Origin of the sequence: Gracilibacillus sp. YIM 98692 (assembly GCF_010993965.1) — a bacterium.
Classification (GTDB): Bacteria; Bacillota; Bacilli; order Bacillales; family Amphibacillaceae; genus Gracilibacillus.
In genome coordinates, this window is the sequence record NZ_WIXM01000010.1 from 57672 (window position 1) to 115342 (window position 57671).

A 57671-nucleotide genomic window follows, 5' to 3' on the forward strand; every position below is an offset into this window, starting at 1 on the left:
GCTTCCCCGTTGTCGATGGGATTATTAAGCTCACGCGAAGTCGCTAGCTGGCACCCGGCTGATGAAGAAATGAAGCAGGTGTGTAAAGAGGCAGCAGAATTCTGTGAAGAAAATGGTCAAGATCTAGCAAAATTAGCTATTCAATATTCTGTACAAAATGAGTTCATTCCAACTACTTTAGTTAGTACCGCAAGTGTCAATAACATAACGAAAAATATTAAATGGGCAGAAGAACCAATAGATGAGGATATTCTAGAAGCTGTGCTTGATATTCTTAAACCTATTCATAATAAAACTTGGTCGAGTGGAAATTCAGAGTGGAAATAGAGTAAATCTTAGGAGATTCTATCATTCTATTGGAGGTATTTCATTGAAATTACAATATAAGAAACCAGCGGTAAAGTGGACGGAAGCATTACCAATGGGAAATAGTAAGCTCGGTGCGATGGTTTTTGGAGGAGTGGCTGAGGAACACCTCCAGTTAAATGAGGAAACATTGTGGTCCGGGTATCCAAGAGATTGGAATAATCCAGAAGCAAAGCATTATCTTTCTGAAATACGTCATCAAGTAAATGAAGAGAATTTTGAAGAGGCGGACCATATAGCCAAGAAAATGATGGGACCATATACACAATCTTACTTACCATTAGGTGACCTATATTTTCATTTTGAACATGGTGAAATTGCTAATGATTATAGGAGAAGTCTAGACTTAACCGAAGGAATTAGCTATATCGAGTACAAAATCGGTGAAGCAAGATTTTCTAGAGAGATGTTTATTTCCTATCCGGATCAAATTGCCGTCATTCATATGAAAACAAGTCATCCAGGCTTATTAAATGTACATGCCCATTTAAAAAGTCAACTAAGATATCGTACAGATTTAGAAGAAAATAAAATCGTTATGTTCGGTCAAGCTCCAGAACACGTAGACCCTAATTACTACAAAACAGAGAATCCAATCATATATGGAAACGATGATCAAGCAAAAGCAATGACCTTTGAAGGAAGGCTCGGAATCGAGCATGAGTCTGGTTCGTTCACGATCAATCACGATGGTATTCATTTAAAGGGTGCAACAAGTGCAACATTTTTCTTCTCTGCTGCTACAAGTTTTAATGAAGATAATCTTTCAGAGAAAAAAGATCCATCACAGAAAACGAAAAGCTATCTAAAGAATGCGATGGAGTATTCTTATGAAGAATTAAGACAGAGGCATATCAACGATTATCGCAGCTTATTTGATCGGGTTGAGTTAAAAATAGGTGAAGAAAAAGCGCCAAAGGATATGTCAACAGATCAACGTATTCTAGAATATGGTGCAGAAGATCCTGGTTTAGTAGAGCTGTTGTTTCAATATGGAAGATACTTAATGATTACTAGCTCACGCCCAGGATCTCAACCAGCTAATTTGCAAGGGATATGGAATCAGACGACACGCCCCCCATGGAGTAGTAATTATACATTAAACATAAATGCTGAGATGAATTATTGGCCAGCAGAGACAACGAATTTATCAGAGTGTCATGAGCCACTTTTAAGTTTTATAGCAAGGCTGTCCGAAAATGGCAAATTAACCGCAACAGAATATTATGGAGCTAATGGTTGGGTAGCGCACCATAATACAGATATATGGTGTCAGACTGCACCTGCAGGAGATTATGGACATGGAGATCCTGTTTGGACGCAATGGCCAATGGGAGGGGCTTGGCTTGCTCAGCATTTATGGGAGCATTTCGCATTTAATAAAGATGAGGATTTTTTACGGAAAAAGGCTTATCCAATTATGAAAGGTGCAGCGCTATTTTGTCTTGATTGGTTAGTGAAAGACGAGGATGACTATTTAAGCACTAATCCTTCTACTTCTCCTGAACATAAATTTATTCATAATGGTACTAAAGCTGCTGTTAGTAAGTCTTCTACAATGGATATGGCTATTATCTGGGATTTGTTTACCAACTGTATGGAAGCGGCAGAAGTTTTGCAGATAGACAAAGCTTTTCGTGATCAGCTAACAGAAGTAAAAAGCCTATTGTATCCTATGAAAATAGGAAAGCACGGCCAATTACAAGAATGGTATCAGGATTTTGAAGATGAGGATCCATATCACCGTCATGTATCTCATCTATTCGGCGTTTATCCTGGAAGACAACTAACAGCTTCCGATACACCTGAATTTTTCAAAGCAGCCATCAAGTCATTAGAACGTCGGGGAAATGGCGGCACAGGATGGAGTTTAGGATGGAAAGTTGGGTTATGGGCACGATTTGGAGATGGTAATCAAGCCCTTAAATTGATTGAAAATTTACTGCAATTAGTGGATGAAGAAAATCAGGAAAATTACCATAAAGGGGGCGTATATGCTAATTTATTTGATGCACATCCTCCTTTTCAAATCGATGGAAATTTTGGTGTTACTGCAGGAATTGCTGAAATGTTATTGCAATCGCATGAAGGTGTTTTGAATTTCCTCCCATCATTGCCAGATACATGGCCAGATGGAAAAGTTACAGGTTTAAGAGCTCGAGGTCATTTTGAAGTGAACATGGAATGGCACGATGGAACATTATCGAACATAAAATTGATATCGCTTTCAGGTAAGGAATGTATAATTCATGATGAGTTCGTTGTCAAAGAAAAAGAAAGTTCAAAACCTCTAAGTCTAGAAAAAGTGGGAGAAGGAAGGTATAAGTTCCAAACGAAGAAAGGGGCAGCATATTTATTGTCTCCTCTATAATTAAAAGGAACAGATTCTAATAAAAAATGGAATGTGAAAGGAGAAAGAAGATGGTTAATCCAAATAATATGCAGGAATACCTAAATGAAATTGACGCAGTTATTAAAAAGGGGCCTTTTGAGGACAGTTGGGAGTCTCTGTCTCAATTTAAACTTCCTGATTGGTATCGTAATGCAAAGTTTGGGATATTTATTCACTGGGGAGTCTACTCTGTTCCTGCATTTGGGAGTGAGTGGTATTCAAGAAATATGTATGTTCAAGGATCAAAAGAATACGAACATCATTTAAAGACGTATGGTGAGCATAAAGAGTTCGGCTATAAAGATTTTATCCCACTATTTAAAGCAGAGAAGTTTGATGCAGATGAATGGGCAGAACTATTTGAAGAGGCTGGTGCACGTTACGTGATGCCTGTAGCAGAGCATCATGACGGTTTTCAAATGTATAAAAGTGATATATCTAAATATAACGCCTATGATATGGGACCAAAACGAGATATTTTAGGAGAACTTGGAGAATCTCTGCATAAGAGGAATATTCCATTATGTGCCTCATCCCATCGTATTGAACATTGGTTCTTTATGGGGCATGGGAAGGAATTTGACAGTGATATTAAAGAACCTCTGGAACGTGGAGATTTTTATTGGGCAGCTATGCCAGAACCTGATCATCAGGATTTGTATAGTCCATCGCCTTCTAAAGAATTTCTTGAAGATTGGTTGGTAAGGACGTGTGAAATTGTTGATCGATATCGTCCAAGGATTGTTTATTTTGATTGGTGGATTCAGCATCATTCTGTCAAACCATATTTAAAGAAGTTTGCTGCCTATTACTACAATCGAGCAGTGGAATGGGATATAGAAGTTGCGATTAATTATAAACATGATGCATTCATGTTTGGCAGTGCTGTAGTAGATATTGAAAGAGGACAATTTGCAGAACAGAAGCCTTATTTCTGGCAAACGGATACATCTGTTGCTAAAAATTCATGGTGCTATACGGAAAATAATGATTATAAAAAGGCCAATGAAATGATATGTGATCTAGTAGACATTGTGAGTAAAAATGGTACTTTAATGCTAAATGTTGGACCGAAAGCAGATGGGACTATCCCCGAAGAGGACAGACACATTTTATTAGAGATTGGAGAATGGTTAAAATTAAATGGTGAAGCGATTTATGGAAGTAAAGTATGGCGCAAATTTGGAGAGGGTCCAACTAATATAGAAGAAGGACAGTTCACTGATAGTAAATCCAAGCAATTCACGCCAGAGGATATCCGTTTCACTGTAAATGGTTCCTGTTTATATGCGACCGTTTTAGAATTCCCGCATGATGGGAGAGTGAAAATAAAATCTCTTGCTGAACAAGACGCTTCTAAACTGCCTCATTTTCATGGAATCATTAACGATATATCGATTTTAGGATTTCATGAAAAGCCAACCTGGCATAGAACAGAAGAGGCTCTAGAAATTACTGCTGAAAAGGTGAATAGCGATAAACCAGTTGTATTTAAGATATGGATAGATTAAGGACATGCTAACACCATGTTGACTCCTTCAGTGTATGACTTACAGGAAATGATAATATACTGATATTTCATATCATCTAAGCCGAAATTGATCAATTTCGGCTTGAATTGTATGAAAGGTTATTGAAAGGAGTAAGTCTATGAAACAGTCAAAAGCTACAACTGTGTTTAGGCGGTTTTTTATATCTTATATTATTATTTTATTAATTCCAATGTTGTCAGGAATCATTTCCTATCAAGTGTCTTTGCAAACAGCAGAAAAATACTCCATTACGAATAGCAGACAAGTATTGAATCAAAGTAAAGCCATTCTTGAACAGCGCTTAACGGAAATAGATAGATTCGGGAGGCAGCTTTCTTTAAATAAAGATTTAATAACATTGCTTAATAAAAATGTAACAGAAAGAAATAAAATTATTTCTAGCATGAGACGATTTTCAGCAGATATCTCACCATACGCTTCTACTAATGAATTCTTAGAAGACTTTTATATTTATATACAAAATACAGATCTTGTAGTTGTTCCTGGTTCAGTCTATTTCCGGCCTCTTCATTACTATCAGCAGAACCATTATACGGACCTTACATTTTCACAGTGGAAAACGGAGATATTAGAGAGTGATCAACCATATCAAATGATACCTAGTAAACCTTATGTAAAAAAAGAGTCAAACACCAAAGTAATTACGTATGTTAAATCATTATCAATGAGCCATAATGGGGAGAATAACAGTGGTTCTATTGTTGTTCCGATTGAACAAAACAAAATGAATCATTTACTAAATGGTATTTCTAAGCAATTTGGTGGTTGGTCATTTATTACAGATGCCAACCAGAATGTGATCACAGCTCATGGGATTAAAGAAGACAGAATAAATCATATCGTCTCTTCGGTTTCAGAGGAAAATAGTAAAAAATATTTAGATGATGGAACATTGCTCATTTCTTTACATTCTGATAAATATGATTGGGTTTATGTTGCAGGTATTCCAAATGAAACATTAACAAAGCAAGCTCAGCCAATTAAGTATATAACATGGATCGTCACAGGAAGTACTCTAATCATTGGACTTATTATTTGTTTAGTTTTTGCATACAGAAATAGCCGTCCTATAAACCACTTAATAAGAACATTGAAAGATTATTCTGAACTAGAGACAAAAAATGATTATGATTTTCTTCACGGAAATGTTTCTAAGCTTATTGCTGCAAATACCAACCTGCAAACTCAACTTGCTGAACAAAAGCCGTTATTAAAAGATGCCTTTTTAAAACAATTATTATCGGGAGAGTTAACAGAAAGTAACAGTCATTTGTATGGATTTGCCAAACAGGTCAACGTTGATTTAAATGGAAACAATGGTTATGTGAGTGTAGTAAAGATAGAAGGATATGAAGAGATTTCGAGTAGTGAAATTTATGAAGAACTTCATGCTATTCAGCTTGTCATTAAACAAGAATCTAGCAAAATATGTCGTAAGTTTTATTTAACAAATATACACTCGGATAAATTAGTGTACATTTTTATTGACGATCAAGAAAATGGAGCAGCTATGGCAAATAAAATCGAAAAGATGTTTATGTCATTACAAGAGTATTTTCACAAAGAATATCGGATCACTTTAAAAGTAGGGATAGGCCATGAATTTAATGCCTTATCTGATATAAGTCGATCTTATAATGAGGCAAAACAAGCCATTGAATTTGCCACTTTTTCGAATGAAGGATTTGGATTATATTGGTATGATGAGATGATGCAAGTGTCGGCTGTGTTTTATTACCCACTCGAATATGAACTCAGACTTTTAAAAAATCTAAAAGATGGGGAAGCAGAAGAAGCAAAAAAAATAATACGTGAGCTATTTATAGAGAATATCGATAAAAGATGTCTTTCAACAGATATGGTCGATCAATTCATATATGAAGTGAAAGGGACTTTTTTTAAATCATTTGAACAATATTTCGTGCGCAAGGAAAATCTAGCGGAATATATTCGGAAAAAATTGCTAGATATTCAACTAACAAGTGATGTACATCTCACAGAGAAGTTGTTTATGGAAGTCATAGATTATTACTGTAAAGTTATTAGAAATGAAAGACAGCATACGAATCATTATACAGTTAAATCCATTAATAAATTTCTTGAAAATCATTATTCCAATGCGGATTTAAACCTGTATGCAATAGCAGAACATTTTGGCCGTCCAGAAAAGTACATTTCACAAATTTTCAAAGAAGAAACAGGAGAGTATATCACGGAATACCTAGAGAAGATCCGGATTAATAAAGCCATGTATCTATTGGCCAATACTCAGAAAAAAATAGTGGAGATTTCAGAGTTAGTTGGATATAATAGTGCCCATTCTTTTCGGCGGGCGTTTAAAAGAATAAACAACATTACGCCTAATCAGTATAGAAATACGATGAAAAGTGGATAGATGTGTTCGTTAAATGAAACAGATTGTCTGTGAGTATAAGATGTCACTAATATGCGATCTTATGCTCTTTTTGTGTTCATTTGTTCTCATTTGTACGTTGATTTTTTAAGTGTACCTTTTCCGTTTTTTATAAAAATTTCGGAATTGTACGTATTTGTTTCGATTGTCTCTTTGAATAATAAAATAGAGCTGATAATTTTTATGTAAGCGCTTCCTGTATGAGGTGTTTTTAAGATATGAAAAAGGAGGGATTAATCTGAAGTCGGCAACAGGGATCAATCAAACTATTAAAAAAACGAACACGAATAAAAAAGTAACTCAATGGTATTTAGCCAAAAAAAGTTTTAGAAGACATTGGCAGCTGTATTTATTAATAATTCCACCAGTGCTCTATTTTATCATTTTTAAATACATTCCAATGTTCGGGGCTGTGATTGCTTTTAAGGATTATAATGTCGTTCAAGGTATCATGGGCAGTCCATGGGTAGGAATGAAGCATTTTGAGAATTTTTTTAATAATCCAGTAGCATGGGATTTAATTAAAAACACATTGTATTTAAGTTTGTATCAGCTTGCCATAACGTTTCCGCTTCCTATTATATTAGCGCTTGCATTAAATGAAATAAAAGATGGGTTGTTTAAGCGATCTGTACAAATGTTTACTTATGCTCCTTATTTTATTTCAACGGTTGTCATTGTTTCTATGATCATATTAATGCTATCTCCTAGGACGGGAATCATTAACACATTAGTAGAAATGCTAGGTTTTGAATCTATTAATTTTCTTGGTCAGGCAGACATGTTTCGATCTATATTCGTCTGGTCAGATGCTTGGCAGCTTACGGGTTATTCCGCCATCATTTACTTAGCTGCACTTGCAGGTGTGGATAAGCAACAATATGAAGCGGCCAAAATTGATGGTGCTTCTAGAATTCAGCGAATTATAAATGTTGATATTCCTGGAATCATGCCAGCTATCGTTATTATTCTGATTCTAAGTGTCGGAAACTTAATGGCAATCGGGTTTGAAAAAGTGTATCTATTACAAAACCCATTAAACTTAAGTACTTCTGAAATTTTACAAACTTATGTATACAAAATGGGTATCATAAATGCCAATTTCAGTTTCAGTACAGCGGTAGGATTGTTTAATTCGATTATTAATCTTATCTTACTTGTTCTTGTTAATGCCATAGCTCGACGCGTATCAGGAAACGGTTTGTGGTAGAAAGGAGCTTTGTTATGAGGAAAAATAAAACATTAATAAGGGAATCATTTACAGATCGAATTTTTCTTGGGGGAGTATATGCTTATTTATGCATAGTCATGCTTATCGTATTGTATCCACTCATCTATATAGTGAGTGCTTCTCTTAGCAGCCCAGAAGCCGTAACTTCAGGACAGGTATGGCTATGGCCAGTTGATTTTTCCCTTGAAGGCTATATAGAAGTTTTAAGAAATTCAGATGTTATAAGAGGGTTTAGAAATTCTATTCTTTACACCTTTGGTTATACCGTCCTCGCAGTTGTGTTAACTGTTATTTTTGCCTATCCGCTATCAAGAGAATCCTTCTATGGCAGAACATTCTTGATGTTTTTTATACTATTTACAATGCTCTTCTATGGTGGTCTCATACCAGAATATCTTGTCGTTCAAAAGCTAGGAATGTTAGATACTCCATGGGCCATATTAATTCCAAAAGCAATGGCAGTTTGGCAGATTATTATTGCACGTACTTTTTTCCAATCAAGTGTCCCTGAGGAGCTTGTGGAAGCTAGTGAAATGGACGGGTGCAGCAGCTTGAAATTTTTGTGGTATGTTGTGATACCGCTATCAAAACCGATCATTGCTGTTCTTGCTTTGATGTATGCTGTGTTTCAATGGAATAGTTATTTTGATGCGATGATTTTTCTGAAAACGGAGGCGTTATTTCCATTACAGTTAGAGCTAAGAGAATTGTTAATTGTACAAAGTGATTCTGGTGCGAATATGGATATTGCTGAGCAACAAAGACGGAAGCAGTTGGCAAATCTAATGAAATATTCTTTAATCGTTGTATCCAGTTTACCAGTTCTTATCATCTATCCTTTTGCTCAAAAATATTTCGTAAAAGGAATGCTAATTGGATCAGTGAAAGGATAAGCATATCTATTTTATTTTTAAGGAGGTGGTAGAGCAATTGTCGATTAGTTGTTTTATGGAGGTTTAACAGCTTTTTATAAAGAGGGGAGAGGTAGAGATGAAAAGAAAGATTTGGTATCTGCTAATGACAGGACTAATAGGGATTGTTTTATTAAGCGCTTGTACTTCTGATGAGGATGTTTCAGATGAAGAGTCAGATAATGAGTCGGAAGGTAAGACAAAAATTTCTGTATTTATGCCAGAGAGTGAAGACACGGATTTAGAAACAAATTCGTTTACACAGTTTGCTGAAGAAGAATTTGGTATCGATTTTGAGTTTGAAACAACATCGTATGACGCTGCAGCAGCAAATGAAAGACGCCAAATCTCTTTAGCAAGTGGAGACTATCCGGATGCTTATTTTCTTATAGAATGGGTAGATCAGTTTAAAGCAAATGACTTATTGCGTTATGGAAATCAAGGCGTGTTAATCCCCTTAAATGATTTAATAGAAAATCATGCTCCTAACCTTCAATCGGTTTTAGATGAATATGATGAATTTAGAAAAATAGCGACAGCACCAGATGGGAATATATATGGTATTCCCCAGCTAGAAGAGTGTTTCCATTGTACTTGGCCAAATAAAATGTGGATTAATACAAATTGGTTAGAAACCTTGAATTTGGATACGCCTAAAACTCATGAAGAATTTAAAAAGGTTTTAACAGCTTTTAAAGAAGACGATCCAAATGGTAATGGAGAAGCTGATGAAATCCCTTTAAGTGGTTCAGCTGCTTCACCGAGTCATTCAGTTATTCCTTATTTAATGAATGGTTTTGTTTACGATGATGTAGAAACAAAATTATCTGTAAAAGATGGTAAGGTTGATTTTGTCGCTAACACAGACGAATGGAGAGAGGGATTGGAGTATATCCATTCTCTATACAAAGAAGGACTTATTGATCCAGGTTCTTTCACTCAAAATAGAGATGCCTATCAACAATTAGGAAATAACGCAGATGGAATGATTTTAGGATCAGCAACTGCACAACACCCATGGGAATTTGTAGATAACGAAAATCAATATGCTTATGATGTGTTAGCCCCGTTAAAAGGTACTTATCAGCAGTATTCCACTTATAATTATCCAGTTGTACAAGGGGCTACATTTGCTATTACTAATAAAGCAAGCGAAGAAGCGCAAATTAAGGCAATCAAGTTACTAGATTATATGTTTACAGAAGAAGGCTCAACACGGGCGCATTTTGGAGTGGAAGGTGAAGATTGGATTAAGCCTGAAGAAGGTGATGTTGCTATCAATGAGGAAATGGAGCCGAATTTAAAGCAGTTGCACCCAGAAGAGCCGACAAACAATTCTTGGGGGGCAAGTGCGCAGTACTTCCAACCAAGAGAATATCGTGATGGATGGGTTCAAGCAGAAGATATTTACACCGATGATGGTTATGAAAGACGTCTCCAAGAAGCAACTTACCTATATGAAGGGATGGAGCCTGAAGAAATCTTTCCGCACTGGGCAATATGGTACGAAGGGGAAGTACAAGACGAGATTGCTACATTAGAAACCAATATTCTAGATAATGTAGAGCAAAGTGCAGTTCGATTTATCACAGGTGAAATGAGTCTTGAAGAGGATTGGGATGATTATGTAGCGGGTCTTGAGTCATTAGGAGTTGACCGTTATGTTGAAATTAATCAAGAGGCTTATGATAATTACCTAGGAGCAAATTAATCTTTGAATGCCTGTCGCTTCCCGGTTTTATGCCGAAGTGTAAGGTGAAAAATGCGGAAGTCTTACGGAGAAAGAAATCTCTGTAAGGCTTTTTTTTTACACGTTGGGAAATTAAGTATGGTAAATGTATATAAAATGGTAAATTAATGAACTTGAAGTAACTGGAAAAAATAGATAAGTGTCATTTTCTTTGTATTTCTTATTGATTTGGTATTTATTCAGCTGTTAAGTACCAAGTTTATGAGATTTAGTCTTGATTTTGGCACTTATCACCGTTATAAGTGTCATTTTTGATCGTGTGGTTATTCATTTTGGTACTTAATGGTGGTTTAAGTACTATTTTGACAAAGTACTTTTTTATTTTGGTATTTAACCTTATGATAAGTATCATTTTTTTAATAGATATGATGACATTAATGAACAAAGTAAAGGAATATATGTGAAGTGATGAACAGTTATTTTTTCTTAATCATAACAGAAAGTATAAAATTTGTTCGTAATATCCATAAACTGCGTCGTAATTTAACGTCACTTCCGAGCAGGATTTGAGCGAGCAGGCACGGGCAAAGGAGCATATTATATACTGCCAAAATTGGAAGTGGCGCGAAAAAGCTAAATAGTGGCTCGAATCACCTTATTTGTGGCTCAAAACCGGAAGATTGTGGCTCAAAACCGGAAGATTGTGGCTCGAAAAGCAAAAAAAGTGGTGCGAAAACACCAAATTGTGGCGCAAAAGTCTTACCACAGACTCAAGTCGTTGCACACATCCGAGCTCTAACATAAAAAAAGACCAGAAAATGCCTCCAGGCAGTTTCTGGTCTTTACCACTTTTCTTAAGGGATTATTTTACTGAGACTTTCTGCCTGCGTAGCCAGAAAGCCTTGATAAAGATCCATAGGAAAAGTTTTTCTTAAATTAATAGTTTTAATATAAGCGAAACTTGCATATGATCAAACAAATATATTAAATCTATTTCAATAAAGTATAGTCGAATACCAAATATATGAAATTTTACTAGATTTCATTATAGGGAGGCATATCATTTGTGACGCATCGTTTCTCGAAATTTTCCCCCAAAAAAATCTTCAGTGTATTACGACAAGTCAAGATTCCGATTATAGTCAAACTATTTTGTTCATTCTTAATTCTAGTAGTACCTGTATTTCTCTTAACCTTACATATCATTGAGGTAGCAAAAAGTGAAGTGAAATCACAAATAACGAACAGCAAAATAGAGCAAGTCCATTTTTATATGATGTCTCTTGAGGATGAAATCCAACGAATCATGTCTTTACAGAAGCAATATATGAATGATCACGATTTACAAAAGTTAAGCAGTTTAGGCTCCAATCTCTCAGAATATGAACGGACAGAAATCATTAATCGAATCTATCAAAAATTAGATGTGCTTAAAAATTCAAGCGCTTATATAGAAGGGATAGAAGTTAAAATCCCTTCCATTAACCGAAGCATTTCTCCAACCAAATATATAAATGATTATCAAATGGATGATTATTCCATTGGTAACAGTAATGGTGTCATGATTAGAGACGGCGAATTGTTTATTAATATGTCTTATTCTCCATCCATTTACACGCCATTATATATTATCGAGATACAGTTATCTATTGAATACTTACAGCAATCATTAAACCAATTTACTGTGAATGGAGGTGCCATTCTATTCCATCCAGATTTACAAATCAGCACTTCAGAGAATAATCCGATATCAAAAAAACTAGTCCATACCTTTACCGAGAATAAGAGTAGTCCAGAAGAAAAGCTTTCCTTATCATCTATGGAGCTTAACGACAAAAATTATTGGATCATTAACGGTCAATCGACACTCTTGAATGCTTCGTTAGTGGTTTATTTGTTAGAGGATTCCATGGTCGGAACGATGAATGAATATCGTGTCTTTTTTTGGCTGTTATGCGGTACTACCATTTTTATCACCTTATTGTTTTCCTATATTATTTATCTGTTTATTCATAAACCGATTAAGACCCTCGTTCATTCATTCAAAAAAGTGGAAAAAGGAGAATTTGACTTTAAGATCAACAGTATCTTTAATGATGAATTTAACTATATTTATAATGGATTCAATCGTATGACAACAAATTTAAAGCGGCTCATACATGAGACTTACATTCAAAAGCTACACCTATACCAAGCAGAATTAAGGCAATTGCAAGCACAGATCAATCCCCACTTTTTATATAACAGCTTCTTTATTTTACATCGAATGATTAAATACAAACATGAAGAAGCCGCCACTTTTTCTAAGCATTTAGGCCATTACTTTAAGTATATTACGAGAAATGCTAATCAAGAGGTTACGCTTGAAGAGGAATATCAGCATATGATGTCCTATCTTGAAATTCAACAAGTAAGATTCTCGAATCGTTTAGAAGTATCGATTGGACCTTTAGATGAAACATTTAAGCCGATTAAGGTTCCCCGGTTAATCCTGCAGCCCATTGTTGAAAATGCCTTTGAGCACGGGCTGAAGGATAAAGTATCCAATGCCAAGTTGTCTATTTATTGCACAATGCAAATGAATCGGTTCTCCATTTGTATAGAAGATAATGGGGATATAACAGAGGAAAGGGTTAAAGAGTTATCATCTTCTCTTACTTCAGACCAAAGAGAGACGACGGGATTGTTAAATGTACACAGACGCCTTCAAATGAATTTTGGTGATGATAGCGGGATTACGTTTGCACGTGGGCAGTATCATGGATTGAAGGTCATGATTAACATTCCACTGAAAGGAGAGATGGACAATGTTTAACCTGTTAATCCTAGATGATGAGCCAATTATTGCAGATAGCCTCCAGTTTCTATTTGAAAACCATGAAGAATTCCAGCTTGATATTTTTACAGCATATAACGCATATGATGCCATTGATTTAATGAAAAAGACGAGAATAGATATCGTCCTATCAGATATAAGAATGCCTGGTATGGATGGGATGGAATTGCAAAAAGAGATTTACAAAAAGTGGAGAGACTGTAAAATCATCTTTTTAACAGGCTTTAATGATTTTTCGTATATTCAGACGGTTATCCGCAATGGCGGGAGTGTTGATTATATCTTAAAAAATGAGGATGATGAAGAGGTCATTCATGCGGTAAGAAAAGCGATCGATGTCCTAACAGAAGAAAGAAAGCAAAGGGAGATAGCACGAAGTAACCTGGAAAAAGTAAAAGAAGCATTACCGATGATGCAAAAGGAATGTATCTTGAAATTAATACGTGGACAGTCGAAAGCGATAGACCAAGAGAAGATGGCGGAATTAGACATACCCCTCTCACTTAATCAGCCTTTCTTGATGGTATTGGGCCGAATCCACTACCAGGATCACACCCATCACGAGATAGAAGCAGGTTATAAGAAAATGGAGGAATTAGTAAAATGCAATTTGGATAAAGGTTATCGTGTTTTTCATTTCTTGTACAATAAGCGAAAAGGAATGATTTGGCTGATCCAGTCAAGAGAATTAGAGAATTGGTCAAAAACAGCAGCTTTTGCTTGTACTATATTCGAAGATGTACAGCATCACATGAAGCAATTTTATGGAGTATCAGCAGCCTTCTCCATCCGAATGAATCCATGCCATTGGGAAACCATTCGGGAGGGCTTCAGTCGGTTAAACATGTTGTTAGCTAGAACCATTTGCTTCAATCAAGAAGTGATCGTAAAAGACGATTACATGATGGAACGCTCATGTCAATCAAAATCAAGCATGAAAAACCTTAAGCAGTTAGAAAGCTATTTAGAATTAGGAGAAAAGCAAGCATTCCATCAATTATTTTTCCGACATTACGAGGAAGCAAAAAAGGAAGGAAGCCGCAAATTATGTGAGTATTTAACAGCATTAACAAACATGATTCTTCAATACCTTAATAAGCAGGATTTATATGATGTATTACAAATAGAGGCAGATGAAGTGATCGCACATACCCATCCAGTTCATCACACCTATCAAGAAGCATTTAACTATCTAATGGAATTAAGCGATCTTATTTTTGATAAAAAGGTAGAGCAACAAGAGGATCCGAATACTCATGTCATTGTCACTTTACAACAATATATTCATGAACATTTACATGAGGACTTATCGCTTACCAAACTCTCTGAAATCGCCCACCATAGTCCTACTTACTTATCCAAACTTTATAAAAGGAAAACAGGTCAATCTTTGTCTGATTATATTACGGAACAACGGATGACTTTAGGAAAAGAATTATTATTAAATACAAATCATAGAGTTCGTGAAATTGCTGAAAAGGTCGGTTATGAGGCTCCCTATTTTATCCGTTATTTCAAAAAGAAGAATGGTGTGACTCCACAGCAATTTCGTGAAAAAGCCTTCTAGTGCCATGTTAAAAAAGAATAGATTTCTCTGTTTTATCCCTTCCTTTTTAACAAGGCAATAAAAGTTCATAAAAGGCAACAAAATCTTATAGATAAATTCGTTGAAAGATTAGATAATACAATAAAGAAAGCGCTTTCTAATAAAATCAAAAAAACGAGGGGGAATAAGATTGGCTAAAGGGTTGAAATTATTTTGTGTTTTTCTATCTGTCTGTTTAATCATGTTGATCATGGCTTGCTCTGATTCGGATACGACTAGTGAACAGGAGAATCAAGAAGAAGAAGGGGAACAAACGGAAACAGCAAATAATGAAGAGGAGAAAGAACCATTTGGTAAATATGATCCAACGATTGACGTCTCCTTTGTTCGGTCAGTAGATGACACGATGGATTTAGCATTAGTTGATGGTGAAACGATCGAAGACAATGTTTGGTTAGATTACTATAGAGAAGAATTCGGGATTAATGTTACGTATGATTGGATCGCTTCCGGCGGAGACCAATTTGATCAAAAAATGAATGTAACATTAGCTTCTGGCGATATCCCTGATTTTCTTTCTGTCAACGAAACACAATTAAATCAATTAGTTGAATCTGACATGGTGGTGGATGTAACGGACATTTATGAGGATTATGCTGCCCCTTTTACAAAAGAAGTGCTGGAATCAGATGGTACTGGCCCATTTGATGCAGCAACCATTGATGGGAAATTGTGGGGATTACCAAATATGGATTCTTCCATTGATGGCGCGCACTTTATATGGGTTCGTACCGATTGGTTAGAAAAATTAGGACTTCCTGAGCCAAAAACGATGGATGATGTATTAGCTATATCAGAAGCTTTTACGAAGGAAGATCCTGATGGAAATGGAGAAGATGACACGACAGGTTTAGCTGTTACAAAGGATTTATGGGATGGATATGCAGGACTTACAGGCTTTTTCAATGGGTTCCATGCTTACCCGAATATTTGGGTTAAGGATGACTCTGGGAAACTTGTGTATGGCTCGATCCAACCTGAGGTGAAGACGGCATTAAAAGCACTTCAAGATATGTTTAAGGATGGACAAATCGATAAAGAGTTCGGTGTAAAACCTGGTGGAAAAGTAGCGGAGGATCCAGCAGCTGGTAAGAATGGCCTTCATTATGGTCAGCAATGGAATTCACTTTGGCCTTTACAATCCAATCGGGATCAGGATCCGAATGCGCAATGGAAATCCTATCCAATTGTTTCGGTTGATGATCAACCAGCAAGACCACAAATCACGCTAGGTACAGGTTCATGGTGGGTAGTTAGTAAAGATGTAGAGCATCCAGAAGCAATTATGAAAATGTTTAACGGATTTATTGAGAAAAATTGGGGGGAAACAGCTGAATTTGATAAGTATTATATGCCAGATGGAGCAGAAGGAACTTGGAAGCTTTCTCCTCCAACTCCAAGTCCTCCGACGAAAAACTTAGATGCATTCTTGGATATTCGAGAAGCAGTAGAAAATGATACGACTGATCAATTAACAGGTGAAGCCCAAGTCGTGTATGGAAGAGTAAAAGCGCATGAAGAAGGCGATGAAGGATTATGGGGATGGGAGCGTATTTATGGCAAGGAAGGTGTCTTTGGCATCATGAAAGAATACCAAGATCAGGACTTATTTAAGAGAGATGCATTTAATGGTGCCCCAACTCCAACAATGGCGAAGAAAAAATCAACATTAGACGAACTGCAAAATGAGGTATTTACAAAAATTATCTTAGGCTCAGCAGATATTGATGAATTTGATAAGTTTGTGGAGGACTGGAATGCACTTGGCGGTGAACAAATGACAGAAGAAGTAAACGAATGGTATCAAAGTGTAAACGAATAAACAGAGAGCAAGGGGAAAGCGTTTCTGTCTGACTTGCTTTCCTCTTTCTCCATGAAAAAGGAGGGGGAATTTTGAAAGGATCACAAGCGCCTCTATATTTAATGGTGATACCTGGTATTATATTAGTCCTTATATTTTCATATGGGCCAATGTTCGGGATTGTTATTGCATTTCAAAACTTCATACCAGCCAAAGGATTGCTGGGGGATCAGGAATGGATTGGATGGGAGAACTTCTTATATGTATTGGAATTGCCTAATTCATTACGGGTGTTATGGAACACGCTATATATTGCGACATTTAAGATTATATTCAATCTCATTGTACCTATTGTCGTGGCGATTTTAATTAATGAAGTTCGAATGATGGGATTAAAGAGATCGATCCAGACGATTATCTACTTGCCTCACTTTTTATCATGGGTGGTTCTCGGTGGTATTTTAATTGATATTTTGTCTCCCTCTGAAGGGATTATTAACCTTATGTTAGGTTGGATAGGCATTGAGTCCATCTTTTTCTTAGGAGATAACACATGGTTTCCTATTACTCTAGTAGGTTCGGAAGTATGGAAAGAGTTTGGCTTTGGGACGATTGTCTATCTTGCTGCTATTACTGGAATCAATCCAGAATTATATGAAGCAGCGAGAATTGATGGAGCAAGCAGGTTTAGACAGACGATTCATATTACTCTGCCAGGGATGAGGATGGTCATCGTCCTATTAGGGGTATTAAGCTTAGGAAATATTTTGAATGCCGGTTTTGAACAAGTCTTTAACTTATATAGTCCGCAAGTATATGAAAGTGGAGATATTATAGACACGTTTGTTTATCGGATTGGTTTAATGGAGGCGCAATATGGGGTTGCAGCGGCTGTAGGCCTGTTTAAGTCAGTTGTATCTTGTCTATTAGTCTCTATTTCTTATTATCTTGCCTATCGCTTTGCCGATTATCGTATTTTCTAAGGAGGGAGTAGATTGGAATCTAAAGGATATAAATATTTTACATGGTTTAACAATACTTTTTTAATCTTTTTGTCATTGCTGTGTATTTTTCCGCTTATTCATGTATTAGCCCTTTCATTTAGCTCCAGCTCTGCCGCATCAGCTGGTTTAGTAAAGCTATGGCCTGTTGAATTTACATTGAGCTCTTATGAGTATGTAGCGGCAAAAACAGAGTTTTGGAGATCCATGTTTGTTTCGTTCCAACGTATCCTAATAGGAGGATTTATCAATTTTATTTTAACGGTTTTATTAGCGTATCCCCTATCCAGAGAGACAAGAGAATTTAAACCACGTACTTTTATAGCATGGTTTTTGTTTATGACGATGTTATTTCATGGTGGATTGATACCTTGGTATATTGTCATTAAAGAAGCGGGATTACTAGATTCGATATGGGCACTAGTATTACCGAACGCGGTCCCTGTTTTTAATGTGATTTTGTTAATCAATTTTTTAAAACAAATACCAAAAGAATTGGATGAAGCAGCGCGTATGGATGGAGCGGGTCATTGGGCTATTTTATGGAAAATATACGTTCCTTTATCTACACCAGTACTTGCCACAATCACCTTATTTTCACTTGTTATGCATTGGAACAGTTGGTTTGATGGCTTAATTCTGATGAACAGCCCAGAAAATTATCCGCTGCAGAGCTTTTTACAAACTGTGATCATCCAGCAAGACTTAACGATGATTACATCCGGTGATCTGGAAAGTCTATCAGAAATTTCGGATCGTACGTTAAAAGCGGCGCAAATTTTCTTAGGTTGTTTACCAATCATCTTAGTCTACCCTTTCTTACAGCGCTATTTTGTAAAAGGGATTGTGATCGGAAGTGTAAAAGGATAATTTCAATGAAAGGGGAAATAGCATGTGTTCTTTTTATTGGGAAAAGAATGATCTATACTTAGATGAAATAAAAATAGGGTCTATTATCAGCAAACCGGATGCCGATTTTTCCTTTACGGATCATATAGAAAAAATAGATCATGGTATTTTTATATGGAAAAGAAAATTGGTATCGGAACAACAAGATTGGCGTTTGCTGCCTAACCATGAGATGTGCTTTGAAATAGCTGTTCCATCTCATTATCACATGATTCCTGGTGTATCTTATAACGGAAATGATTGGGGAAAAGGACTGGAGCCAAAAGGTTTTGAGCATGAGGGAGAAGCCTGGTCATTTGCTTATCATCGAACAGCGGTGCCAGGTGGAACATGGAGTGTCAATAAATATTGCAGTATTGGGATGTTTGGTCAATATGAAGGAATCGATTTTTCATGTTCGCTGCAACCGAAACAAGATGGAACGACGCATCGGTTAATTTGGCCAGAGCAGGAGCAGCCATTATCCTATGTAAAAAGAGATCGATATGGTAAGCCGTATCAGAACAAATGGCCTGAATCATTAGAAAAAGAGGTGACGCTAACTGCCATCATCGTAGTAGATGCGATCAAAACATCTAAACCAGCTTGGAAGAAAATGCTTCAAACAGCGTGGGAGCTGAATGCTCACTCGACAAAGAGTGAGCTAGATACAGAATCGATCTGGCGTTATGGTGTTGAATATGCAAAGAATAGTCTAAGGGTAGAAGAAGGTGGATTTAAAGGATTTTCGATTGGGCTTAGATGGAATGAACAAGAGAATAAATGGGGACAAGTTAGAAAGTATGAAATCGGTTGGTGTGGCCAAAATGCCTCATTAGCTATATCCATGCTTCATGATTATATGAAAACAAAAAACGAATCATCATTACAGATGGGACTCTCTACCTTAGATTGTTGGGTCGAAAAGGGAACTTTAGACAATGGTTTGATTTATTCTCATTTTGAAGCAGTTCTTGATTCAGATTCATCTGCTATTCAAGATGCTTGTAATCTTGGGACTGCTTCTCAACAATATTTTGAAGCTTATGAACTCTGTAAACAGTTGAATATAGAAAGGTCAGAATATTTAACGTTAGCGTTAGGTATCTGTGACTTTGCCATTAGTCAAATGACTACAGACGGGAAAATTGGCAAGTCGTGGGATCTAGATGGGACTCCGTTTGATCGTGAAGGTACGGTTGGAGCATTTTTACTCCCACCTTTGATTACAGCCTATAAACATACGGAAGAGAAGCATTATCTAGAGATGGCCGAAAAAGGTTATACCTATTATATGGGAGAGTTGAAAGAGAAGGGCTATTCAACAGCGGGGGCCTTAGATACTTACTGTATTGATAAGGAATCCTCCATTCCGTTGTTAGAAACAGGGTTGCTTTTATATGAGGTCACCGCTGATAACAAATATCTTGATTGGGCGGAATATGCTGCATGGTATCTTGCGACATGGCAGTGGCATCATACGGTTTCGTATCCTAAAGAAAGTGTCTTGCATCAACTGAATTATGATACCTTTGGAGGAACTAGTGTATCGACCCAGCACCATCATATCGATCCCTATGGTTTAAAATTTGTGAATGCTTGGATGAAGCTTGGAAAATTAACAGGGGATAAAATGTGGAAAGAACGTGCTAGAGCCGTTTGGAACAATGCTACTATTGGTATCTCAGATGGTAGCTTAGAGATTTTAGGAAAAAAACGACCTGCAGGCAGCCAAGATGAGGCATTTTTCCAAACAAAATGGGGCTTTAGAAATGGCGGTTTTAGTGTTTCCGAATGGCTCGTAGCATGGCCGACGGCTTTTAGATTAGAAGTATTGCGACATGGTTTTAGTGATAAGGAATAAAGACGATACAGGTTAGGTTTCCAAAATAGGGGTAAAAAATTCGGCACCTTTCATAGAGGTGCTTTTATACGTTGTTGGATTACACTGTCATTTCCCGGGAAATGATAGTTTGTTTTGTCGAAGGAATGAGGGAGTATGTAACGAGATGGTCAGGTAATGGAAGAATTAAGGTGTGAAGTTATCAAAGAATATGCATAATTTAACGTCACTTCCGAGCAGGATTTGAGCGAGCAGGTATGGGCAAAGGAGCATATTATATACTGCCAGAATTGGAAGTGACGCGAAAAAGCTAAATAGTGGCTCGAATCACCTGATTTGTGGCGCGAAACCGGAAGATTGTGGCTCGAAAAGTAAAAAAAGTGACGCGAAAACACCAAATTGTGGCGCAAAAAGGTGTGAGGATAGAGCACACGAATATCGAAAAAGTTAATAATGACATGATGTCAACAGCATCTGTGCACGATGACGGCCTAAATGAATAAAGTAAAGGAGAAGAAAGTAAAGAAAAGAAAAATATATTTTATAAGGAGGATACGCTCGCGGGTCATCTATAAGCAAAGAAAATGTCATGTATGTTAGTCAAAATTTATGATAAGTAGACAAACTCTATTTTTATATGTAAAAATACATTTATTATCTGACAAAACTTCAGATAAAGTAGCTATAAAAAATTGAAATTTTACCATAGACTAATGGAAATATAGTTGAAATCTAACGTACTTACATTGGAATGGTAAGCATTCCACTGAATACAGGGGGGGAGTTTTGTAATGGCTTTAATAAGTTGCACTCATTTTAGTTTTGCATTAAAACGTATGGTAGATATTAATGTGATTATTCCTACACCTGAAGGTAATGAACAAATTACAGATAAAAAAACGCGAGATTCCTATAACTATGAACAAGGACTTCCTGTTGTTTATCTTCTGCATGGTGCATATGGAAATTATAGTTCGTGGGTGAGATTTAGTAATATTGAACGTTATGCGAAAAAATACGGTTGTGCTGTTGTGATGGCATCGGCTGATAATAGTTTTTATCAGGATATGCAACATGGAGGTGCCTATTACACATTCTTTTCAAAAGAACTTCCTGCTTTTGTGACTAGCATTTTTCCGATAAGTAAGGAACGGAAAGATACCTATATCGCAGGCCTTTCCATGGGTGGTTACGGCGCCTGGTATTTGGCACTTTCTAATCCTGAAAAATACGCTAAAGCGGCGAGTTTATCAGGAGCATTAGATATTGCCATGCTCTATGATCAAGTAAAAAAAGGGAATATGAAGGGCCCGTTTGAATGGGAAGATATATTTGAAAAACCAGAACATTTAAATGGAAGTAAGGCAGATTTATTTTATTTATACTCCCGTTGTAAAGAATCAAGTGTTATTCCAGAATTATATCAAGCATGTGGAACCGAAGATTTCTTATATTCTATGAATCTATCTGTTCGAGACCGGTTTAAAGAATCTGGGGTGAATGTGGTCTATGAGGAAGGAAAAGGGGATCACAACTGGGACTTCTGGGATTATTATATTCAAAATGCTCTAGAGTGGATGATGAAGTAATTTGGTTTGGGTCTCTGTCACTCTCGCAAAAAAAAGATCAAGACAAAAGCTAGCAGATAACTTTTGTCTTGATTCTTTTTTTCGAGTGGTGTTCGCGCTGTATCAACTTCCACATTCTGTTGAGGCGCTGGTAAGAAACAAAGGGGTCACTATTTCAAGTAAAGGGGCCACTTTTTAGGAGAAATGGGCCATTATTTTTATGGAATGGGCCACTTTTTTGCGAAAACGGGCCACTCTCCAACAGGATGAAGTATTTATGATTGGCGGAATAAAAGGTTAAAGAGATTTGAGTTATTGGATGTTAGGAAAAGTTTGTATTAAATTGTTTACTCTTCTATAACTTTCTTATATATTATAGAAAAGTATAATTATCTCAATTTTCGAAATATTGAGTTTTTCTAATGAAAGTAAGAGGGTGAAAAAATGACAATGGTAAACAATAAAGAGCGAGAATATTGGCTGCATTCGATGTTGAAAATAGCAAATCCGGTCCTTCTTCACTTGAAGGATAGAACATTAAAAAAAGAAATGCCGGTCGAGATGAAGGAAGGAACCAATCGGGAGCAATTTTCCCATCTAGAAGCATTGGCGCGCTTATTAGTAGGCATGGCACCATGGCTTGAACAAGTGTGTGAAAATAATGAGGAAGAAAAGCTCCGAGTAAAATATGCTGAATTAGCAAGAGCGGCAATGGATGCTGGAACAGATCCACAATCACCGGATTACATGAACTTTTCCGATGATTTTCAGCCAATTGTAGATACTGCCTTTTTAGCGCATGCATTGTTAAGAGCACCGAATGAATTATGGGAAAAGCTTGATGCTCGAGTAAAGCAAAATGTGATACTTGCGTTGAAAGCTACAAGAACAAGAAAACCGGTATTTTCAAACTGGCTATTATTTTCAGCAATTATTGAAGCATTTTTATACAAAGCCGGTGAAAAAGATTGGGATCCGATGCGGATAGATTATGCTATGAAGCAATTTGAACAATGGTATTTAGGGGATGGTGTGTACAGCGATGGCCCGGAGTATCACCATGACTACTACAATAGTTTTGTCATACATCCGATGTTAGTAGATTTGATAGAAACAGTTGGCGCTGAGTATAGAGATTGGGAAGCGCTTAAAGAATCCATTATAAAAAGGTCACAACGATATGCGGTGATTCAGGAGCGAACGATTTCACCAGAGGGAACTTTTCCTCCTGTCGGCAGGTCTTTAGCCTATCGCTTTGGTGTATTTCAATCTTTAGCTCAGCATGCACTTCGTGGTGATTTGCCTAGTGAATTAAAGCCTGCACAAGTGAGAAGTGCTTTAACTGCAGTTATGAAGAGAACTTTAGAAGCACCTGGAACTTTTACCGAATCAGGATGGTTAACGATTGGATTTTGCGGACACCAACCAGAGATAGGGGAAGGGTATATTTCTACAGGTAGTGTTTATTTATGTTCAACAGGCTTCCTGCCATTGGGATTACTAGAGTCTGATCCGTTTTGGAGTGAGCCGCCAATGGAATGGACATCAAAACGAGTATGGTCAGGAAAAGAAATACCAATCGACCACGCTTTGTAATGTAAGGAACGGGGGACAGGCACTAAGTTCCCTGTGCCTGTCGATTCCCATATGTGCTGCGGGATTGATCGATGCTGGAGCTTCGTGAAATGATTAAATATAATAGTTAATATTTTTTCCGTAGACTAATACGTTGATATTAAAGGGTTTTGCATAAAAAATACCATCATGAACATAAGATCAATAATGGTAGAATCGGTGCACCTATAAGTTTTGTTTTGCTAGTTTGTCTTATTTTTAAGCGACATAGTCCTTTTATGCTGTTAATCTCATTGATTATTTCATCGACTTTTGCTTTTTTTAGTATAATAGATTAATTCGCCAATCACACTAGTATCTGAGTGACTAAATAACAAACGGGAGAGAAGCACTAAATAAGCACATTAAGCCAAAAAACCCCACCCGTTTATGATTATTACGAGTAGGGTCTTGGAGCATTTGAAACTAATCTAATTTAACACTTTCAGCCATTTCTAATACTTGTTCTTTGGTAAAATATGGTTTTACACCTACGACTTGAATTAATAGTCCATCCTGCTCCCAGTTAATATTAATATAGTCATATCCATCATCAATAGCCCCTTGATAACCTTGAACTTTCAACTCTTCTTCCTCTTCTAACATTAAATCTCCAAAAGTAACTCCTTCTCCCATTGGAGATACAATTAACCCAATCTCACTTCCCTTAACGTTTTGATAGTGTAGGTACAACTCTTCATAAGAATCATCATAGTTATAATCAGTTATAAAGTAACCTTCTGGAATGGAAGTGATTTTAGGAATGTTAAAACTGATATCATGTGGAATGTCTTCGATAAATTCCTCTTGCAATTGATAAGTATCTACTACATTTTCTTCTACATCTGAAGGTACTTCGATAGGCTCCAATTGATTCGCATTAGATATACTTGTTTCTATACGAGCATTAGTAATGTCAGCACCTTCCAATTCTGTAACGATAAGCTCCTCTTTGTGTAAGAAATCCTCTTTATCTACATGAATAATAACTTCAATTTCTTTAACCTCTTCTATATCTGTGGTTTGCATATCCACTGATTGATCTTGAATAGAGCTTGAAGATTCTATAAGATCTTCCATTAACTTATTATACTTATCGCCTTCGCCGGAAAGCGTTAAAATATATTCATCGTCTGTTTCCTCCATCTCAAATTCATCCATAAGTTCTGATAAATTTTCAAAGTAGCTTTCATTCTTTAAATTGAAATTGTCAAATTGTAAATCCATAGCATGGAAATCTAACCATCGACCCAATAAATATGTATAATGTTTATCATCCAAAATGTAGGATTCAACGTCTAAATTCAATCCTGGCATTCCAACCTGAACTGTACCATGTACAGCATCAGGTTCGTGAGTTACATCACCTTCAGCATTAATGGAAATTTCTAGTTCATCAACAGTTGTCATATAATTAGAATTCATTGTATAACTTTCTAATGATTCCATAGCCTCAAGTGATTGCTCCCACACTTCCGATTTATCTAAAGAATCAGAAGAGTTATTCATACTGCATGCTGATAAAATAAACATGAAACTAAAAACTAATAAAAACCTTAATCTCTCCATAAATCTAAATCCTTTCTGTCTATAAAATAACGTTTATATCATAACATAGGAAAGGAGAGGGATGAGATTCCAAATAATAGAAATACATCAGCAGGTTGCTTGTATTTTAACTAAGATAAATAGAGTTTTATGAATCAAAAAAGTGTTCTACAATAAACACCAGTAATATATAAATAATATGGTGACTTGTTTCACTAACTAGAAACTATAATTTTAGTAGGAGATTAAAAAGAGTTTTATATTAAATTCGGAGGAATGACTATGATCAAGCGTATCACCGTTATAGTAATCATTGCTCTTGGGACGGCTTTCTTTTTCATCCATTTCTCGGGTGATGATACGAATGATAAAAAAGCAGACCATCAACCGAAGATTACACCACCGGGTAATGAAAATAAAGAGGTCCCGGAGCTGGGAACATCTTTGGACAACATATTCGAATGGGCAGAACAAGGGAAAATCTTGGACAGCAATATCATCGTTGGTGAAACGACTGCTGATGATGTGCAAGAAGCTTGGGGAGAACCGGGTGAAATCGCTGATACGGATGTTGGCCTTTTTTTGAACTATCCGTCACATGACATCGATGTCGGGATTACAGACGATATGGTGTCCGATGTGCGTTCGGCGCAGAAAACATACACGTCGTTCGATCTGGATACGATTAGATCATATGAAAAGCCGGATGATACACGTTACTATCAAGACGAAGATCATCATCAAATCATTCTTGTCTATGACCTTTCCGACGATTATGTTTTGAAATGGATATTGCCGGAACCTGCCGATAATTCAGATAACCCTGAGGTGGATCATATTTCATTATCAAAGAAAATGAGCGGAGTTGACGGTATGAGCCTTGATGAAAAAATTGGACAAATGATTTTTAGCGGGGTCGATGGTACGGAAATGACCGACGAAACAAAAAGCATCATTAAGAAATATCACGTTGGAGGTATCATTTTATTTGCTAATAACATCGTAAGTAAGACTCAAACCGTTGATTTTTTAAATGATATGAAAGCTGTGAATGCTGACAATCCTTACCCGTTATTGCTGGGAGTCGATGAAGAAGGCAGCAATGTGACACGAATGCCTGATGGGGTGAAAAGCCTGCCGACGAGCGGTTCGCTTGGAAAACTGAACGATCCGGATGTGTCCTTCCATGTCGGTACGATCCTCGCTGAGCAGTTGCAAGCGTTCGGTTTCAATTTGGACTTCGCACCTGTGCTTGACGTAAATAGCAATCCGAATAATCCTGTCATTGGCGACCGTTCGTTTGGTGATAACCCGGATATCGTTACCAAGCTGGGTATCCAGACGATGAAAGGAATCCAGGATAAAGGGATTATTTCGGTCATCAAACATTTTCCTGGGCACGGGGATACGGACAAGGATTCCCATTTAGAACTCCCGAAGGTCGATAAAAGCTACGAGGAGCTGTCCCAATTGGAACTTGTGCCATTCCAAAAAGCCATTTCGGAAAATGCCGATGTCAGCATGATCGCCCATATTCTGCTGCCGCAAATCGACGCAAATTATCCTGCGTCCATGTCGAAAGAAGTAATCACGGGCATATTGCGAGAGGACTATGATTTTGATGGTGTCGTCATTACCGATGACTTAACGATGGACGCGATTACGGATCATTATAGTGTTGCTAATGCAGCAGTCCAGACAGTGAAAGCGGGCGGAGATATATTGCTTGTTGCACATGATCCAGATTTGACTGCCACTGTTTTTGATAAATTGAAAGCGGCAGTTGAAAATGGGGAAATAAGCGAGGACAGGATTGACGAAAGTGTGGAACGCATCACAGATTTGAAAGCAAAATACCAGCTGTCGGATGAAAAGACGCCAGTACCCGAGTTCCAATCGATCAATGAGAAAGTGGAAGCCATTTGGCAGAAGGTGCCCTGATCAATTAGGGGCGGTTTGATGTACGGTGAGAATCACTGTGTATTTTTAGGATTAGTGCTTTTGGGTGGGGTCTAATGGCAGTTTGGGAGGGGGATTAGTGAGAAACTGCGAATAAAAGCGTTCTAAAGGCATTATGGGAAAGGGAAGCCGAGAGAAACTGCGAATAAAAGTGTTCTAATGGCATTATGGGAAGGAAAAGTCGAGAGAAACTGCGAATAAAAGTGTTCTAAAGGCATTATGGGAAGGAAAAGTCGAGAAAAACTGCGAATAAAAGTGTTCTAAAGGCAGTATGGGAAGGGGAAGCCGAGAGAAACTGCGAATAAAAGTGTTCTAATGGCAGTATGGGAAGGGGAAGCCGAGAAAAACTCCGAATGAAAGTGTTCTAAAGGCATTATGGGAAAGGGAAGCCGAGAGAAACTGCGAATAAAGTGTTCTAAAGGCATTATGGGAAAGGGAAGCCGAGAGAAACTGCGAATAAAAGTGTTCTAAAGGCATTATGGGAAGGAAAAGTCGAGAGAAACTGCGAATAAAAGTGTTCTAATGGCAGTATGAGGAAAGAAAGCTGTGAGAAACTGAGAATAGAATGCGAAATAGTGTGCACTCCAAAGCTGTTTTACATGTTTATGCATGCCAGTCTATTTCGATAAATAGATTTTGGCCAGGACTTCTGGCGGTCATATTAACAAGCAGGGAATTGGATATATTTCTTACTTTTTCTTAAAAGGTTTGGGTTTTTGGTCGTGGGTGGCGGGATGTTTGGGGATGTGACGGTTGGGGTGTGCTTTTATATGCTTGGGGTACCGCGGAATAACAGTGAGGGTGCCTTTGCATATAGGGGTATTGTTGTTGAAGGAATGTGTGTTTGATGAAGTGTTGGAGAAGCATGAGCGGATTATTTTTCATTTGATACATAAATATGGGATTCGTGATGCGGATGGGGAGTTTTATCAGGAGGGATGTATTGCGTTGTGGCGGGCTTGGGAGGAGCATGATGCTTCGCTGTCCCGGTTTTCGACGTATGCGTATTATGCGGTGAGTCGGACTTTTTTGGATAAGATCAGGAAAGATAATCGTAAGCTGGAGCAGTATCGGGATTGGATGCAGCGGATGCGTGTGGATGATGCGGTTCGTGAGGATGTGCTTGGGATGGATGAGCGTGTGTTGGCTGAGATTCGCAAGGTGTTGACGGAGAGGCAGTGGGTTTGGTTTGAGCAGTATGTGCTGCGGGAACGGTCTTTGCCTGAGATTGCGGAGAGTGAAGGGGTGTCGGTGCATGCGGTGAAGAATTGGGGGCGATTGGCGAGGGAGAAGTTAAAGCGATTGTTGGTGAGGGTGGGGTATGTGTAAGTATATAAAATTCTTGTGTGTTAAAATATTGTATAAGATGGAATGTTTATTCAATATTTTTAAATGGCTTGTTTAACGAAACTATAAGATTGGATAAAACATAGTATTTTCAATACAATTTACCTAGGATGAACAGTGTTATGAAGGGAGTTGAAAAATGTGAGAATGAAAACAACAATACCGTACCTCCCAGTATATGAAATAGACAACGCAGTGAAATTTTATGAAGATAAGCTTGGTTTCACAAGTCGGTATAACGATTCAAGTTTTGCATTACTATTTCGTGATGAGGTGGAAATTCATCTATGGGCTGCAAACGATAAGGGGTGGCAATCACGCGATATGTCAGATAGGCCTGTTTTAAGTGGAGCTGAAAGCTTCCTTGCTGGAACAGCGAGTTGCAGAATAGGAGTAGAGAAGATTAACGACCTTTTCACTGAATATAAAAATAAAGGCGTACTTTACAGTCCAACAACCGTGATTGAAGAAACACCATGGGGAACGCGTGAGTTCCCAGCTTTAGATTTACATCGCAATTTAATTACATTCTACGAGCCAATTGAATAATGTCCCTAACTTTTTTATAAAGGGAATTTAAATATTCAGTCAGAGTTCTATGGATCAAGCGCATCACCGTTATAGTCATCTTAGTGGATAAGTACATGTCTGGAGGTGTGCAAATATATGTCCAAGTTAGGTCCTTTTGAATTTAAGAACAGCTCGACAGGAATAACGGCAATCAGAAAGGAACGAGCTAATATGCACAACCAAGGAGATTTTATGGATAAATATGATCGCCTATACCCTGACGGAAAATACGTCTTACATGGTGAACCTCCGAGAATTCGAATTCGTGACATGCACAAATATTGTAAGTCTGTTGGGAAACAGCCAATGGAATTAATCTCTAATGTTGCATTGGATGATTTTGCACAATAAGACAAAGTCCTTACTGTCGGTGATCAAATGAAGTAAAGCCCTTCTTCTTTGAGGGGCTATATTTTTAAAATGACATCCTGATTTATTTATAAACTTTATTTTTTGATAACCTAAAGATAGTTTTTAGTTTTTCAAATACATTCTTGTTTATTATAAATACTTAATACCTAACTCATTTTTAGTCTCTAGCAAGGTCTTTTCTGTTTGGAGCAAGTGGTGGTTGTTCTAACCATTTATTTTTGGTCATTAAATTGAACCATTCTTTTGTAATCATTAGATTCTTTAGTATTATTTTTTCGTAAGTCGTCACTAGGTCTACTCGCATTGCAGATGCGAGACCTGAACCATGATAAGCTTGTGAAGATTGTAATAAGAAACCAATATGATACAACATTAACTTATCTGAGAAAGGAGAATCTTGGGAAGTTGTAACCTCGGATTCCCAAGACATAGGAACAGGCAAATTATCTCCTTTTAGTATTTTACTTAGTGATTGAATTTGCTGGTCCGAAGCGTTCTGTATGCTCTCTAAAAACTTTCTAACCTCTTTTGATTGTGTTACTTGACTAAATCCAATGGAAAGTGATTTCTCCATTATTTTCTTTTTCAAATTAAGAGAAAGGGCAATAATTTCTGTTGATGCTAAAGGACGCTTATCCCCAAAAAAACCATCTATAAATTGCTGTCCTGAAGCAAATTCAGGATTCTCTTCAGGGTAAAAGTAAGGGTCTCTTTGAAAATGCCCTTTTTCGAGTAGTAATTCAGTAGTTCGATGATACATACTCATCGCATCATTACTACATGAATCGTAAAAGTGTCGCAAGTCTTCCCTAACAGAAGAACTAAGCGATGTTGAATGCCCAAGTAAACCATGCAATGTCATAATATGTAAATAGTGCAAACAGAAGATATCAGAAAATAACCTTTTGGTCCCTTGGTTAAGATCGGATTCAGTAAAGCCGACGGGTACTGGAAATCCTTCGTTTTCAATAAATTGTCTTATTTGATTTTTTTGTTTATCAAATGTGTTGATTGCATCTTCGAAGAGCAGTTTTATCTTCTCATCCTCTATAATGGATAGCATATATCTATTTACAATATCAACGGCTGTGCCATTAACATATTCACCCCACAATGTTCCTATTTCAGCCGATGTGAATTTTAAATCCTCATTATTCATATAATCACCTCAACATCATGTTGCCCAAGTATTATCATTTTATTAAGATATCTTATCTTCAAACTAAAAAAAGGGGTTATTAGCCCCCTTTTTTTAACTTAATTATTCTTTTGTGATATAACGGGTAATGAGTTATAGAATCATTAATACCAGACCAATAGGATTAAAAATCATTTTCTTTAACCATTTAGAAAGCTTTTCTTCTCTAATTTTATAACCTATATCATTTGCCTTCTTCTTAGCCCTTAATCCCCTTACCTATACAAGTTATTTCAATTTACATACCGTATAGTAAGGGGGTGAAATTTATGGAGGAATTTATTGCTAAGTTAAGAGGGGAAAACGAAGTCCCTCCAGTAAGGACAGATGCTTTTGGAACAGCTAAATTTATCGCAAATAAGGATCGTACAAAAATTAAATTTGAGCTAGAAGTCAACGATATTAGAAATTTTATTCAAGCGCATATTCATTTTGGAGCCCGAGGTGAAAATGGGCCCGTTCTAGCCTTCCTTTTTGGGGCTGATCTAGCGACTTTAGAAGATCAAAATGGGATAACCACTCGCCGAGGAGTAGTTACGGGAGTTATTACAGATAAAGACATCGTTCCTAATAAAGCAGGTGTGAAAAATGTCAACGACTTGCTAAAACTAATGCGAAAAAAATGGACGTATGTAAATGCTCATACCGAACAATATCCTGGCGGAGAAATTAGAGGGCAAATTATTCCCCTTCGCAAGATATATTAAGTGACTATTGTGTCTGTTCCTCATCTCTTAATGGGGGACAGGCACTAGATTTGTTTTTTAATAGATTTTGATTTTCCGCAAACGAGGCGCTTTACTTGAATAAGCTATATAATCAAAAGACACCTTCCATATACAACCATTTATAGATTTGCTGTATGTGGAAGGTCTTTTTACATGTAAAAAATATACTGCTATTTCATACATAAAATGCCTCACTGCTAAAAGATGAAACCTAATATAACTAATACTTTTTTTTTGGCATTACATTATAAAAAGGATGTGTAGGCTTGGGCACATCCTTTTCATATTAATTCAACACTATTATGAAGTTACACTAGTTGAAGAAGTCGGTGCGAAGTTATTAACTGCTAAAGTAATTGGTGCACTAACAGGAACAGTAGATGCTTGAGTAATTGCTACTTGGGATCCACCTGAACTCACAGTAAATAAGCTTGACTGCTGTAAAACTCCATTGACAAATAATAAATAGTAACCATTGTCTGTTGAAGCGGTTGTCAGGTTACCAGTCATTGTATTCCCTGCATCGTCTGTAAATTCTGTCGCAGGTATAGTTACAGTGTCACCTGCTCTCTCATCTTCACTTAAATTATAAAAGTATTTCTCTATTTGTGGATTGGTATCTGTGGTTGTATTAGCAGACATGACGAGTTTAAAAAGTTCTGTAGCCATAAATTACCCTCCCTTCCCTTCTACATTGTATGAGGATAGGACTGCATTTGATTGAGGCAATTGTGTAACCATACATTTGAAATAATCTTTAAATTTAGTGCTTAAACTTTTATTAATTTCGAGAAATCTAATACTGAAGAGACGAACAGGTTTAGGTTTTATTAAAAACTGTAATAAATTGCAGAACAATGGGTGCTCCTTTTAATGGAGTATCCGTTGTATTTAAATAAAGTAACCCTTGTTCCACGAGATAATTGATATTTGGTTGTAGCACCCCGTTGATAAAAAGGTTTTGATAAGATGTATTTTTTGGATTGGGTATTCCTTTATTTCCGTACATGGTTAATTCATCACTATTCGTGTAAACTTTTTTACTATTTCCAATCGTGTTAAATTGATAAATTTCCGTATCAAAGGCTTTATCATTTGTATCTTTAATTGTTAATGATTCGAGAATTATTGGTGCTCCTTCTTGAGGTATATTTGAGGTTGTAAGGGTTAAAATTCCTTCTTCGACTGTATAGTTTGTTTGTGGTTGTAACACACCATTAATAAATAAATTAAAATAAGAAACAACTTCTGGGTCTGGGATACCTTTATCACCGTATGCTATTATTTCATCAGCATCTGTATATTGATTTTTCACACCATCGGAAATCGTATTATACTGATTATTTTCTACCTCAATAATATGGTCATCAGGAGTTTTTAATGTAATGAACTGAATAATAATCGGAGATCCTTCTAAAGGGGCGTCTGAGGTTGTAAGGGTTAACATCCCCTCTTCAACTGTATAGTTTGTTTTGGGCTGCAGTACACCATTAATGTACAGGATTAAATAAGAAACGTCTTCTGGATTTAGGATGCCCCGATCCCCGTACATCGTCAATTCATCTTCATTCGTATATGTCTTTCTTATCCCATCAGACACTGTATTATATTGATAAATTTCTGCTTCAATCGGTATTATGTCATAAGTTACAGCAATTTCGGTATGGAAACATACAAAATCGTAGACTTGGTTTACATTTATGCACACAGGATGTTTCTCTTCTGTATTCCCATAAAGTTCTTTTGCAAAAATAGAGATGGTTGTTTTTGCTTCGGCACTAACAATTGTATCCATATCAATAAAAATATTTAGTTTTTCCATAACACTTCTTCCTTTTTGGAAGGTAGGGATAACCCTACAATAAAAATTCTGTACCTTAAAAGCTAAATCAGTCCCGCTTGGAGCAAAAAGGTAGAGTTGTTTAATAGTTTTAAAAGGGACAGGGGTAGATGGTTGATTTTCACTACTAGAAAAAGCAATGTAGCCCTGTAACGAGAAAGTTACTTCTTCCAAATTAACCGTTTGTCCAGATGGAAGCTTGACTGGTTTTTTAGGACGATTCGTAGGAGATGTGAGTTCAGTAAATACAATCGCATCCGGGTCATCCAAGCTTATGATATTACCATCTTTATCAGATAAATAACAATTTATATTATCATCATCCCTTTCGTACATAACGATCACTCCAAATGCCAAATATGTAGTAGTGTATTAGAGATTGCGATATTAGTAATAAAAATGGGGTTCTGACTACACATAACCTTAAATTTTGTGTTTCCCATTTACACGAACTTATAGTTAATCCATATATTCTATGTATTAGGGGAAGGATATGTTAAGGAAATTCAATCTTAAGAAGGGCTCAAGCAAGGTAAAAGGGAATAAACTACTGTAGAGAACAAATGGAGAGAGTTATAGAAAAGAGCACTGATAGCAGGGGGCTTTAGTCACGAAAAATGTGCCGGAAAATATAATAGAACAGTATACTTGCAACATAATGGAGAATCCCATTAGCTTTATGCTCCTGATTATGTAAACATTGTCAAATGTAGTCGGTAGAGGCTGCAGTACTTGTTAAAAGGAGTGTGAAAATGAGAATAAATGAAAACTTTCAAGCTGATCACGAAGCTTATTCGAATGAACTGAAAGAGAGAGTGACAAACGTATTTCAATACACCTCTCAAATGATTAAATTAAAAAAATTATTATCTCAAATGAAAAAGGAATCCGAGAATATACGAACGCTTTTTATTACAGAAGAAGAGTTAATGGAAAAAAGGCATGCATTAAACCTATTTGATTCTAGAATGCAAGCAACGGTTTATTACACGTTGAAAAATATAGAAAATTACCAAATGCAAGATTGGAAAAAATTATTTGATGAAGGAGAATAAATAGTAATGAAAGAGTCCATTGCTTTTCAACAAAGAGTGGAACGATTGGATAGAGCTCTACTTTCTTCGATTGAGCAGTTTAGAAGTGGAAATGATCATCTTGGTCTGGATCATTTTCTTCACAGTATAGACGACATTGAAATGTTAACCGAATTTCACCAATATAGTGGAGAGCCACAAGAACACCTAGATAAACTAGTGAAAGTTTTAGACAAGATATATGAAACTTTGAAAAATAAGGATGTCATTGGATTGACAGACCTATTAGAATTTAAACTTTCCCCCCTCATTAATGAATGGTATGAAAAGAGGGATGATTTATGATTATTGCAAACGAGCATGAAACAAAAGAGATGTTTCAGAAAAATGTACAGCTGCTATCGCCATGGTTAAGGGAATCAGTACTTCAAATCGATGAAAAAGAACTTTGGGAAAAGGTTCAGGTTACCTATAATGATGAAGGCATGCCTCTATGCAAATATCATGATAAAAATACGAGTTTTCAAATTACGAGTGAACGACCAGTTCAAGAAGCTAAGCAGTGGTGTGATACCCTTTCTCTACAAGGTAAAGGGGCCATTTTTATGTATGGCTCTGGTTTTGCTTATTCTTTATTTGAAATTTTTAAACAAAAACAGCCCCATACATTAGTTGTACTTTTTGAAGAGGATATTTCCCTTTTTACAGCAATGCTCTACTACTTTGATCTAGAACCCATTATCCATACACAAAAAATCGCTTTTCTTATTGGTGATGTTGAACATTTTACTGAAGCTTTTGAACAGCTGTTTTTTAGTATTATTTTCGCTAATTGTACTTCCCCGGTTCTTGCATTTACCCCAATCGCATTAAGAAATTTTAAACCTCAATACTTAGAAATTCATCAATATATTTTTTCTAAATTAGGATTATTTGTTTTTTATATCGGAAATGATCATTTGGACACATTAATCGGTTTTAACAATTTGATCGGTAATATGAAAGAAATTGTGCAGAGTCCATATTTAAGCTGTCTAAAAGATCAATATAGGGATATACCAGCATTCATTGTTGCGAATGGTCCTTCATTAGATAAAAACATTCATCAATTAAAGAAAATTCAAGGCAAGGGATTAATTATTAGTACAGAATCAGCGATTGTTCCGTTGTTGAGAAACCATATAAAACCCGATATATTAACGATTATTGAACGAACGAAAAACACGTATACGTATCACTTTGAAAATATAGAATATCCTGAAGATATTGCTTTATTAAGCTTGGCTCTTGTTGATAATCAAGTTTACCCTGCCTTTCCTGGAGAAAAAATCCCTATCTTCCGAAAAAATGAGGCTATCAACAATTGGGTGAATAAATATGTTGGTGATGGTATAGGAATTGATGCAGGTGCAAATGTGTCTCACCTTGCTTTGGAACTTGCAGTATATCTTGGAGCTAATCCGATTGTTTTTGTTGGTCAAGATTATGCCTTTGGTCCTGAAGGCCTTACCCATAGTAAAGACGCCGTTTATTCAGAAGAAAAAGGGAAAAAAGCGAGAGAGGTATTAAAGTCAAAGCCTGTGGTTTATGTGGAAGGTAATGATGGAACAATGATTCCTTCGACCCAATTATGGACTGATTTTAAGCAAGGATTAGAAAGGAAAATTTTCACTCATTCTTATAAAAACATAATCAACGCAACAGAAGGTGGAGCAAAGATTAATGGAACCGAGTGTATGCGATTGTCGCGTGTTATGGAGGAGTATTGTACAGAACCGATACCGAATCGTGTCCATCAACTAATTGCTGACAAAAAGAAAGAACTTGATATTACCGGAAGAATACAGGGGTTACAAGCATTCATAAAAAATATAGAAGAATATTTACAATTATTTTATACCCTTCGTAAAGAGGCGATTAAAGGAAAACAAATTTGTCAGGAAATGATACAAATATCTGAATTCAAAGATCATGAAAAATATTACAAATTACTAGAAGAGGCATATAAGGACAATATGCAAAGGTATCAACTTTTTATATCAGATGAGTTGTACCGTAGTTTTACGCAGCAGATTGTCTTTGTCTATTTTTACCTATTGAATCATCAGGGATTAATTGATACCCCTAAGAAAATTAAGGAAACGTTCCAGTTACAGCATGATTTTTTCCATCACTTAAATGTTGTTTGTCAAAGTGTATCTATTCATTTAGAAAATGCTATGGAATCATTAGAAGATATTCAGCTTGAGTTGAGAAAAGGTTGACTAGGGAGGAACGTTATATGTATCATATTGAAGTTTTGCAAAGGAAACTAGATCAATTAATGAAGGAACCGGATAATCCTGATCTTTATAATGATATTGGGGTACTACTCTATCAGCTAAAAGATTGGCACAATGCAGAGATGTACCTGCAAAAAGCCTACCAGCTTGATTCAAGCAATAAGGATGTATTATATAATTATGCTCAGCTTTTAAATGAGCAATATCAATGGGAGAAAAGTATTTCTATTTACACGGCTTATTTAGACATGGAACCAAATGATATAGAAGTTATACAAAAAGTAGGTAACACTTGTTATTTAATAGGAGATTATCAAAAAGCACAAAAGTTTTATGAACAGTTAAAAGTGAATGGAGAGGAGAATCTAGATCGATGACTGAGAAAAAGCAGTTAAGCCTATGTATGGTTACGAAAAATGATGAAAAGCACTTGCCAGCATGCCTGGAAAATATGGATGAGGTCGCTGATGAAGTCATCATGATAGATCTAGGTTCAACAGATCAAACAGTGGATATTGCGGAGAAAGCAGGAGCCAAAGTTTATCAAAGGAAATGGAACGAAGACAATAGTGAAGTTAAAAATGCTTGTTTAGATTTGGCACAAGGCAGATGGGTCTTATTTCTTCAAGCAAATGAGACCATTGCGGAGGAGCAACTGAAAAAATTGCCTCTTCTCTTAAAGAATCCAAATGCTGAGGGATATTTACTATATATTGATCAATATTCAAAAAAGAACAAAATTTTGTCTCCTGTACATTCTCTGCGATTGTTTCGGAATCGTAAAGAATATCGGTATCAATATAGAATATTTGAGCGAATACCAGAAGAGCATTTAAATAATATAAAAGATGCAGGAATTAGAATTATTCAACACACTGATCAATCTTTATTAAATAATAATAAAAAGAATAAGTTGTTAAAGGATGAAATGGCAAAATATCCAGGTGATAGTTATCTTCATTATATGTATGGAATGGAGCTTTTAAATGAAAGGAGGTATGAGGAAAGTGTACATTTTCTGGAAAGTGCACGCAAAAACGTGAAAAACAACTATTTATTTGCTCCTCATTTATATAAATGTTTAAGCTGGAACCTTTTTTCATTAAAACGATATAAGGAAGCTTTCACTATTTTGGAAAGAGGCTTGAAATTGTTTCCTGCTTACACTGATTTTCTCGTCTTACGAGGGGATTTATATAAGCAAGATAAACAGTACGAAAATGCTATTCGAGATCTTGAACAATGCTTAGAGATAAAAAGGAATCCAAGTGTTTCCATACCTAAACCAGAAATTCATATTTCGGTAGTTCTAGAAACGTTAGCAGAGATCCATGAACTTATTGATAATGAACAAATAGCGCTTACCTATTACCAACAAGCATACGAGTTAAACCATACGAATCAAAAACTATTATATAAGATAGGGGAACTAGCAAAATTGGCCGACAAGAATGAAATAGTAGAAAATATAATGAAGTCGGCAGTAGAGGAAAATAATCTTGAAAAGATAATGATACTAATGGATATCTATTTACAGCATCATAAGTATACGCAAGTGATATTCTATTTGGATGAGATAGGGTCATTCCTTGGCAATAAGGAACAAGTAGCAAGTATTAAGTTCTTCTGTTATATGATGATGGGGAAAGTAAAAGAAGCTGAAGTCCATTTTTCCATGATAAATAAGAAAAGTCCCATATATGAGCATGTTCTTTTACAACGACTGGAAAGCTGTTGGTTTTATGACGATTGGGAAAAAGCAGAACAACTACTGCAAGAGGTTAATCAAAGAGAAAGTATTAATCAACACATTAAAAATTTGTATCATTTACTCCACAATTTGTTCACAGGAAAGGTTAGTGGTGATTCAAGGAAGCTTCAAAAACAAGAATACGAAATGGTCAGCATATTGATAGAGAACCTGTTATGGAAAGAGCAGGAGGAAAAAGCAAAACTTGTGCTTCCTTTATTATTACAGGGACAACTAGGAAAAGAACCGTATATGAAATTGGCTCAGCTATGGGCAGAAAAGAATGATTTCGATACGATTCAAATCCTATTTAAGTGTGTGAAGCACGAGCATCAGCTGGAATTCAAACAAAAAATTATTCAGCACTTGTTACGAAATAATTTTATTTCAACCGCAAATAGGGTAAATAAACTAGGTGATTCAAAATCACTCGGTGCTTTAGATTATGTGCTCTGGTCGAGATGCTTTATGTACAGGTTGGAGAAGTGTATAGAAAAAGTACAGGAACCGGAATCAGTAACAGAAGTTCATAATACCTTATCATGGAAAGAAAAAGAAAAAGAGAAACCAAATAAAGCATTACTAGCATTTTATCAGAACTTAAGTATGAAAAGTAGAAATTCAAATGAAGGTATAATAGAATGTGATGTTACTGATAAAACATGTGCGGAAATCCACTCTGATATTGGTGAAGTATTTGAAAAAAGAAGAGAACACAAAGCAGCATTTACTGCCTACTTGCGCTCCTTACAGTGGGATCCTCAAAATCAACATACACAAAATAAAATAAGCAATATATTTGGCAACAATCAAATGGATTTTAGTGCTTTTTTAGAGGAGAAATCATGGCCATTAGAAGGCGCTGTGTTTCGTGAAAAAGAAGAATATATTCATTATGTTTTCGGTCTTATATATTTTAATAAGCAACAGTATGAAAAAGCACATGCTTTTTTTATGGAAATCCAAGATAGCGAAATGTTATCCTCGATCGCTCAGCCTTACATTTTCGGCTGCTTATGGTTTTCGGGAAACGAAGAAGAAGTAAAGAAGCAAATCAGTGAGCTAAACAGAGATTCTCACGTTGTTCCTGCTTTTTTAAGTATCTGTAAAGATTACATTTTAGATAAATTAGCAGAGGGATCTCAAAAACATAAAAATAGCGAACTAATAAAAGAGGAGCAAGAAAAGGTAAGAAAGATGGTATCGGCAAGAACATTTTTTATATGATCTTATACAGGAAGACTTTACGGAAATGCTCCGTACCAGCAAAAAGTTTGTAAAATAATAGCACATATCCTTTTAACTCCATCGTTGTTAGTTTCTTTTTGAATTTGCCAGTTGCTCACGATTTGGTGCTTGAGGAGGTTTTTCTAACCATTTGTTTTTTATCATAATATTTGCCCCATCCTCAGCATAACCTGCGATTTCTGCAGATAGACGAACAAAATGTGCTGCTACATCTCTTCGAGCACTTGTCCCCGCTGCGGCTCCATAAAAGCCCATGCCTGCAGCAATTAAAGCTGTCGTGTGGAACATCATTAACTTATCTGAAAAGGGAGAAGCAGTTGTATTTGTAACCCCTGTATCAGACATCATGGATACTGGAAGATCATTTTCGCGCAGGACTGATTCAAAAATTTCAACGTGTTTAGAAGCAATTTGTTTTCCTCTTAACATATAATCTCGAACATTTTGCATTCTCGCTGTTTGGCTAAAGCCTGTAAGAAGCCAGTGACCTAATTCATTTCTTTTTAAATTAAAAAACAAGTTCATAATTTCAATTGTAGTTAAAGGTCTTCTCTTACTGAACCAGCCTGCCAAAAAACTTTGTTCTTGAACAAATTCAACTCTTTCAGGAGAAGGAATAATAGGTGGTCTACTGTGGATACCTTTTGTTAATAGAACATCTGCAGAACGATTATAAAGTTCCATAGTAAAATTAGAACATTCTGTATAAAATGCTCTTACATCACTTCTAGATGAGTTAGCTAATGCAACGCTGTAAATATTCGCTTGAAATTTGCCTATGTTTGCAAGGTAATTCAGAATAAAAGGATCTGTAAACATACGAGGTGCTGTTAAGTCTACATCATTTTCTGTGAATCCTGTTGGAATAGGGATTTTTTCTTCCTTAAACATTTCGTCTATCTTTTTCAAATGATCAGTGCTTTGTTCGATGGCATACGTTAACAATGGACGAATTTCAGGATCTTCAAGATGTTGTTCAAAATGTTGGAATACACGTACAAACATGCTATCGTTCATATAGGTTGTCCAAAGGTTTGCTATTTCAGCAGAATCTAATGGAATATTGTCCTTTTTAAATTCAAATGTCATCGTGATCGCTCCTTTTTAAGTACGCCATTATCATCTATGTATAGTTAGTCAGTAAATATAATAACCGGAATATGTTGTATTATTCAGCATGCCTGCCAATTTCGTATTTTGTCTAATAAGTGGGGTGCTTATTTTTTTGATGAGAACATTGATTACTCTTCACCAAAAGGATTGGTTAATTGCAAGGGTGTGTCTCGGAAATAGCGGAAGGAGGACCCGGCAAATCAACAAATTGTGTCACCGTGGAGAGTGTAATAAAAAAGCTCTAGAGTTTAATTTCAGCGCTGTCAAGGTCATTAAATCTACAGTTCCAGTAGGTTTTATATCAGAATTACGAGAAAAATATCATACGAACAATATTATATTTTCAACGGAATTTTTAAAACTGACGGACATGCCTTATATGATAACTTGTATCCATCTCGAATTGTATGGGTGCTTTTTGTCTGATTTAGTGTATGATGGTCGAAATATTTACTAAGTAGAAGATAGGGAGTAAAGGAGTCAAAAGTCCATGAGCTATACGATTGATACAAATAAAGTGTATTTGGTCACTGGAACTACAGGTTTTATCGGATATTATGTATCTTTAAAACTATTAAAAGCTGGCTGCGGATTTATTGTATGAAGCGGTTGGGTTTAAAAGAAGTATTTCAATCTAGCAAATCATGAAACGTTTAATTCAGAATCAGCAAAATGCTTATATTTATTCGTATTATTCCACATAGCATTAAAGTGGTGCGTCCATTCTAATGCTAACTCATCATTTTCCATAACAACTAAAATCTTATCGTGTTTATCTCTAGCTGCTTTAGTCCAATTGTAAGAACCAACTGTTACAATAGCGCTGTCTACTATGGCCATTTTTAAATGCATACTTCCCCGGTGCGAATTGACTTTCACTGGTACACCGGCATGTTTTAGTTGTTGTAATATCTTGTCTTGGCCACGTGCTTTCGATGATTGGTAACGGTCGGTAATTAATCTGACTTTTACACCTCGATTTGTAGCCTGAAGAATACTTTGTAATATCCCTTGGTCAGTAAACGTATAAACAGCAATATCGAGTTTTTCTTGAGCTTGCTCTATAATATTTTTAAGAATCAGATCTGGTTTTTTATCTGTTTTAGTGAAAGCATAATTTAATGTAAAAGGTGTCTGGTTATAATCTGATTCTATATTATTTTCCTTTAATGACTTTCCATCATCTTTTTTCTGACCCTTATACAATATGTAACCCGCAATCGATGCTCCTACAGTACACGCCCCAATAATAGTAAGTGCATCCATCAACCCACCTCCCATAATATGAATATGTAGATAGGAGTTTGTCTTATTCAACTAATGTAAATAGAGAAAGAATTTACTTATCCAATTTTTTGATGGAATTAGGAGCGATTGACGCGGGAGAAGTTGCGGCGGTTGTTGGTGAGGGTGGGGTATGTGTAAGTGCCCTTCTTTCCAATGATTGGACATCATGGATGCTAGTTCTGGGTGAGAGAGAATGGGTTAAAGTGGACTGTTGTTCCACAATTGGGCCAGATTGTTTTAAATATCCATCGAAAATATGATAAAAAGTATCGTACTTAGTTCAAATAGTAAGGTGAAAAAGAACCAAGCTAACATCACATTTCACTCCAAGGATGACATCTTCATGGATCTGTGACATAATTGATGTGTTGAAATTTGCAACAAGTGAGGGATTGGAATGATTAAGGCATTGTTGATTGCACCGTACTCAGGTTTAGTTGAATTAGCGAAAAAAGTGGCACTTCCGGATGATGTTCAGTTAGATGTTGTCATCGGAAATTTGGAAGAAGGGGTGAAAATAGCACAACAAGCCGAAAATCAAGGCTATCAGTTAGTGATTAGTCGTGGTGGAACGGCGACAATGATTCAAGATGCTATTTCCATACCCGTTGTTCATATAGATATTACTGGTTACGATATGCTTCGGGTGTTTACCTTATTACGTGGACTTGAAAGTGGTGTTGCATTAGTTGGTTATTCTAATATCTCAGAAGGTGCCAATACCATTTGCAACATTTTAGAATTTGACGTAAAAATGATAACGATAAAAGATAGAAAAGAAGTTAGAGGGCATTTACAACAATTGAAGCAAGACAACTATTCCGTTGTGATTGGTGATGTTATTACTGTTCAAGTTGCCGAAGAAATCGGATTACGAGGTGTATTGATAACATCTGGAAGGGAAGCCCTCATGGATGCAATTGAGGAAGGGAAGCGTGTTTATCATTTTTTTCGTAAAGTAAATCGCCGTTTTAATTACCTTCGTCATGGTTTTACCAATACTCCTTTGCCAATTGTACTATTAGATCAACAGCAAAATATTATCGAAAAAAATGTGAAATTTGATCAAGAAATCAAACACCAACAAATCGTAAATTCCCCTAGTATTGCCCAATTAATTCAGCGGGTATTAACAGGTGAAGGTACATATTGGACTGAATTAAGAGAGGATGATAATGGCTACGATATTCAAGCATTTGTTGTTAATGAACGTGAAGGAATTGTTGGATTAATCCTTCATTCCTCCTTAATTGATAGAGAAATGCAGTCATTTACTATCTATGACAGTATTGGCCATGTACCAATCCTTGGGGAAAGTCCCTTTGCTCATCGCTTAAAAGAAAATCTCGGACAGTATGTGGATACAGATGAACCTGTGTGTGTAGTAGGTGAACCTGGCGTAGGAAAGCTTACCCTTGGTAAAGAAATACATTTTCAGCGGTTTGGCCAAGATGCACCTCTGATTTTGATTGATGGTGAAAAACTAAAAGATACGGAACTTACAACAATGACGAGAAAAATAAATCGATTTGATAAAGGGACTCTTGTGATAAAAGATATAGACAAATTGACTGGTACGATATTAGCAACTATTGAACAAGTCATTTATTTTGCGACCAACTTGAAAGTGATTGCGTTGGCGAATCGGACATTGGACCATTTGGTTGCAGAGGGTAGTCTTTCAGAAGCACTTTATCAAAAGGTTGCGAAGTATCCGTTACACATTCCACCATTAAGGAAGAGGAAAGAAGACATCCAAGCATATGTCGATTTCTATATTACGGAGTTTCATACCCGGGAAGGAATTGAAACTTTGGGAATGAAACGAGAGGCGGTCGGACAAATGCAACAATATAATTGGAAAGGTAATCTAAGTCAATTAAAACAAGTTGTCCGTGAATTAACGATGATGTCAGACGGGAATTATATTGAACGATCTCAAGTCGAACAATTGTTGACTCAATATGAAGATGAAGATCAGTCTGCAGACCAAGGTATATCCTTACAAGGAACATTAAAGGAGATTGAACAAAAGGTAATAAAGGCCGTGTTAGAAGAAGAAAATCAAAATCAATCCAAAGCGGCTAGTCGATTAGGAATAAACCGCTCAACGTTGTGGCGAAAGCTGAAGTCGTAGTGGAACGAATATCCTACACAGTAGTGGAAGTGCACCCTCATTACATTAAAAATGCCATAAATAGAAATCAGATAGAAAAGGCTCGGTATTCTAAACCGGGTCTTTCTTACCATATAGGAAAGTATAAATTGTTAGCAAGGAAGCAATTTCGACGTAGTGGAACAATTTTAGGAATATAGATAAGTGCAACTACGTCTCTGACTTCGCCAAAGGCTCGTCAATCGACGAGTTTTCTTTATTATTTGCCCCTCCATATTAGGAGTTTTTCTTGTTTTTGTGTTGCAAAATAAAACTATTTAAGTAAATAATGATAAAAAAACTAGATTATTTTCTATTTGTGTGTTGCAATATTGATCTATTTTATATATAATCATAATTGTAAACGGTTTACAAAGAAATGTTGCAACACCGACAAAAACAATTTATTTGAGGGGGATTTACAATGCAAATTAAAGCAACGTTAGAGAAAATACCAGGAGGTATGATGGTTGTTCCATTATTACTTGCTGCAATATTAAACACATTAGTACCTGATTTATTAAGAATTGGTAACTTTACACAAGCACTATTTGTTGATGGAGCGGGTACATTAATCGCACTATTCTTACTATGTACTGGTGCTCAAATTAATTTAAAAAGTGTTGGGGTAAGTCTTGGGAAAGGTGCAACATTATTGGCGACTAAATGGTTAGTAGGTGCTGCTGTAGGTTTAATCGCTTACATGTTCGTTGATGACAATGGGCTATGGTTAGGTCTTGCACCAATTGCAATTATTGCAGCGATGACCAATAGTAACGGTGGGCTTTATGTAGCAATGGTAGGTCAATATGGAGACAAGACAGATAGGGCAGCATACTCGTTACTTGCATTAAATGATGGACCATTTTTTACAATGGTAGCGTTAGCTATTTTCGGCGCAATGGGATTTGTTGATGGTATGTTCTCATTTGTATCCTTTCTTTCCGTTCTACTTCCAATCATTGTTGGTATGGTATTAGGTAACTTAGACGGGGAAATGAGAGCGTTTTTAGACAAAGGAAGCTCCATGTTAATTCCATTCTTTGCATTCGCATTAGGTATGGGAATTGACTTTGGAAGCATTATTGAAGGTGGACTATCTGGTATAATTCTTGGATTATTAACTGTATTCGTTACTGGAACTGTTGGATACATTGTCTTTAAAGCAATGAAATGGAATCCGATTGTAGGTGCAGCAGAAGGTTCTACTGCTGGTAATGCGGTAGCAACACCTGCAGCAATCGCAGCTGCCAGTGCAAGTTTTGCGGCACATGCGGACCTTGCAACTGTACAAGTTGCGGCATCAACAGTAACAACAGCAGTCCTATTGCCAATATATATTGCCTTTTTAGTAAAACGATTAGAGAAAAAAGGTGTACGTCTACCGGAAGATTATGCAATTAAAGAATGAGCTTAAAATTGAAAATGAGGGATCAACATGAGTAAACTAATTGGAATCATTGCAGATGATTTAACTGGTGCGAATGATAGTGGTGTGCAATTAACCGAAAAAGGGATTAATACTTCTGTTTTGTTTGATATCCCTGAGCATACTCATGATTTAGATAGTGGATTAGTGATTGATACCAATTCCCGCTCTTTATCGAATCAAGTAGCAAAATCAGAAACTAAACAGGCTGCTTTATTTCTTAAAGAGGCTGGTTATCGTTATGTTTATAAAAAAATGGATTCGACGCTAAGAGGACATATTGGTACGGAACTACAAGCACTATCTGAAGTGTATTTGCCAGAGTTTATTATCATTGCTCCTGCCTTTCCAGCTTACGGCAGAACAACTAAGGACGGGGTTCATTATGTGAATGGCGTAAAACTATCAGATACCGAAGTTGCAAAAGATCCAAAACACCCAGTTAAAGAATCATATATACCAAGACTGATAGAAAATGAAATTGGTGAAGCGGTAGGTTTATTAACAAAAGTGGATATTAATGGATCTTCCTTACGTGAAAAATTACAAACTTTTAAAGAAAAAAATATTCAGTATGTTGTTTGTGATGCAGAATCACAAGAAGAATTACAACAGATGGCACAACAGATGGTAAGTATTTCTGAACAGATCATTTGGGCTGGATCAGCAGGTTTAGCTGAGGTTCTACCTGAAGTGTTAGGAATTGGTCAACAGGTGGAGGCGCGTTCATTCACTAAAACTGCAAATGTATTGACGGTCTGTGGAAGTTTATCACAAGTAACACAGAGCCAAGTGAAGTTTGCGGCTGAACAGGCTGATGTTTTTACTGTTGAATTGGATCCAGTTCAAATGTTTACGGATAAATGGAAAACGCTAAGAGAAGGATATATAGAAGAATGTGTTCAAAGGATGGAATCAGGGGATGACGTGGTGGTTTATGTTCCATCAAATGAACAAGTACGTGAGCAAGTAAAACAAGTCGGAAGTGAATGGAACTTGTCCGACAATCAAATCGGAGAACGAATATCACAAGCGATTGGTGAAATTGTTAATGGAGTTTCAGAAAAAAATGAAAATCTATCCGGTCTTGTTTTAACTGGCGGTGATACAGCGAAAGATGCTGCTCGTCAGCTAGGTGGAATAGGCTTTCGTTTGATTAAGCAATTGGAAGCAGGAATTCCACTCGGTACTTTAATCGGTACTGAAAAAGAATTTAAAGTTGTAACAAAAGCTGGTGCATTTGGTAGTCAACAGTCAATCTATCAAGCGATGCAAGTATTGAAGGGAGTTTCAAGTGATGAGTAAGAAGCCGATTATAGGAATTACAATGGGAGACGCTGCCGGAGTAGGACCAGAAGTAATTGTGAAAAGTCTCCAACATAAAGAGGTTTATGAACAAGCACATCCAATTGTGATTGGTGACGCTAAAATGCTAGAACGTGCGGCAGAATTTTTAAATGCTGAGATTACGGTAAATAAAATTGACCATCAAGCAGATTATACTGCAACTACTTTTGGGGAAATAGCATGCGTAGACTTGAATTTACTTCCAGCTGACCTTCCGTTTGGAGAAGTTTCAGCTGATGCAGGGGATGCAGCATTTCAATATTTGAAAACTGCCATTGAACTAGCGAATGATGAAAAAATTGATGCCATTTGTACAGCGCCACTAAATAAAGAAGCGTTGCACAAAGGTGGCCATATTTACCCTGGCCATACAGAAATTTTGGCGGAGTTAACGAATACAAAAGACTTCTCCATGATGCTATCTTCACCTAAGTTAAAAGTGATTCATGTAACTACACATATGGGTCTTATTGATGCAATCAACCGCATTGAACCTGAACGTGTATATAAAGTAATTCGTTTGGCGCATGATACCCTTTCTAAATCAGGAATTCAACAGCCGAAGATTGGTGTTTGCGGCATTAATCCACACGCAGGAGAAAATGGCTTGTTTGGTAATGGAGAAGAAGAAGAAAAAATTGATCCTGCTATTAAACGTGCGAAGGAAGAAGGCATTGATGTTGAAGGAGCCCTGCCAGCAGACACGCTATTCTTCCGTGCGCAACGTGGTGACTTTGACATTGTTGTTGCGATGTATCACGACCAAGGGCACGGCCCAATTAAAGTGCTGGGTCTAGAAGCTGGAGTGAATATTACTGTTGGCCTACCAATCATCCGTACGAGTGTTGACCATGGTACCGCATTTGACATAGCGGGAAAAGGAATCGTTGATGATGGAAGCATGATTGAAGCACTACGCCAAGCAATTGAGTTAGCACCAGAAAAATAAAGCAAAGACAAAACTGGTCTATGTAGATGACATAGACCAGTTTTTTAGCATATGCGTGCCCAGTAAGCCGATTGGACTCTTAAACGATGTGGCTCGGAGCCACTCCAACCCATTTTTTAAACATTCGATTAAAGTAGTATTGGTCACAGTATCCGAGGTATTCCGCTTATTTCTCTTATAGACATCTGCGTATTTTTAAGCAGATCCAAGTTCGCTTAACTAATATAGATAAAACTTTTTTAAGGGTAACTGGATCAAACGATAAGTGTCATTTTCATTGTATTTCTTATTGATTTGGTTTTTATTCAGCTGTTAAGTACCAAGTTTATGAGATCTAGTCTTGATTTTGGCACTTATAACCGTTATAAGTGTCATTTTTTGTCGTGTGGTTATTAATTTTGGTACTTAATGGTGTTTTAAGTACTATTTTGACAAATTACTTTATTATCTTGGTACTTAACCTTGTGATATGATCAACAGCTTGGTCAGTTAATTGAAAACACATTAACAGGGAATTTAAGTCCCTTTCTTTAACAAGAAGGATAAGTACCCTTCTTTCATGAAAGAAAGTTCTTAAAGTGAAGAAGTTTTATTTATATGTGATTGATTTCCACAATTGGCCAGATTGTTGAATAAATGAAGGAATTTTTTGAAAGCAAGTCGAAGTTTTATTGGAGATGCAACATTCAGTAAGGTGCAATGCAATTGTCTTTTGAGTCCTTGTCTGAAAGAAAACGTTAGACGAAATTGATAAAAGATCTTTGGGGAAGTGTTATGTTGGAAAAGATATTAAATATTATTAATGAAATTACAACATATTTGGGTAATCAAAAGTTATTAGAACAGGATTGGTGGCAAGGTGTAGCTGGTATCACCCAAATAATAGCAGCTGTTATAACTTTGATTGCTTTTTTCTTAGCGAGAAAAACTCTTTTACAAGGAGAAAAAGCACGGCAAGAATCTGTAGCACCTGCGTGGGATATTGTAAATGAAAATTTAATTACAAATATCCACTCAGACCCTAAAAAATACTATTATATTGACGGGAAACTCAATTTGCAAAATACGGGGTTTGGCCCTGCAAGAAACTTAAATTTAAGTTTCAAAAGTTACAATGGGATTAAACCTGAAAGAATGGATATCGTTGGAATAAAAAAAATAGTAGATCAATTGATAAACTACAATTAATAGACGGGACATATTTTATTTTATGGTGAAAGGGATGGAAAAAGATGGAATTATCGCATAAGATAGGCCAAAAACCAATGATTGCGGCTGTAAGACACCTGAGTGATGCAGAAAAGGCATTGGAAAGTGGTGTGGACAACCTATTTTTTATGGGTGGGAACGTGAAAGATTTGATCCATGTGGTTCGGGAAACTTCTGATGCGGGAAAAGGAGCTTTCATACATTTGGATCTTATTCGGGGGTTGTCTAGTACGGATAAAGAGTCGGTTGCATTTGTCGCAGAGTATATTGGAGCGGATGGTATTATTACCCCAAAGAGTCATTTAATTAAAGAGGCAAAAAAAGTAGGGCTGTATTCCATATTACATTTTTTTGTATTAGATTCTCTTGCACTTGAAAACAGTTTAAAATTGGCGAAGACGGTTAGGCCGGATGGTATTGAAATCATGCCGGGTATTATTGATAAGGTAGTTTCTAGGTTTGCCGAGGATTTAACGGACATTCCGGTCATCGCAAGCGGTCTGATTGAAACGAAGCAAGAGATTTCGACAATTTTGCAAGCTGGGGCTACCTCGCTCTCTGTCAGTGATTCTAATTTGTGGTCGCTTACTTTCAATGAAGTTGTTGAATCTGATTGAATTAATCAGACGTCTATTGTATAATATCAATTACGAACCGATAACCGATAAAATAATTAACATAAAAATCTACTTATTTTTTTGAGCGGGTGAATGAGAGAAAGCTCTGATTAATAAGGGGGTAGCATTGTGCGCCCTTTTATTGGTCAGGCTTTCTCTTTTTTTATTGTCTGAAATGAGTTTCAAAACAATAGGGTGGTGTAATTGTATGGGGAAATTAGGAAATCATGGTTGTATCAATGCTCTTAAGTCAGTGGAAGCTTTTTTCTTTGACTTGGATGGTTGTATTTATCATACGAACCAGCCTGCTCCTGGTGCGAAAGAAATGTTGACATTACTGCGACAAGAAGGGAAAAAGGTTGGTTTTATTACGAACAACTCTAGACAAACTGGTGAAGAAATTACAGAAAAACTGCGAAAAATGGATTTAATGGTGTCACCAGAGGAAATTGTAACAGCTACAGAAATGACAGGTGCGTATCTCAAGGAAAAATACGGATTGTTAACGGTAAAAGTTATCGGTTCAAAAGGATTAGAACAATCGTTAGAGAGATGGGGGCATAAGGTGGTTGGTCTGAAAAATCATGTTATGGTTGATGCGATTGTGATCGGCAGGGATACTGCATTTACTTTTGATAAAATACAGTTAATTGAGGAATTAGAAAGTAAAGGCGTAAGGATCGTCTCTACGAACCCTGACTTGTATCATCCGGGTTCCAGAGGAAACAGGGTACCAGAAACAGGTGCATTAGTTGCTGCAATTGAAGCAATTATCGGCAAAACGGTGGAGTATGTAGGAAAACCGAATCCGTATCTATTTCAATTTGCGATGGAGTTTTTCGGCACTAAGGCAGTGCACAGCGTAATGGTCGGTGACAATCTAAACACGGATATTACAGGAGCGGTTCAAGCTGGTATGAAAACCGCCTGGATTCGGGGCGCTGGCATGGATCAAGCATTAGATGTTCGTGATAAATTTATTGCAAAACCTGACGTGATTGTTGATCAGATGGAAGAACTGTTAGCTTATTATCGGGAGTATATCATGATGGCCACGAGTGAAGGAAAGTAAGGTGATGTTTTTGGTTAGACCTTAGTTCCTGAAAAACCAGATTAGAAAATTAGTGGGAAAAAATTAGTATATATTTTAGAAAAGGTGAGGGGATATAGTATGTCTATTCATGATAAGGAATTTTCGATTGTTATTATTCCGGATACACAAGTTTTACCGTGGAAACAGCCATCTATCTATCAAAACTTGACGAAATGGATTAAAGATCATGCAGAAGAACTGAATTTACAAATGGTTCTCCACGTTGGTGATGTTGTGGACACTGGAGAGCGGGATGAAGCTCAGTTCAAGGTGGCGGAAAAAGCGTTTGAGGAAATATATAATACAAATATTCCGATGCTTATGGCGGTAGGGAATCACGACTATGATAATTTGCTTGCTGAAGATCGAAGTTTGAAGATGTTTAACAAATATTTTGGGTTACATCGATATGAAAACTGTCCGTGGTTCGGAGGAACATTTGAGGAAGGACAGATTGAAAACAGTTATGCGACATTGGATATTGGAGGCAGAAGTTTTCTTTTTCTATCGCTTGAGTTTGGTCCGAGGGACGACGTGCTCCGCTGGGCAGACGAGATATTGACGAAATACAGTAATCATACCGCAATTATCATTTCCCATTGTTATATGTACATGTACGGCGAGAGAACGAAAGAGGGGGATCAGCATAATCCGAAAGATTATCCCGGGGCTACCGGTGCTAATGATGGAGAAGATATGTGGCAGAAGTCATTTAAAAAGCATAGCAATTTACTCGCTGTTTTCTCCGGCCATCACATTACGGAGAACGTCAGCTACAGAATGGATGTTGGCGACAATGGAAATCAAGTTTTTCAATCATTTCAAAACTGGCAATATGCGGAAAACGGTGGCGAAGGGCGTATCAGAATTTTAAAAATTCGCCCATCTGACAATGAAATGAATTTGTGTGTCTTTAACACTCATACAGGTGAATACGAGGGAAATGACGGCTATCGAGTTACCGTGCCGTTTAAAACCACCACTTCAAGACTTAGAATAATGAAAGAAGTATAAGTGAAAAAATGGAATAGATGGGTTACAGGACACCCGTAAAGGGAGCTCTGGTAGCCCCAATGAAAAGGATCTCTCTATAGAGGAGAAAGCGTACGCGATTAGATTATGATGGCCGTCATATTTATAACGTAGAGGTTATGGTAAAAGCAGGGCGTAGAATACCATTCGATCAGTAGAAAAGCTATTTCAAGGGAGAAGACGAGTTCATTTGGCAGCTCAGCAGGTGTGCGTTATTCGTTAGAGAATCCTGATGCTTATATTCAAAGTAATATTATTGGATAAATACTTTAATGATGAGCCGATGAAACCCGGGGGATGTGCCGGCTACTTATGCTTCGACGAATTTATTGTATGAAGCCGGTTGGGTTTAAGCTCAAGTGGAATTAATGATACATTATCTATTCCAGTAACTGCAGGAGAACGCCTGCTGATGGTTTTCTCTGTAGAAATTACAGAGGGTATTCCAATCGCTACCACTCTTACAGGTTCTGCAAGTGCAGGAGTTTCTATTTCATAGAAATACCATTAGTATGTATAAGTTAACGAAAAGGACACAATACTTCACTGCAATAATGATCTTCCACAATCGAGACGCGATTCTTTAAAGTGTCCTTTTGTTTTTGTAAAAAAACGTTACCGATGACAATGCATTTATTGTTATGGGGGCATGTGACTGGCTCTTTTTGAAAACTTCTGATATCTATACTTTATCAAGTATTATAGAACCAAAAAAACAACCCGGAAAGGTTGTCCTGTATTAAGGCATTAGTTGCGCCTCAACTTTTTTATCTTTTTCTGACAGATTTCTAGATTCATATTCTTCAATATATCTCTCAATCACATTTTCAATGATAGTAGCGATTAAATCGGTGAACATTTCAACTTCTTCTGTTGAATCAGATTGACGAATAGAATCCTCCAAAAATTCAATTTGTTCCATTTCTTCTTCACTTATGAATTTTTGCATCTCAGGATTTATCCTCATCTTCTTTACCCTTTCTTTTAATTCTCTAATCCTCTCGGCGACCTCTGAATTAGTTCTATTATATGTTTTAACAAGTTCAGAAGGATCTACACCACTTTTCATTTTCTCAAAGATATCATGATTATTCTTTTTTATTTGTTTCAACCGTTCTTTTTTGCCACAGTCATCTCTTCTCCATACTATTCTCTTAGTTTTGGGTGACTGTCACTTACAGCGAAGAACATATAAAAATGAATATTCTATTCCATAAGTCCAAATAATATTAGCCATGTAATACGTTGTAATGGAGGACAGAATATCATGGAAACTGAAAAGGACATAAAACTAACTTCTGCAGAGCTTTCCCAACTTTGGGCTTCTTATCAAAATGATAGTGGGTCTATATGCGTTTTAAAGCATTTTTTGAAGACGAATTAGCGAAGAAAAATGAAGGGAGTTTACCCAAAAAATCAACTACTTTTATAATAAAATGGAGGTCATCATAATGGACACCCCACACAATAACGTTAAGTTAACAGCAGCAGAACTTTCACAGATTTGGGGAACTTATCAATATGACACTCTGTCGAAGTGTTTGCTTCAATATTTTTCAGCAACCGTTGAAGATCCGAATATTAAAGACATCGTCCAACACGGTTTAGAGTTGTCACAATCCCATATTGCAAAACTTACTGCCTTCTTTCATAATGAAAATTGTCCTGTTCCTCAAGGCTTTACCGACGCTGATGTCAATGTCGGTGCTCCGCAATTATATTCAGACAGTTATATATTATACTTCATGCATCAATTGGGGAAGTTGGGAATTAATGCGTTTAGTGTGGCTGTTGCTTTATCAGCAAGATCGGATATTCATGCTTACTTTTCAAACTGCCTTTCTGAATTTACCAATCTTCATAAAATGGCGACAGATCTATTATTAAATAAAGGGCTTTATATCCGTCCACCACACTTACCAACACCAGAAAAAGTGGAATTTGTGAATAAGCAAAGTTTCCTGACTGGATGGTTCGGTAATCGAAGACCGCTAGTTTCATTAGAAATTACGAATCTGTATGAAAATATTCAGCGAAATGCCTTAGGTGTACCGACCCTTATAGGGTTTAGCCAAGTAGCCAGTTCAAAAAAGGTGAGGCAATATATGGTGAGAGGGAAAGAAATCGCGGCAAAACACGTTGAAATATTTGGATCCATTTTACGTGAAGATGACTTACCTGTTCCAATGTCATGGGATATGGAGGTTACAGATTCAACTGTTTCGCCGTTTTCAGACAAACTGATGATGTTCCTAACAACTGGATTGATTTCAATTGGAATGGGTTATTATGGAACAAGTATGGCGACAACCATGAGGCGTGACATCCAGGCCCATTATAGCCGGCTAACTTCGGAAATCGGGAAATATGCCGAGGATGGAGCTAATATTATGATTGATAACGGCTGGATGGAGTACCCACCGCAAGCTCCTGACCGAGATAAGTTAGCAAAACATAAGGAGTAAAAACATCAAGAATGAAAAAATTGCTATGGAGCATTGCCTTACCCAGGATTACAAAAAAGATGTTCCGCAAACAAGGCGCTTTACTTGAATAAGCTATATAATCAAAAAGACACCTTCCATATACAACAATTGTATGTGGAAGGTCTTTTTGTACCGTATAGGAAAGTAAGGAAGCAATCTCGACGTAGTGGACCATTTTAGGAAGATAGATAAGCGCAACTACGTCTCTAACTTCGCCAAAGGCTCGTCAATCGCCGAGTTTTCTTTATACTATCAGAAAGTATAAAATTCATTCGCAATATCCATATACTACGCAATAACTTTAGCATGACTTTCTACCATACTTCCGAAGCTGAGTGCAAATAATCGCTTCGGCAAGATACTTCGCTTTTCACGGGCACGGCCTTAGCCTCCTCAGAAAGCAAAAGTCGCTTTCTTGCGGGGTCTGCGGCTCGCGCTGTTCCCGTTGGAGTCTACGTATCTTGCCTCCGCTTTGTGTGGTGTTCTGATGGAAGAAAGAGCACAAAAGAAATGAATTCCGCGCCTATTCTCCTGAAAGGTAGAACCTCTTAATTAGCGAAGTATTCTGCCGGAGCGAATGATAGCACACATCTTAAATTAGAATGGAAGGTAGCTGCATCAAGACAAATTTTCACTAGTTCGCAGTTTTGTTCTAATGCGAATTAGTTCGGATAAAGCTGATAGTACCGGCGGGTTTTGCCCGGTTCTCTTATGTGACTATTATTTACAGATTTCACAGAAGCAGAAGCTATTAAAATATTTACGAATATATAGATTATCATGCTATATTAATAAAGGTTTAATATTTTTAATGTTTCCTGTTAACTCGAAATCAACTAACATTCAGCAAATCCTTTTTATTAAAAAAATCAATTTTTCCGTAACTTTTCCATGATACAGTTGTCTGTATGTATAGAATGAAAAAGAGGTGAGAGAAAAAAATGGCAGATCCGTTAGAAAAATTATTTATAAAGTACAAGGATTCGGTCTATCGCTTCTTTTTCCGTTCGACGATGAATGCTCATAAGGCAGAGGAGTTGACGCAGGATACGTTTTTGCAAGCATTTAAAGGAATTGGACAATTTCGCGGCGACAGCAGCTTGAAGACATGGCTATTTACGATTGCTCGGAATATATATTTAAATGACGTAAAGAAAAAAAGTAATCAGCTAGAGCATCAGGTGGATCACACCGAGATGGATTGGCCTGATGCTCACAATCACTATGAAGCAGTCCACGAACAGCAATTGATTCAACGTGTGCTAAGTCAGCTGAAAGAAGAAGAGCGAACTTATATACTTTTAAGAGATTTTCAAGATTTCACCTACTCAGAAATAGCAAGCATTTTGAATCAAAATGAAGGAAAAGTGAAGATTGGTATATATCGGGCAAGGAAGAAATTCAAACGCCTATATCAATCACAAGAGGAGGGAATTTAATGAAGCTGACATGTGAAGCAGTTCAAGATATGTATGTGCTTTATCAAGAAGATGAATTACACCACAGTGTTAAACAAGCGATAGATGAGCATTTAGGAAGCTGCACACATTGCACAAAGGTGTATGAATCGGGAGATAACTTTATTAAAAGGAAGAATATCAAACAAGCAGATGAACCGATCAAGCCATCCAATAAGCTGGATCAAGAAATTAAGCTAAAGCTCAAATTACGGAAGATGCGTTTCCTTCTTTTATTTTTAGTAGTGGTCATTCTTATATTCAGCTTCTTTCAATACGTTGACAAGCGTAAAAATCTACTTTATGAAGTTTCAAGCTTAGAACAAACTGTACGTGACATATACTTTGAATTAGATCGCGTGAAGTGGGAAGGGGATGCCAATTTTAACACAATTGGTTTAATTGATGAGGTCAATGAGAAAACTCCAAGAATGAAACGACAGTTGAACTTGTTTGAAAGGAGACAAGAAAATAATCATCCGTATCAAATAACATTGAGCTTTAACTTGGGGGAATTTTTACATGTGTTACATGAGCGATACAAGCAGGATGCATGGTCAACACGGGATGAAAAAGCACTAACCATGATGAATGGTTATTTTGAAGAATATGAGAAATTATTGGAAGAACAGCGTTTGAGACTCAATCATGTTCGAGACTACCGACCAGTATCACTAGTTAAGCCCTTCCCAATGGAACAGCTTATGACCATCCATTATAACATTGATCGACTTGCGTACACATACAGTCATTTTCAAGAGTTTCCAGAGGAACGGAAGATACTAACTAAAAAGGAACAGAAGGCACTTGCCAAAGAAGTATTTCAAATGCCGGACGCAGAAGTAACCATTACGCCTGAGATTCCGCAAGAAGTACTAGAAGGTTTTGGTTCGTACAACACGATGATTCAGGGTGAACAAGGCAATTATTATGCAGAATGGAATGTGTATACAGGAAGACTGCTCAGCTTTAATAATAGTCAATTATCAAAAAACGGCGATCTTTTACCGGAAGAAACCGTTCAAGAAAAATTACAAGCTTATGTTCCACGAATACTAGATACAGAGGAATTTCGATTTGAAGTGAAAGGATTAAATTATAATTACGAGAGCAATGTCGATCATCAGTTATACACCTATCGGATTATTCCCATGCATAACGGCATCGATACGAACGCTGCTTATCGATTAACGGTTGACGCCCGAACAGGTAAACTTGCCAGCCTCATTTCGTTGGATCGTCCTTTTTATGCGGAGTTAAAGTTCTCTCCGGACGATGCTCAAGTAAACAAGGAGCAGGCGCTAGTCCATTTGGAAGAAAACTATTCGGGGTTTTCGTTTACGTATACCGCAATGCAGTATGTTCCATCGGTATTAACGAATCAATATGAAAAGGTATTTGTTTTTGAAGGAGAAAATGATCAAGGACATGAGAGACAAGTGTTTGTTAATGTGAGAACAGGTGAGGAAGAGGTAGTGTATTAATGTATATGCAAAGGCTTATAATGCCTTCTTTGAACTAATGAACAAGGGAATTCGAAGCATCCAAAAGGGCAACAAACCTTGTCAAAAGCGAAAAGTGATAAACAGCAGAAGTTGGTTTTGTCATTCCAAATGTAGAAGTATAGATCTAAGGAGCTGTCTTAAAGTTCACTGAGCTGAATTTTGAGACAGCTCCTTGTGTTAACTGAAACCACAACTGACCTCTTAATATAAATCTTAACTACTAAACATTATAGCGGTATATGTCGATATTACTAATTGCAACCCTAAATATATATAGGGAATTTGTATAAGAGGAAGGGAAAAGACAACTATGAAAATGAACAAATTATGGCGTGATCGATCGATTGGAGGAAAATATGGTCTTGTGTTTTCTGTGGTGATGGTGTTTTTTATATTATCTGTA

Annotated in this window: 47 protein-coding genes and 1 pseudogene (2 of these 48 cut by a window edge); 41 read left to right on the forward strand and 7 right to left on the reverse strand. The window is 36.7% G+C overall.

Annotated features, from left to right (window positions below; translation table 11 throughout):
• From GHD00_RS10945 to GHD00_RS11015, 15 genes are all read left to right on the forward strand, one after another.
• Nucleotides 1–327, forward strand: partial view of an aldo/keto reductase gene (locus tag GHD00_RS10945; RefSeq protein ID WP_163538200.1) — the end only. The gene continues 603 nt to the left of window position 1, outside the view; only the last 327 of its 930 coding nucleotides appear in the window; the start codon falls outside the window, past its left edge; the stop codon is at nucleotides 325–327.
• A 43-nt stretch (nucleotides 328–370) separates the two neighbouring features.
• A complete protein-coding gene (locus tag GHD00_RS10950; protein ID WP_163538201.1) occupies nucleotides 371–2737 on the forward strand; it encodes a glycoside hydrolase family 95 protein in 2367 nt (788 codons plus the stop codon).
• A gap of 50 nt (nucleotides 2738–2787) precedes the next feature.
• The gene (locus tag GHD00_RS10955) at nucleotides 2788–4269 is read left to right on the forward strand and encodes an alpha-L-fucosidase (RefSeq protein WP_163538202.1); all 1482 of its coding nucleotides are present in this window, start codon (nucleotides 2788–2790) and stop codon (nucleotides 4267–4269) included.
• Nucleotides 4270–4408: 139 nt separating this feature from the next.
• Complete coding sequence (locus GHD00_RS10960) at nucleotides 4409–6706, forward strand: helix-turn-helix domain-containing protein (RefSeq protein ID WP_163538203.1); 2298 nt, start codon at nucleotides 4409–4411, stop codon at nucleotides 6704–6706.
• Between the two features lie 286 nt (nucleotides 6707–6992).
• Entirely contained in the window at nucleotides 6993–7934 is a 942-nt protein-coding gene (locus GHD00_RS10965; protein ID WP_240468673.1) for an ABC transporter permease, read from the forward strand.
• Between the two features lie 14 nt (nucleotides 7935–7948).
• Entirely contained in the window at nucleotides 7949–8848 is a 900-nt protein-coding gene (locus GHD00_RS10970) for a carbohydrate ABC transporter permease (protein ID WP_163538204.1), read from the forward strand.
• Nucleotides 8849–8945: 97 nt separating this feature from the next.
• Nucleotides 8946–10577 carry a type 2 periplasmic-binding domain-containing protein gene (locus tag GHD00_RS10975; protein WP_163538205.1) on the forward strand — a complete coding sequence of 544 codons (1632 nt, stop codon included), beginning with the start codon at nucleotides 8946–8948 and terminating at the stop codon, nucleotides 10575–10577.
• Between the two features lie 1045 nt (nucleotides 10578–11622).
• Nucleotides 11623–13371: a sensor histidine kinase gene (locus GHD00_RS10980; protein WP_163538206.1), complete on the forward strand. Its 1749-nt coding sequence runs from the start codon at nucleotides 11623–11625 to the stop codon at nucleotides 13369–13371.
• Nucleotides 13364–14959: a response regulator transcription factor gene (locus tag GHD00_RS10985; RefSeq protein WP_163538207.1), complete on the forward strand. Its 1596-nt coding sequence runs from the start codon at nucleotides 13364–13366 to the stop codon at nucleotides 14957–14959. Before GHD00_RS10980 ends, GHD00_RS10985 begins: the two co-directional genes overlap by 8 nt.
• A 169-nt stretch (nucleotides 14960–15128) precedes the next feature.
• The gene (locus tag GHD00_RS10990; protein ID WP_240468669.1) at nucleotides 15129–16820 is read left to right on the forward strand and encodes an extracellular solute-binding protein; all 1692 of its coding nucleotides are present in this window, start codon (nucleotides 15129–15131) and stop codon (nucleotides 16818–16820) included.
• A 101-nt stretch (nucleotides 16821–16921) separates the two neighbouring features.
• A complete protein-coding gene (locus tag GHD00_RS10995) occupies nucleotides 16922–17782 on the forward strand; it encodes an ABC transporter permease (protein ID WP_163538252.1) in 861 nt (286 codons plus the stop codon).
• Nucleotides 17783–17794: 12 nt separating this feature from the next.
• Nucleotides 17795–18670, forward strand: a complete 876-nt coding sequence (locus GHD00_RS11000; RefSeq protein ID WP_163538208.1) for a carbohydrate ABC transporter permease — start codon at nucleotides 17795–17797, stop codon at nucleotides 18668–18670.
• Between the two features lie 22 nt (nucleotides 18671–18692).
• On the forward strand, nucleotides 18693–20552 hold the full coding sequence (locus GHD00_RS11005) for a hypothetical protein (RefSeq protein WP_163538209.1): 1860 nt from the start codon (nucleotides 18693–18695) through the stop codon (nucleotides 20550–20552).
• Nucleotides 20553–21322: 770 nt separating this feature from the next.
• The gene (locus GHD00_RS11010) at nucleotides 21323–22120 is read left to right on the forward strand and encodes an alpha/beta hydrolase (RefSeq protein ID WP_163538210.1); all 798 of its coding nucleotides are present in this window, start codon (nucleotides 21323–21325) and stop codon (nucleotides 22118–22120) included.
• A gap of 429 nt (nucleotides 22121–22549) precedes the next feature.
• Complete coding sequence (locus tag GHD00_RS11015) at nucleotides 22550–23695, forward strand: DUF2264 domain-containing protein (protein WP_481810387.1); 1146 nt, start codon at nucleotides 22550–22552, stop codon at nucleotides 23693–23695.
• 444 nt (nucleotides 23696–24139) lie between these two features.
• Here GHD00_RS11015 and GHD00_RS11020 read toward each other — a convergent pair whose 3' ends face one another.
• Complete coding sequence (locus GHD00_RS11020) at nucleotides 24140–25282, reverse strand: DUF6612 family protein (protein ID WP_163538212.1); 1143 nt, start codon at nucleotides 25280–25282, stop codon at nucleotides 24140–24142.
• 261 nt (nucleotides 25283–25543) lie between these two features.
• Between GHD00_RS11020 and nagZ the strand changes: the two genes are divergently transcribed.
• The 4 genes from nagZ (at nucleotide 25544) to GHD00_RS11040 (ending at nucleotide 29488) form a co-directional block, all read left to right on the forward strand.
• Nucleotides 25544–27202: a beta-N-acetylhexosaminidase gene (nagZ, locus tag GHD00_RS11025; RefSeq protein WP_163538213.1), complete on the forward strand. Its 1659-nt coding sequence runs from the start codon at nucleotides 25544–25546 to the stop codon at nucleotides 27200–27202.
• Between the two features lie 846 nt (nucleotides 27203–28048).
• Nucleotides 28049–28549: a sigma-70 family RNA polymerase sigma factor gene (locus GHD00_RS11030; protein WP_240468670.1), complete on the forward strand. Its 501-nt coding sequence runs from the start codon at nucleotides 28049–28051 to the stop codon at nucleotides 28547–28549.
• 159 nt (nucleotides 28550–28708) lie between these two features.
• A complete protein-coding gene (locus GHD00_RS11035) occupies nucleotides 28709–29116 on the forward strand; it encodes a VOC family protein (protein ID WP_163538214.1) in 408 nt (135 codons plus the stop codon).
• A gap of 117 nt (nucleotides 29117–29233) precedes the next feature.
• Nucleotides 29234–29488, forward strand: coding sequence for a hypothetical protein (locus GHD00_RS11040; protein WP_163538215.1), 255 nt, complete (start codon nucleotides 29234–29236; stop codon nucleotides 29486–29488).
• A gap of 178 nt (nucleotides 29489–29666) precedes the next feature.
• Here the strand turns inward: GHD00_RS11040 and GHD00_RS11045 are convergent, their stop codons facing one another.
• Entirely contained in the window at nucleotides 29667–30668 is a 1002-nt protein-coding gene (locus GHD00_RS11045) for a DUF3231 family protein (RefSeq protein WP_163538216.1), read from the reverse strand.
• Between the two features lie 308 nt (nucleotides 30669–30976).
• On the opposite strand from GHD00_RS11045, the gene GHD00_RS11050 reads away from it, so the two are divergent.
• Complete coding sequence (locus GHD00_RS11050; RefSeq protein ID WP_163538217.1) at nucleotides 30977–31414, forward strand: CHRD domain-containing protein; 438 nt, start codon at nucleotides 30977–30979, stop codon at nucleotides 31412–31414.
• 321 nt (nucleotides 31415–31735) lie between these two features.
• On the opposite strand, the gene GHD00_RS11055 is transcribed toward GHD00_RS11050, so the two are convergent.
• Entirely contained in the window at nucleotides 31736–32104 is a 369-nt protein-coding gene (locus tag GHD00_RS11055) for a DUF4183 domain-containing protein (RefSeq protein ID WP_163538218.1), read from the reverse strand.
• A gap of 151 nt (nucleotides 32105–32255) precedes the next feature.
• On the reverse strand, nucleotides 32256–33611 hold the full coding sequence (locus GHD00_RS21105) for a DUF4183 domain-containing protein (protein ID WP_163538219.1): 1356 nt from the start codon (nucleotides 33609–33611) through the stop codon (nucleotides 32256–32258).
• 416 nt (nucleotides 33612–34027) lie between these two features.
• Here GHD00_RS21105 and GHD00_RS11065 point away from each other — a divergent pair, with 416 nt between their 5' ends.
• From GHD00_RS11065 to GHD00_RS11085, 5 genes are read left to right on the forward strand one after another with little or no spacing between them, the layout of a single operon-like run.
• On the forward strand, nucleotides 34028–34330 hold the full coding sequence (locus GHD00_RS11065) for a hypothetical protein (RefSeq protein WP_163538220.1): 303 nt from the start codon (nucleotides 34028–34030) through the stop codon (nucleotides 34328–34330).
• Between the two features lie 6 nt (nucleotides 34331–34336).
• Nucleotides 34337–34654 carry a hypothetical protein gene (locus tag GHD00_RS11070; protein ID WP_163538221.1) on the forward strand — a complete coding sequence of 106 codons (318 nt, stop codon included), beginning with the start codon at nucleotides 34337–34339 and terminating at the stop codon, nucleotides 34652–34654.
• On the forward strand, nucleotides 34651–36573 hold the full coding sequence (locus GHD00_RS11075; RefSeq protein WP_163538222.1) for a motility associated factor glycosyltransferase family protein: 1923 nt from the start codon (nucleotides 34651–34653) through the stop codon (nucleotides 36571–36573). The genes GHD00_RS11070 and GHD00_RS11075 overlap by 4 nt, the downstream gene beginning before the upstream one ends.
• Nucleotides 36574–36590: 17 nt before the next feature.
• Entirely contained in the window at nucleotides 36591–36968 is a 378-nt protein-coding gene (locus tag GHD00_RS11080; protein ID WP_163538223.1) for a TPR domain-containing protein, read from the forward strand.
• On the forward strand, nucleotides 36965–39568 hold the full coding sequence (locus GHD00_RS11085) for a glycosyltransferase (protein WP_163538224.1): 2604 nt from the start codon (nucleotides 36965–36967) through the stop codon (nucleotides 39566–39568). Before GHD00_RS11080 ends, GHD00_RS11085 begins: the two co-directional genes overlap by 4 nt.
• An 87-nt stretch (nucleotides 39569–39655) precedes the next feature.
• Here GHD00_RS11085 and GHD00_RS11090 read toward each other — a convergent pair whose 3' ends face one another.
• Complete coding sequence (locus tag GHD00_RS11090; RefSeq protein WP_163538225.1) at nucleotides 39656–40678, reverse strand: DUF3231 family protein; 1023 nt, start codon at nucleotides 40676–40678, stop codon at nucleotides 39656–39658.
• 230 nt (nucleotides 40679–40908) lie between these two features.
• Between GHD00_RS11090 and GHD00_RS21110 the strand changes: the two are divergent.
• Nucleotides 40909–41110: pseudogene (locus tag GHD00_RS21110) on the forward strand (UDP-glucose 6-dehydrogenase); the annotation flags it as partial.
• 234 nt (nucleotides 41111–41344) lie between these two features.
• Here the strand turns inward: GHD00_RS21110 and GHD00_RS11095 are convergent.
• The gene (locus GHD00_RS11095; protein WP_163538226.1) at nucleotides 41345–41968 is read right to left on the reverse strand and encodes a phospholipase D-like domain-containing protein; all 624 of its coding nucleotides are present in this window, start codon (nucleotides 41966–41968) and stop codon (nucleotides 41345–41347) included.
• Between the two features lie 38 nt (nucleotides 41969–42006).
• On the opposite strand from GHD00_RS11095, the gene GHD00_RS11100 reads away from it, so the two are divergent.
• The 10 genes from GHD00_RS11100 (at nucleotide 42007) to GHD00_RS11145 (ending at nucleotide 52319) form a co-directional block, all read left to right on the forward strand.
• Nucleotides 42007–42249: a hypothetical protein gene (locus tag GHD00_RS11100; RefSeq protein ID WP_163538227.1), complete on the forward strand. Its 243-nt coding sequence runs from the start codon at nucleotides 42007–42009 to the stop codon at nucleotides 42247–42249.
• Between the two features lie 137 nt (nucleotides 42250–42386).
• Nucleotides 42387–44126 (forward strand): sigma-54-dependent transcriptional regulator, encoded by a 1740-nt coding sequence (locus GHD00_RS11105; RefSeq protein WP_163538228.1) that lies wholly within the window; start codon nucleotides 42387–42389, stop codon nucleotides 44124–44126.
• 442 nt (nucleotides 44127–44568) lie between these two features.
• The gene (locus tag GHD00_RS11110; RefSeq protein WP_163538229.1) at nucleotides 44569–45555 is read left to right on the forward strand and encodes a 2-keto-3-deoxygluconate permease; all 987 of its coding nucleotides are present in this window, start codon (nucleotides 44569–44571) and stop codon (nucleotides 45553–45555) included.
• A 27-nt stretch (nucleotides 45556–45582) separates the two neighbouring features.
• A complete protein-coding gene (locus GHD00_RS11115) occupies nucleotides 45583–46878 on the forward strand; it encodes a four-carbon acid sugar kinase family protein (protein ID WP_163538230.1) in 1296 nt (431 codons plus the stop codon).
• Complete coding sequence (gene pdxA / locus GHD00_RS11120) at nucleotides 46871–47869, forward strand: 4-hydroxythreonine-4-phosphate dehydrogenase PdxA (RefSeq protein ID WP_163538231.1); 999 nt, start codon at nucleotides 46871–46873, stop codon at nucleotides 47867–47869. The genes GHD00_RS11115 and pdxA overlap by 8 nt, the downstream gene beginning before the upstream one ends.
• 777 nt (nucleotides 47870–48646) lie before the next feature.
• Nucleotides 48647–49057 carry a hypothetical protein gene (locus GHD00_RS11125; protein WP_163538232.1) on the forward strand — a complete coding sequence of 137 codons (411 nt, stop codon included), beginning with the start codon at nucleotides 48647–48649 and terminating at the stop codon, nucleotides 49055–49057.
• Between the two features lie 44 nt (nucleotides 49058–49101).
• Complete coding sequence (locus GHD00_RS11130) at nucleotides 49102–49695, forward strand: glycerol-3-phosphate responsive antiterminator (protein WP_163538233.1); 594 nt, start codon at nucleotides 49102–49104, stop codon at nucleotides 49693–49695.
• A 208-nt stretch (nucleotides 49696–49903) separates the two neighbouring features.
• Complete coding sequence (locus GHD00_RS11135; protein WP_163538234.1) at nucleotides 49904–50767, forward strand: HAD-IIA family hydrolase; 864 nt, start codon at nucleotides 49904–49906, stop codon at nucleotides 50765–50767.
• A 99-nt stretch (nucleotides 50768–50866) separates the two neighbouring features.
• Nucleotides 50867–51802: a metallophosphoesterase gene (locus tag GHD00_RS11140; protein ID WP_163538235.1), complete on the forward strand. Its 936-nt coding sequence runs from the start codon at nucleotides 50867–50869 to the stop codon at nucleotides 51800–51802.
• Nucleotides 51803–52163: 361 nt separating this feature from the next.
• A complete protein-coding gene (locus tag GHD00_RS11145; RefSeq protein WP_163538236.1) occupies nucleotides 52164–52319 on the forward strand; it encodes a hypothetical protein in 156 nt (51 codons plus the stop codon).
• 240 nt (nucleotides 52320–52559) lie between these two features.
• On the opposite strand, the gene GHD00_RS11150 is transcribed toward GHD00_RS11145, so the two are convergent.
• On the reverse strand, nucleotides 52560–52769 hold the full coding sequence (locus tag GHD00_RS11150) for a hypothetical protein (RefSeq protein ID WP_163538237.1): 210 nt from the start codon (nucleotides 52767–52769) through the stop codon (nucleotides 52560–52562).
• Nucleotides 52770–53087: 318 nt separating this feature from the next.
• Here GHD00_RS11150 and GHD00_RS11155 point away from each other — a divergent pair, with 318 nt between their 5' ends.
• The 5 genes from GHD00_RS11155 to GHD00_RS11175 all read left to right on the forward strand — a co-directional run.
• Nucleotides 53088–53204: a DUF3231 family protein gene (locus GHD00_RS11155; RefSeq protein ID WP_163538238.1), complete on the forward strand. Its 117-nt coding sequence runs from the start codon at nucleotides 53088–53090 to the stop codon at nucleotides 53202–53204.
• A gap of 67 nt (nucleotides 53205–53271) precedes the next feature.
• Entirely contained in the window at nucleotides 53272–54285 is a 1014-nt protein-coding gene (locus GHD00_RS11160; RefSeq protein ID WP_163538239.1) for a DUF3231 family protein, read from the forward strand.
• A 962-nt stretch (nucleotides 54286–55247) separates the two neighbouring features.
• Nucleotides 55248–55745, forward strand: coding sequence for an RNA polymerase sigma factor (locus tag GHD00_RS11165; RefSeq protein WP_163538240.1), 498 nt, complete (start codon nucleotides 55248–55250; stop codon nucleotides 55743–55745).
• Nucleotides 55745–57247: a zf-HC2 domain-containing protein gene (locus GHD00_RS11170; protein ID WP_163538241.1), complete on the forward strand. Its 1503-nt coding sequence runs from the start codon at nucleotides 55745–55747 to the stop codon at nucleotides 57245–57247. Before GHD00_RS11165 ends, GHD00_RS11170 begins: the two co-directional genes overlap by 1 nt.
• Before the next feature lie 331 nt (nucleotides 57248–57578).
• Nucleotides 57579–57671 carry the beginning of a methyl-accepting chemotaxis protein gene (locus tag GHD00_RS11175; RefSeq protein WP_163538242.1) on the forward strand. 1617 nt of this gene lie beyond the right edge of the window, so only the first 93 of its 1710 coding nucleotides appear in the window; it begins with the start codon at nucleotides 57579–57581; the stop codon falls past the right edge of the window.

Bases quoted from the DNA above. Each gene is read 5' to 3' on its own strand.
- GHD00_RS10955 (WP_163538202.1), top strand. From the start codon at position 2,788: ATGGTTAATCCAAATAATATGCAGGAATACCTAAATGAAATTGACGCA.
- GHD00_RS10960 (WP_163538203.1), top strand. From the start codon at position 4,409: ATGAAACAGTCAAAAGCTACAACTGTGTTTAGGCGGTTTTTTATATCT.
- GHD00_RS10970 (WP_163538204.1), top strand. From the start codon at position 7,949: ATGAGGAAAAATAAAACATTAATAAGGGAATCATTTACAGATCGAATT.
- GHD00_RS10975 (WP_163538205.1), top strand. From the start codon at position 8,946: ATGAAAAGAAAGATTTGGTATCTGCTAATGACAGGACTAATAGGGATT.
- GHD00_RS10985 (WP_163538207.1), top strand. From the start codon at position 13,364: ATGTTTAACCTGTTAATCCTAGATGATGAGCCAATTATTGCAGATAGC.
- GHD00_RS10995 (WP_163538252.1), top strand. From the start codon at position 16,922: ATGGTGATACCTGGTATTATATTAGTCCTTATATTTTCATATGGGCCA.
- GHD00_RS11005 (WP_163538209.1), top strand. From the start codon at position 18,693: ATGTGTTCTTTTTATTGGGAAAAGAATGATCTATACTTAGATGAAATA.
- GHD00_RS11010 (WP_163538210.1), top strand. From the start codon at position 21,323: ATGGCTTTAATAAGTTGCACTCATTTTAGTTTTGCATTAAAACGTATG.
- GHD00_RS11015 (WP_481810387.1), top strand. From the start codon at position 22,550: ATGGTAAACAATAAAGAGCGAGAATATTGGCTGCATTCGATGTTGAAA.
- GHD00_RS11020 (WP_163538212.1), bottom strand. From the start codon at position 25,282: ATGGAGAGATTAAGGTTTTTATTAGTTTTTAGTTTCATGTTTATTTTA.
- nagZ (WP_163538213.1), top strand. From the start codon at position 25,544: ATGATCAAGCGTATCACCGTTATAGTAATCATTGCTCTTGGGACGGCT.
- GHD00_RS11040 (WP_163538215.1), top strand. From the start codon at position 29,234: ATGTCCAAGTTAGGTCCTTTTGAATTTAAGAACAGCTCGACAGGAATA.
- GHD00_RS11045 (WP_163538216.1), bottom strand. From the start codon at position 30,668: ATGAATAATGAGGATTTAAAATTCACATCGGCTGAAATAGGAACATTG.
- GHD00_RS11050 (WP_163538217.1), top strand. From the start codon at position 30,977: ATGGAGGAATTTATTGCTAAGTTAAGAGGGGAAAACGAAGTCCCTCCA.
- GHD00_RS11055 (WP_163538218.1), bottom strand. From the start codon at position 32,104: ATGGCTACAGAACTTTTTAAACTCGTCATGTCTGCTAATACAACCACA.
- GHD00_RS21105 (WP_163538219.1), bottom strand. From the start codon at position 33,611: ATGTACGAAAGGGATGATGATAATATAAATTGTTATTTATCTGATAAA.
- GHD00_RS11065 (WP_163538220.1), top strand. From the start codon at position 34,028: ATGAGAATAAATGAAAACTTTCAAGCTGATCACGAAGCTTATTCGAAT.
- GHD00_RS11070 (WP_163538221.1), top strand. From the start codon at position 34,337: ATGAAAGAGTCCATTGCTTTTCAACAAAGAGTGGAACGATTGGATAGA.
- GHD00_RS11075 (WP_163538222.1), top strand. From the start codon at position 34,651: ATGATTATTGCAAACGAGCATGAAACAAAAGAGATGTTTCAGAAAAAT.
- GHD00_RS11080 (WP_163538223.1), top strand. From the start codon at position 36,591: ATGTATCATATTGAAGTTTTGCAAAGGAAACTAGATCAATTAATGAAG.
- GHD00_RS11085 (WP_163538224.1), top strand. From the start codon at position 36,965: ATGACTGAGAAAAAGCAGTTAAGCCTATGTATGGTTACGAAAAATGAT.
- GHD00_RS11090 (WP_163538225.1), bottom strand. From the start codon at position 40,678: ATGACATTTGAATTTAAAAAGGACAATATTCCATTAGATTCTGCTGAA.
- GHD00_RS11095 (WP_163538226.1), bottom strand. From the start codon at position 41,968: ATGGATGCACTTACTATTATTGGGGCGTGTACTGTAGGAGCATCGATT.
- GHD00_RS11105 (WP_163538228.1), top strand. From the start codon at position 42,387: ATGATTAAGGCATTGTTGATTGCACCGTACTCAGGTTTAGTTGAATTA.
- GHD00_RS11110 (WP_163538229.1), top strand. From the start codon at position 44,569: ATGCAAATTAAAGCAACGTTAGAGAAAATACCAGGAGGTATGATGGTT.
- GHD00_RS11115 (WP_163538230.1), top strand. From the start codon at position 45,583: ATGAGTAAACTAATTGGAATCATTGCAGATGATTTAACTGGTGCGAAT.
- pdxA (WP_163538231.1), top strand. From the start codon at position 46,871: ATGAGTAAGAAGCCGATTATAGGAATTACAATGGGAGACGCTGCCGGA.
- GHD00_RS11130 (WP_163538233.1), top strand. From the start codon at position 49,102: ATGGAATTATCGCATAAGATAGGCCAAAAACCAATGATTGCGGCTGTA.
- GHD00_RS11135 (WP_163538234.1), top strand. From the start codon at position 49,904: ATGGGGAAATTAGGAAATCATGGTTGTATCAATGCTCTTAAGTCAGTG.
- GHD00_RS11140 (WP_163538235.1), top strand. From the start codon at position 50,867: ATGTCTATTCATGATAAGGAATTTTCGATTGTTATTATTCCGGATACA.
- GHD00_RS11150 (WP_163538237.1), bottom strand. From the start codon at position 52,769: ATGCAAAAATTCATAAGTGAAGAAGAAATGGAACAAATTGAATTTTTG.
- GHD00_RS11155 (WP_163538238.1), top strand. From the start codon at position 53,088: ATGGAAACTGAAAAGGACATAAAACTAACTTCTGCAGAGCTTTCCCAA.
- GHD00_RS11160 (WP_163538239.1), top strand. From the start codon at position 53,272: ATGGACACCCCACACAATAACGTTAAGTTAACAGCAGCAGAACTTTCA.
- GHD00_RS11165 (WP_163538240.1), top strand. From the start codon at position 55,248: ATGGCAGATCCGTTAGAAAAATTATTTATAAAGTACAAGGATTCGGTC.
- GHD00_RS11170 (WP_163538241.1), top strand. From the start codon at position 55,745: ATGAAGCTGACATGTGAAGCAGTTCAAGATATGTATGTGCTTTATCAA.